Source organism: Streptosporangium canum (assembly GCF_900113865.1).
Lineage (GTDB): Bacteria > Actinomycetota > Actinomycetes > Streptosporangiales > Streptosporangiaceae > Streptosporangium > Streptosporangium canum.
On the sequence record NZ_FOQY01000008.1, the window covers coordinates 1 to 56,204 of the forward strand.

At 70.9% G+C, this 56,204-nt stretch carries 57 protein-coding genes and 1 pseudogene (1 of these 58 running past the window's edge); 38 read left to right on the top strand and 20 right to left on the bottom strand.

Annotated elements, in window-relative coordinates; genetic code table 11:
- Positions 1-336 (bottom strand): hypothetical protein (locus BM085_RS44375; RefSeq protein ID WP_177245100.1); only part of this gene is annotated, 336 nt, incomplete at its 3' end.
- Positions 337-339: 3 nt separating this feature from the next.
- Between BM085_RS44375 and BM085_RS13840 the strand changes: the two genes are divergently transcribed.
- Positions 340-1,323, top strand: a complete 984-nt coding sequence (locus BM085_RS13840) for a hypothetical protein (RefSeq protein ID WP_245789308.1) — start codon at positions 340-342, stop codon at positions 1,321-1,323.
- Positions 1,324-1,374: 51 nt separating this feature from the next.
- Here BM085_RS13840 and BM085_RS13845 read toward each other — a convergent pair whose 3' ends face one another.
- Positions 1,375-2,301: an MBL fold metallo-hydrolase gene (locus tag BM085_RS13845; protein WP_093887415.1), complete on the bottom strand. Its 927-nt coding sequence runs from the start codon at positions 2,299-2,301 to the stop codon at positions 1,375-1,377.
- Between the two features lie 111 nt (positions 2,302-2,412).
- Between BM085_RS13845 and BM085_RS13850 the strand changes: the two genes are divergently transcribed.
- Positions 2,413-2,952 carry a single-stranded DNA-binding protein gene (locus BM085_RS13850; protein WP_093887416.1) on the top strand — a complete coding sequence of 180 codons (540 nt, stop codon included), beginning with the start codon at positions 2,413-2,415 and terminating at the stop codon, positions 2,950-2,952.
- Positions 2,953-3,098: 146 nt separating this feature from the next.
- Here the strand turns inward: BM085_RS13850 and BM085_RS13855 are convergent, their stop codons facing one another.
- Entirely contained in the window at positions 3,099-4,418 is a 1,320-nt protein-coding gene (locus tag BM085_RS13855; protein ID WP_093887417.1) for a DUF1015 family protein, read from the bottom strand.
- A gap of 110 nt (positions 4,419-4,528) precedes the next feature.
- Here BM085_RS13855 and BM085_RS13860 point away from each other — a divergent pair, with 110 nt between their 5' ends.
- Together BM085_RS13860 and BM085_RS13865 are read left to right on the top strand one after the other, a co-directional pair.
- Positions 4,529-4,960 (top strand): tetratricopeptide repeat protein, encoded by a 432-nt coding sequence (locus tag BM085_RS13860; RefSeq protein ID WP_093887418.1) that lies wholly within the window; start codon positions 4,529-4,531, stop codon positions 4,958-4,960.
- 25 nt (positions 4,961-4,985) lie between these two features.
- A complete protein-coding gene (locus BM085_RS13865) occupies positions 4,986-5,996 on the top strand; it encodes an HAD-IIA family hydrolase (RefSeq protein ID WP_093887419.1) in 1,011 nt (336 codons plus the stop codon).
- A 99-nt stretch (positions 5,997-6,095) separates the two neighbouring features.
- On the opposite strand, the gene BM085_RS13870 is transcribed toward BM085_RS13865, so the two are convergent.
- Positions 6,096-6,443 (bottom strand): SCP2 sterol-binding domain-containing protein, encoded by a 348-nt coding sequence (locus BM085_RS13870; RefSeq protein WP_031167209.1) that lies wholly within the window; start codon positions 6,441-6,443, stop codon positions 6,096-6,098.
- A 247-nt stretch (positions 6,444-6,690) separates the two neighbouring features.
- Between BM085_RS13870 and BM085_RS13875 the strand changes: the two genes are divergently transcribed.
- The 13 genes from BM085_RS13875 to pssA all read left to right on the top strand — a co-directional run bounded on the left by BM085_RS13875 (position 6,691) and on the right by pssA (position 19,667).
- On the top strand, positions 6,691-7,233 hold the full coding sequence (locus BM085_RS13875) for a coiled-coil domain-containing protein (protein WP_093887420.1): 543 nt from the start codon (positions 6,691-6,693) through the stop codon (positions 7,231-7,233).
- Positions 7,230-7,403, top strand: a complete 174-nt coding sequence (locus BM085_RS44380; protein ID WP_177245101.1) for a hypothetical protein — start codon at positions 7,230-7,232, stop codon at positions 7,401-7,403. The genes BM085_RS13875 and BM085_RS44380 overlap by 4 nt, the downstream gene beginning before the upstream one ends.
- The gene (locus BM085_RS13880) at positions 7,400-8,218 is read left to right on the top strand and encodes a TlyA family RNA methyltransferase (protein WP_093887421.1); all 819 of its coding nucleotides are present in this window, start codon (positions 7,400-7,402) and stop codon (positions 8,216-8,218) included. The genes BM085_RS44380 and BM085_RS13880 overlap by 4 nt, the downstream gene beginning before the upstream one ends.
- Before the next feature lie 25 nt (positions 8,219-8,243).
- The gene (locus BM085_RS13885; RefSeq protein WP_093887422.1) at positions 8,244-9,149 is read left to right on the top strand and encodes an NAD kinase; all 906 of its coding nucleotides are present in this window, start codon (positions 8,244-8,246) and stop codon (positions 9,147-9,149) included.
- A 90-nt stretch (positions 9,150-9,239) separates the two neighbouring features.
- Complete coding sequence (gene recN / locus BM085_RS13890) at positions 9,240-10,952, top strand: DNA repair protein RecN (RefSeq protein ID WP_093887423.1); 1,713 nt, start codon at positions 9,240-9,242, stop codon at positions 10,950-10,952.
- Between the two features lie 120 nt (positions 10,953-11,072).
- Complete coding sequence (gene steA, locus BM085_RS13895) at positions 11,073-12,284, top strand: putative cytokinetic ring protein SteA (RefSeq protein WP_093887424.1); 1,212 nt, start codon at positions 11,073-11,075, stop codon at positions 12,282-12,284.
- On the top strand, positions 12,281-13,246 hold the full coding sequence (locus BM085_RS13900; RefSeq protein ID WP_093887425.1) for a copper transporter: 966 nt from the start codon (positions 12,281-12,283) through the stop codon (positions 13,244-13,246). The genes steA and BM085_RS13900 overlap by 4 nt, the downstream gene beginning before the upstream one ends.
- Positions 13,247-13,250: 4 nt before the next feature.
- A complete protein-coding gene (locus BM085_RS13905; protein ID WP_093887426.1) occupies positions 13,251-14,114 on the top strand; it encodes a hypothetical protein in 864 nt (287 codons plus the stop codon).
- Positions 14,114-15,763 carry a murein biosynthesis integral membrane protein MurJ gene (gene murJ, locus BM085_RS13910; RefSeq protein WP_093887427.1) on the top strand — a complete coding sequence of 550 codons (1,650 nt, stop codon included), beginning with the start codon at positions 14,114-14,116 and terminating at the stop codon, positions 15,761-15,763. Before BM085_RS13905 ends, murJ begins: the two co-directional genes overlap by 1 nt.
- On the top strand, positions 15,756-16,886 hold the full coding sequence (locus tag BM085_RS13915; protein WP_093887428.1) for a glycosyltransferase family 4 protein: 1,131 nt from the start codon (positions 15,756-15,758) through the stop codon (positions 16,884-16,886). The genes murJ and BM085_RS13915 overlap by 8 nt, the downstream gene beginning before the upstream one ends.
- 196 nt (positions 16,887-17,082) lie before the next feature.
- Entirely contained in the window at positions 17,083-18,075 is a 993-nt protein-coding gene (locus BM085_RS13920) for a TerC family protein (protein ID WP_093887429.1), read from the top strand.
- 127 nt (positions 18,076-18,202) lie between these two features.
- Positions 18,203-18,850 carry a phosphatidylserine decarboxylase gene (locus BM085_RS13925; protein ID WP_093887430.1) on the top strand — a complete coding sequence of 216 codons (648 nt, stop codon included), beginning with the start codon at positions 18,203-18,205 and terminating at the stop codon, positions 18,848-18,850.
- Entirely contained in the window at positions 18,837-19,667 is an 831-nt protein-coding gene (gene pssA / locus BM085_RS13930; RefSeq protein ID WP_093887431.1) for a CDP-diacylglycerol--serine O-phosphatidyltransferase, read from the top strand. The genes BM085_RS13925 and pssA overlap by 14 nt, the downstream gene beginning before the upstream one ends.
- 175 nt (positions 19,668-19,842) lie before the next feature.
- Here pssA and BM085_RS13935 read toward each other — a convergent pair whose 3' ends face one another.
- Positions 19,843-20,484 (bottom strand): MBL fold metallo-hydrolase, encoded by a 642-nt coding sequence (locus tag BM085_RS13935; RefSeq protein WP_093887432.1) that lies wholly within the window; start codon positions 20,482-20,484, stop codon positions 19,843-19,845.
- On the bottom strand, positions 20,481-21,293 hold the full coding sequence (locus tag BM085_RS13940) for a maleylpyruvate isomerase family mycothiol-dependent enzyme (RefSeq protein WP_093887433.1): 813 nt from the start codon (positions 21,291-21,293) through the stop codon (positions 20,481-20,483). The genes BM085_RS13935 and BM085_RS13940 overlap by 4 nt, the downstream gene beginning before the upstream one ends.
- Before the next feature lie 233 nt (positions 21,294-21,526).
- Between BM085_RS13940 and uvrA the strand changes: the two genes are divergently transcribed.
- The 13 genes from uvrA (at position 21,527) to BM085_RS14005 (ending at position 36,488) form a co-directional block, all read left to right on the top strand.
- Positions 21,527-24,367 (top strand): excinuclease ABC subunit UvrA, encoded by a 2,841-nt coding sequence (gene uvrA / locus BM085_RS13945; protein WP_093887434.1) that lies wholly within the window; start codon positions 21,527-21,529, stop codon positions 24,365-24,367.
- Positions 24,368-24,475: 108 nt separating this feature from the next.
- The gene (locus BM085_RS13950; RefSeq protein WP_231509898.1) at positions 24,476-24,877 is read left to right on the top strand and encodes a Rieske (2Fe-2S) protein; all 402 of its coding nucleotides are present in this window, start codon (positions 24,476-24,478) and stop codon (positions 24,875-24,877) included.
- Positions 24,878-25,024: 147 nt separating this feature from the next.
- Positions 25,025-25,489 carry a Rieske (2Fe-2S) protein gene (locus tag BM085_RS13955; RefSeq protein ID WP_093887435.1) on the top strand — a complete coding sequence of 155 codons (465 nt, stop codon included), beginning with the start codon at positions 25,025-25,027 and terminating at the stop codon, positions 25,487-25,489.
- 138 nt (positions 25,490-25,627) lie between these two features.
- Positions 25,628-27,541, top strand: coding sequence for an excinuclease ABC subunit UvrC (gene uvrC, locus BM085_RS13960; RefSeq protein ID WP_086575239.1), 1,914 nt, complete (start codon positions 25,628-25,630; stop codon positions 27,539-27,541).
- Positions 27,538-28,410 carry an RNase adapter RapZ gene (gene rapZ, locus BM085_RS13965; RefSeq protein WP_093887436.1) on the top strand — a complete coding sequence of 291 codons (873 nt, stop codon included), beginning with the start codon at positions 27,538-27,540 and terminating at the stop codon, positions 28,408-28,410. Before uvrC ends, rapZ begins: the two co-directional genes overlap by 4 nt.
- Positions 28,407-29,342 carry a gluconeogenesis factor YvcK family protein gene (locus BM085_RS13970; protein ID WP_031167172.1) on the top strand — a complete coding sequence of 312 codons (936 nt, stop codon included), beginning with the start codon at positions 28,407-28,409 and terminating at the stop codon, positions 29,340-29,342. The genes rapZ and BM085_RS13970 overlap by 4 nt, the downstream gene beginning before the upstream one ends.
- Positions 29,343-29,435: 93 nt before the next feature.
- On the top strand, positions 29,436-30,416 hold the full coding sequence (whiA, locus tag BM085_RS13975; RefSeq protein ID WP_012892507.1) for a DNA-binding protein WhiA: 981 nt from the start codon (positions 29,436-29,438) through the stop codon (positions 30,414-30,416).
- Positions 30,417-30,926: 510 nt separating this feature from the next.
- Positions 30,927-31,931, top strand: coding sequence for a type I glyceraldehyde-3-phosphate dehydrogenase (gene gap / locus BM085_RS13980; protein ID WP_031167169.1), 1,005 nt, complete (start codon positions 30,927-30,929; stop codon positions 31,929-31,931).
- Positions 31,931-33,118 (top strand): phosphoglycerate kinase, encoded by a 1,188-nt coding sequence (locus BM085_RS13985; RefSeq protein ID WP_093887437.1) that lies wholly within the window; start codon positions 31,931-31,933, stop codon positions 33,116-33,118. The genes gap and BM085_RS13985 overlap by 1 nt, the downstream gene beginning before the upstream one ends.
- A 130-nt stretch (positions 33,119-33,248) precedes the next feature.
- Positions 33,249-34,010 (top strand): triose-phosphate isomerase, encoded by a 762-nt coding sequence (gene tpiA / locus BM085_RS13990; RefSeq protein WP_218158720.1) that lies wholly within the window; start codon positions 33,249-33,251, stop codon positions 34,008-34,010.
- A 133-nt stretch (positions 34,011-34,143) separates the two neighbouring features.
- Positions 34,144-34,374: a preprotein translocase subunit SecG gene (gene secG, locus BM085_RS13995; protein WP_012892503.1), complete on the top strand. Its 231-nt coding sequence runs from the start codon at positions 34,144-34,146 to the stop codon at positions 34,372-34,374.
- Between the two features lie 95 nt (positions 34,375-34,469).
- Positions 34,470-34,817: an RNA polymerase-binding protein RbpA gene (locus tag BM085_RS14000; RefSeq protein WP_012892502.1), complete on the top strand. Its 348-nt coding sequence runs from the start codon at positions 34,470-34,472 to the stop codon at positions 34,815-34,817.
- Between the two features lie 501 nt (positions 34,818-35,318).
- Positions 35,319-36,488: a UDP-N-acetylglucosamine--N-acetylmuramyl-(pentapeptide) pyrophosphoryl-undecaprenol N-acetylglucosamine transferase gene (locus BM085_RS14005; RefSeq protein WP_093887439.1), complete on the top strand. Its 1,170-nt coding sequence runs from the start codon at positions 35,319-35,321 to the stop codon at positions 36,486-36,488.
- Positions 36,489-36,627: 139 nt separating this feature from the next.
- Here the strand turns inward: BM085_RS14005 and BM085_RS14010 are convergent, their stop codons facing one another.
- The gene (locus BM085_RS14010; protein WP_093887440.1) at positions 36,628-37,284 is read right to left on the bottom strand and encodes a response regulator; all 657 of its coding nucleotides are present in this window, start codon (positions 37,282-37,284) and stop codon (positions 36,628-36,630) included.
- A gap of 5 nt (positions 37,285-37,289) precedes the next feature.
- A complete protein-coding gene (locus BM085_RS14015; protein ID WP_093887441.1) occupies positions 37,290-38,306 on the bottom strand; it encodes a sensor histidine kinase in 1,017 nt (338 codons plus the stop codon).
- Between the two features lie 240 nt (positions 38,307-38,546).
- Here BM085_RS14015 and BM085_RS14020 point away from each other — a divergent pair, with 240 nt between their 5' ends.
- On the top strand, positions 38,547-38,819 hold the full coding sequence (locus BM085_RS14020; protein WP_093887442.1) for a cation:proton antiporter regulatory subunit: 273 nt from the start codon (positions 38,547-38,549) through the stop codon (positions 38,817-38,819).
- Between the two features lie 60 nt (positions 38,820-38,879).
- Here BM085_RS14020 and BM085_RS14025 read toward each other — a convergent pair whose 3' ends face one another.
- The gene (locus tag BM085_RS14025) at positions 38,880-39,242 is read right to left on the bottom strand and encodes a DUF488 domain-containing protein (RefSeq protein WP_093887443.1); all 363 of its coding nucleotides are present in this window, start codon (positions 39,240-39,242) and stop codon (positions 38,880-38,882) included.
- A gap of 124 nt (positions 39,243-39,366) precedes the next feature.
- Here BM085_RS14025 and BM085_RS14030 point away from each other — a divergent pair, with 124 nt between their 5' ends.
- Positions 39,367-40,647, top strand: a complete 1,281-nt coding sequence (locus BM085_RS14030) for a serine hydrolase domain-containing protein (protein ID WP_177245102.1) — start codon at positions 39,367-39,369, stop codon at positions 40,645-40,647.
- A gap of 202 nt (positions 40,648-40,849) precedes the next feature.
- Here the strand turns inward: BM085_RS14030 and BM085_RS14035 are convergent, their stop codons facing one another.
- Complete coding sequence (locus tag BM085_RS14035; protein WP_093887445.1) at positions 40,850-41,344, bottom strand: hypothetical protein; 495 nt, start codon at positions 41,342-41,344, stop codon at positions 40,850-40,852.
- A 114-nt stretch (positions 41,345-41,458) separates the two neighbouring features.
- Between BM085_RS14035 and BM085_RS42980 the strand changes: the two genes are divergently transcribed.
- Positions 41,459-41,857: a hypothetical protein gene (locus tag BM085_RS42980; protein WP_143120915.1), complete on the top strand. Its 399-nt coding sequence runs from the start codon at positions 41,459-41,461 to the stop codon at positions 41,855-41,857.
- Here the strand turns inward: BM085_RS42980 and BM085_RS14045 are convergent.
- Positions 41,854-42,420, bottom strand: a complete 567-nt coding sequence (locus tag BM085_RS14045) for an ATP-binding protein (RefSeq protein ID WP_093887447.1) — start codon at positions 42,418-42,420, stop codon at positions 41,854-41,856. The genes BM085_RS42980 and BM085_RS14045 overlap by 4 nt on opposite strands.
- A complete protein-coding gene (locus BM085_RS44385; RefSeq protein ID WP_245789329.1) occupies positions 42,417-43,244 on the bottom strand; it encodes an AfsR/SARP family transcriptional regulator in 828 nt (275 codons plus the stop codon). The genes BM085_RS14045 and BM085_RS44385 overlap by 4 nt, the downstream gene beginning before the upstream one ends.
- A 318-nt stretch (positions 43,245-43,562) precedes the next feature.
- On the opposite strand from BM085_RS44385, the gene BM085_RS44390 reads away from it, so the two are divergent.
- Entirely contained in the window at positions 43,563-44,015 is a 453-nt protein-coding gene (locus BM085_RS44390; protein ID WP_093887449.1) for a hypothetical protein, read from the top strand.
- Between the two features lie 480 nt (positions 44,016-44,495).
- Here the strand turns inward: BM085_RS44390 and BM085_RS42990 are convergent, their stop codons facing one another.
- Entirely contained in the window at positions 44,496-44,924 is a 429-nt protein-coding gene (locus tag BM085_RS42990) for a hypothetical protein (RefSeq protein ID WP_143120917.1), read from the bottom strand.
- A gap of 259 nt (positions 44,925-45,183) precedes the next feature.
- On the opposite strand from BM085_RS42990, the gene BM085_RS14060 reads away from it, so the two are divergent.
- Positions 45,184-45,393, top strand: coding sequence for a hypothetical protein (locus BM085_RS14060; protein WP_093887450.1), 210 nt, complete (start codon positions 45,184-45,186; stop codon positions 45,391-45,393).
- A gap of 83 nt (positions 45,394-45,476) precedes the next feature.
- On the opposite strand, the gene BM085_RS14065 is transcribed toward BM085_RS14060, so the two are convergent.
- Positions 45,477-47,090 (bottom strand): amidohydrolase, encoded by a 1,614-nt coding sequence (locus BM085_RS14065; protein WP_093887451.1) that lies wholly within the window; start codon positions 47,088-47,090, stop codon positions 45,477-45,479.
- Between the two features lie 45 nt (positions 47,091-47,135).
- Complete coding sequence (locus BM085_RS14070; protein WP_093887452.1) at positions 47,136-48,536, bottom strand: NAD(P)/FAD-dependent oxidoreductase; 1,401 nt, start codon at positions 48,534-48,536, stop codon at positions 47,136-47,138.
- 166 nt (positions 48,537-48,702) lie between these two features.
- Here BM085_RS14070 and BM085_RS14075 point away from each other — a divergent pair, with 166 nt between their 5' ends.
- Entirely contained in the window at positions 48,703-49,737 is a 1,035-nt protein-coding gene (locus tag BM085_RS14075) for a GNAT family N-acetyltransferase (RefSeq protein WP_031167152.1), read from the top strand.
- A gap of 269 nt (positions 49,738-50,006) precedes the next feature.
- On the opposite strand, the pseudogene BM085_RS14080 reads toward BM085_RS14075, so the two are convergent.
- Positions 50,007-50,546 (bottom strand): annotated as a pseudogene (locus tag BM085_RS14080) (Clp protease N-terminal domain-containing protein); the annotation flags it as partial.
- Positions 50,547-50,772: 226 nt separating this feature from the next.
- Positions 50,773-51,699 (bottom strand): NmrA/HSCARG family protein, encoded by a 927-nt coding sequence (locus BM085_RS14085; RefSeq protein ID WP_093887454.1) that lies wholly within the window; start codon positions 51,697-51,699, stop codon positions 50,773-50,775.
- A gap of 117 nt (positions 51,700-51,816) precedes the next feature.
- Here BM085_RS14085 and BM085_RS14090 point away from each other — a divergent pair, with 117 nt between their 5' ends.
- Positions 51,817-52,395: a TetR/AcrR family transcriptional regulator gene (locus tag BM085_RS14090; RefSeq protein ID WP_245789311.1), complete on the top strand. Its 579-nt coding sequence runs from the start codon at positions 51,817-51,819 to the stop codon at positions 52,393-52,395.
- 272 nt (positions 52,396-52,667) lie between these two features.
- Complete coding sequence (gene add, locus BM085_RS14095) at positions 52,668-53,696, top strand: adenosine deaminase (RefSeq protein ID WP_093887456.1); 1,029 nt, start codon at positions 52,668-52,670, stop codon at positions 53,694-53,696.
- 55 nt (positions 53,697-53,751) lie between these two features.
- Here the strand turns inward: add and pgl are convergent, their stop codons facing one another.
- From pgl to zwf, 3 genes are all read right to left on the bottom strand, one after another.
- Positions 53,752-54,525 carry a 6-phosphogluconolactonase gene (gene pgl / locus BM085_RS14100; protein WP_093887457.1) on the bottom strand — a complete coding sequence of 258 codons (774 nt, stop codon included), beginning with the start codon at positions 54,523-54,525 and terminating at the stop codon, positions 53,752-53,754.
- Positions 54,526-54,592: 67 nt separating this feature from the next.
- Positions 54,593-55,504: a glucose-6-phosphate dehydrogenase assembly protein OpcA gene (locus BM085_RS14105; RefSeq protein ID WP_093887458.1), complete on the bottom strand. Its 912-nt coding sequence runs from the start codon at positions 55,502-55,504 to the stop codon at positions 54,593-54,595.
- A protein-coding gene (zwf, locus tag BM085_RS14110) for a glucose-6-phosphate dehydrogenase (RefSeq protein ID WP_245789312.1) crosses the window boundary here: on the bottom strand, positions 55,505-56,204 show its 3' portion. It continues 1,031 nt past the right edge of the window; only the last 700 of its 1,731 coding nucleotides appear in the window; its start codon lies beyond the right edge, outside the window — the gene reads right to left on this strand; its stop codon occupies positions 55,505-55,507. It abuts the gene before it with no gap.

A 56,204-nucleotide genomic window follows, 5' to 3' on the forward strand; every position in this document is an offset into this window, starting at 1 on the left:
CCGGGTGGCGGTGAGCGTCGTTCCTACGGTGACCGTGACCAGGCGCGTAGCCAGTACGGCCCGCGTGATGGCGGTCAGCGTCCCCCGTTCAACCGCGATGACCGTGGTGGGCGGCCTTTCGGCGCCCGCGAAGGCGGATTCCGCGGTGAAGGCGAAGGCTCCCGTGCCCGTTACGGCCGAGACGACCGGCCTGCCGGCCGTGACGAGGCTCCGAGCCGGGAACGTGAGGAACTTCCCCCTCTCGCTCCGGACATCACGGCGGAGGAACTCGACAAGGAGGTCAGGGAGGAGCTGCGTTCTCTCCCGCTCGACCTTGCCGATCTGATCTCCCGCCATCTCGTGGCGGCTGAGCGTGCCCTCGGTGAGGGCGACGCAGAGCAGGCCTACGAGCACACCAAGGTCGCCCGTCGCTTCGCAGCCCGGATCGGTGTGATCCGCGAGGCCGTCGGCATCGCCGCCTATCACGCAGGGCACTTCGCCGAGGCGCTGAGCGATCTGCGCGCGGCGCGTCGTATGACGGGCTCCGACTCGTTCCTGCCGATCATGGCGGACTGCGAGCGCGGCCTCGGCCGTCCTGAGCGTGCTCTCGATCTGGTCCGTTCCAAGGAGGCCGAGCGCCTCGACCGGATGGGCAAGATCGAGCTCGCCATCGTGGAGTCCGGCGCCCGCCGGGACCTTGACCAGAAAGACGCCGCTGTCATCACTCTGCAGCGTCTGCCGGAGCTGCGCGACACCCGTCCGCAGCCCTGGTCGGCACGTCTCGCCTTCGCCTACGCCGATGCTTTGGCTGACGCCGGTCATGAGGAGCCCGCCACCGAATGGTTCGGCCGGGCCATGGCCTTCGACGAGGACGGGGAGACCGACGCGGCCGAGCGCTACGCGGAGCTGACCGGTGCCGTCATCGAGGACCTCGAAGAGGACGAGGACGACGAGGATGTCGACAACGAGCTCGACGTCGAGCTCGAAGACGTAGAGACCGGCGCCGAGCTCGACGACGACTTCGAGGACGAGCCCGAGGACGACGACCTCGACGACGAGGACGAGGACGAGGACGAGGCGGACATCAAGATCGATGATGTCGCCACTCTCGACGCGGAGATCGAGGCCGAGGACGAGCTCGACGACAATGAGCCCCTCATCGACGAGCTTCGTGAAGACAAGGCTCCCGCCGTTGAGGAGAAGGCCCAGGACAAGCCCGGCGAGAAGGTCGAGACCGGTGTCGGGCCGGCCTTCATCGAGCCCGACTTCGGTGACATCCTCGACGACTCCGCGGATGTCGACGGCGAAGACGAAGACGAGGACAAGGCCGAGAAGAAGAAGTGATTCCGTTCCGTCTCGGGTGAACCAGTCCGTTCACCCGAGACGGAAGGTCTCCTACGGCTGCACCCGGTCCAGCCAGTGAAGGATTCCGGCCACGTTGGACGGGGCGCCGCTGAGGAGTTCGAACTGCTCGGCGGTCGCGTCGTCGGCCCTCAGCGCCGCGTAGCGTTCCTGCGTCCGCTCCCTGACCATGGCCACCGCGTGGTCCAGGTCCATGCCTTCCGAGTGGGCCTGGCGGGTCAGGTCGACCCAGACGCGAAGCTCCTCCGCCGAGCGTCCCAGGGTTTCCTCCACGTCGGTGACCGGCCCGTAGTGGCTGAACAGCAGCCGCTGCGGGCCGAGTGCCTGGAACAGGCCGATCGAGTCCAGCGCGGTCCGCAGGTCGAAGTCCGGCGGCGGAGTGGCCGGGCGCAGGTCGCCCGTCTGCGGGAGGTAGACCCCGGCGGCGTCTCCGACGTAGAGGTCGCCGGTGCCCGAGTCGATCAGTCCCACGTGGTGCTTGGCGTGGCCGGGAGAGTAGTGACTGTTCAGCGTGCGCCCGTTACCGAGGTCGATGGCTCCGGTGTCTCCCAGCGCGCGGATCCGTGAGGACTCCGTGGGGGACAGTTCACCGAACAGAGTGTCCAGTTTGTCCCCCCAGACCATCCGGGCGCTGGCCATCAGCCGGGACGGATCGGCGAGATGCCGCGCTCCCTTCTCATGGACCACGATCTCCGCTTCCGGATAGAACCCGGCGATGTCGCCGACTCCGCCAGCGTGGTCCAGATGGATATGTGTGACGACGACGGTGGCGAGATCGCCCGGACCGACACCCAACGAGGTCAGGGCGTCACGCACCACCGGAGCGGAGGTGGAGGTGCCCGTCTCCACCAGGCAGGGACGGTCTCCGAGGATCAGGTATCCCGCGGTGATGCCGGAGTATCCGGCCATTCTCGTGTCGATCTCATAGACGTCGCCGCCGAGGGCGGTGATGTTGTCCACAGGCCACCTCAGAACTGGAACCAGCGTCCCCAGAACGGAGTTCGGGCCGTCCTGGCATAGCTCACATCGTAAAGAGTCATCCTCGATCGGCAGAGATCTGAGGAGGATTCGATGGATCGCAATGAGGTCGTCCTGGTGGGCCGCCTGCCCGAGGCGGTGCGGATCAGGTCGCTGCAGAGCGGAAGCACCCTCGGCAGTTGGAGGGTGATCGTCCGACGGCAGCAGCGCGGCCGCGGGACCCGCGTCGACACCATCCCCTGCGTGTCGTTCGAGCCCGAGGTCACCGTGGTCGTGGCCGAATGGCTGCCTGACGACATGGTCGAGGTGGTGGGCTCCCTGCGCCGCCGATGGTGGGGGAGTGAGGGAGCCAAATCGTCCGGCTACGAGGTCGAGGTCCACTCGGTGAGACGTCTCGAACGCCGGGTCACCACGGTCCTGACCGGTGAGGAGGAGGATCCGGCTCCGACCCCCGCCCCACCCCGGCCGGTGCGGTCGCTTACACGCGCCGAGACCGGTCCGGTGGAGACCGGGACCGTTACGGCAGAGGAGGGACGAGCGTTCACGGCCGTCGCCCCGGAGCCGTCTCATGCCGTCGGGGGAAACACGCCGGCGTCCGTGCCGCGCCGTGTGGAGGTGCCTTCCCTGCGATGACCTCTCAGCCGGGACCGGGTGACCGCTTGCCTTAGGGCCGCCTGGCCGGGACCGGGTGACCGCTTGCCTTACGGCCGCTCGGCCGGGACCGGGCAGCCGTCCGTCCGTAACCGCTCGCCGCGCGGTAGCCCGGCCGGAGTCACGGATCAGTCGAAGGCGAATGTTCGCAGGACCAGTCCGGTGCGGGGCTTGGGGCCGAAAGAGGTGGACTTACGGGGCACTCGCTCCCTCTGAGCCGCGACCGCCAGCACATCGTCGACCGTCAACGGATTCAGCAGCACCGCGGTCCCTCCGGACTCCTGCGCCAGCCGTACCGCCGTCTCCGGGTCGTGGTGCACGATGCGCACCGAACGCTCGTCGTCGTTCATTCCCCAGACCTTCGGCAGCAGGAACTCTGAGAGAACGGAGGTGTTCAGCGAGCGCCAGCGGGCGGACCGGTGGGCGGGCATGGCGTGTTCGACCTGAACGGGGTCCGGGTCGGTGAGGAGATGCGCCGGGCCTCCGGCGGACAGCAGGTAGGCCGGGCCGGTGGCGTCCTTCAACGCGGCCAGCCCTTCGGCGAGGCCTGCGTGCTCGTGCACCTGCCAGGCGCCCTTGGCCTTGGCCAGTGCCTCCTCCAGAGGCAGGTCCGCGATCACCCGGTGGATGGCCTTCAGATCGGGTGGATAGGAGGTGGAGTCCACCAGGAGCGCCAGGCCGAAGTCCCAGGGACCCGGGTTCACCGGGCCTTCGCAAGCGGTCGCCCCAGCCGTGTCCCGGCGCTCGCGCCGCAGGGTGTGGTGCTCGTGCTGGAGGGCGAGGTAGGTGGCGTAGCGGTGGTGACCGTCGGCGATGAGGGCCTGACGGGTACGGAGGTCGGCGTTGAGGGAGGCGAGTTCTTGAGGATCGGTGACGGCCCACAGACGGTGCCTGACCCCGTCACTGGTCTCCGCCTCGACCAGTGGCCGCTGGGAGGTGGCGATCTGGTCGACGAGGAGCGTGGCGGCGCCGCCGTCGCCCTCGTAGAGCAGGAAGATGGGCTCCAGGTTGGCCTCGGTCGTGCGCATGAGGGCCAGCCGGTCGGCGACCGGTCCGGGCATGACGTCCTCGTGCGGCAGGATGACGTGCTGCTCCGGACCTGCCAGGCCCACGTCGCCGATGAGCCCTCGTTGCAGGATTCCCGGGCCGGTCTGCTCGTAGACGTACACGGCGGGTGTCTCGTCGGGCGCCAGCACACCGGAGGAGAGCCAGGCCTGAAGGGTCTCCCGAGCCTCGGCGTACCGGTGGCGGTCGGCGCCGGGAAGGATCAGCCGCACCACATTGTTGGGGTGTGAGCCGAGCAAGTCTCGTATGTCGGCTTCTTCGACCAGGTCATAGGGCGGAGAGGTCACCTTTGCCAGATCGTCGACCGTGAACCTCACACCGCGGAACGGGCGTAGCACCAGCCCGTCGGGTACCGGCAGTTCAGGATTCGCCATAGGGGGCATGCTGCCATAAAGGCCTGAAACGTCCAGGGACCGCTCCGATGGCGCGGTGGTGCCCGGGCCGTCAGGAAATCGGTCAGATCTGTCGTCTGTCGATGAAGGAGGCCTCACGTATGGTCCAAGGACGTAGCGGTCCGTCTGATTCCCCCAGCCCCGAGACGGGCGCTCCGGCCGGGGACGTCTATGACTGGTTCCAACGAGGGATGAAGCTCCTGGCTGAGGGGAGCCCGGCGGCGGCTGTCGCGCTGCTGGAGCGTGCCGCCGAGGCCGAGCCGGAATCACGGAGTATTCGAGAGGCGCTCGCCCGCGCCCAGTTCAACTCCCGGCAGTACGCCGACGCGGTCGACAGCTTCCGCTGGATCGTCGATGCCAATCCGGCCGAGGACTACGCCTATTTCGGTCTCGGTCTCGCCCTGTGGCGTACCGGAGACATGGAAGCAGCCCAGGAGCCGCTGGCCATCGCCGCGGCCATGCGTCCTGACCAGCGGCATTACGTGACGGCGCTGAAAAGCGTCCGTGCCACGTTACGTGCCCGCCGGAGCTGATCCTCGTGGGTGATGGAATGGAGGCGTGGACATAAAGACGCTGATCGACCCGTATGACACCCTTCTCCTTGATCTCGATGGGGTGGTGTATCTCGGGCGCGATGCCGTGCCGGGGGCTCCCGAGTCGTTGCGCGAGGCGGCGGGACGTGGTGTGCGGCTCGCCTATGTCACCAACAACGCCTCGCGCACTCCGGGTGCGATCGCCGAACACCTGAGCGCGCTCGGAGCTCCGGCGACTCCGGAAGACGTCGTCACCTCGGCCCAGGCCGCCGCGCGACTGGTGGCCGAGCGGGTCGCCCCTGGCGCGGCGGTGCTGACGGTCGGAGGGATGGGGCTGCGCAGCGCCCTGCGCGCACACGGCCTGCGTCCGGTCAGCACCGCCATGGAGGGCGCGGTCGCGGTGGTGCAGGGCATCGCGCCCGGCCTGTCCTACGGTCTGCTGTCGGAGGGCACGCTGGCCGTGCGGCAAGGAGCGTTGTTCGTGGCCGCCAACGCCGACTCGACCATGCCGACCAGCCGGGGCGAGCTGCCGGGGAACGGCGCGATGACACGGGTGATCGCCACGGCGACCGGGGTGGAGCCGATCGTCGCGGGAAAGCCCGAGCCGCCGCTGCACCGCGAGTCGATGCTGCGGACCGGGTCGCGTCGGCCACTGGTGGTCGGCGACCGGCTCGACACCGACATCGAGGGGGCGACCAACGCGGGAGTGGACAGCCTGCTGGTGCTGACCGGTGTGGCGACCCCTCTCGACCTGCTGACCGCCGGCCCCCGGCATCGGCCCACCTATGTCGCCGCCGACCTGTCGGCCCTGCACAGGCCCTACCCCCAGGTGCGGCGGGACGGGGAGGGGTGGGCCTGTGCGGGATGGTCGGCACGGTGGGAGGAGGGCCGTCTCCGCCTCGAAGGGCGGGGGGACCCGCTCGACGGGCTCCGGGCGGCCGCCGCCGCGACGTGGGAGGCGGCCGGAGAGGGGCAGGCGGACGAGGACGCGGTGAAGGCTGTCCTTGTCTCCTCCCTTTCCGGCGGAACCTCCTGAATCTTTCCGACGGCACCCCTGAGGGGCATGTCCCCTGGACGGGGACGCCGACGTGCTCTTCCGTCACTCTCCGGAGCCGGGCCGTCCGGAGCGGCTCGTTCAGAGGAGCTTACGGAGGCGGAGAAGGTCGCCGAAGCTGGCGTCGATCTTGACCCGGCCGCTGAACACGGCGCGTCCCATGTCGAGCTCGCCGTTGACCAGGGAGACCAGGTCGTCGCTGCCGATGGTCAGCTTCACCTCGGCGGGTCTGCCGTCGGCGGGAGGTGAGTCGCCGAAGGGGCCGAGGCCGCCATGGTGGATGCGGCCGTAGAAGGTGACGTCGAGGTCGCGGATGTGGCAGCTGATGCTGCGCTCGACCACGTGTTTGCTACGGCTCTCCTGGTCAACCTCGTCGAACTGCTCACCGAGTTTGCGTAGTGCCACCCGGCACTCGTCGACGGTCGCCATCGCGTGGCGCTCCTTTCTGTTCGGACCGGCCCGAATCCCTTGAACCTACGGACGGTAGCGTTCCACATGAATGCAACGTGCGATCCGGCACGCGGGGATGCGCCGGAGGAAGGAGTCTCCTGTCATGGCGTTCGAAGCGCTGCGGGGATATGTGCAGGCGGCTACGGGTCTCACGGAGATGACAACGAACAGAGCCCGTGCGGTAGTTCGCGAACTGCTCTCCTCAGGAGAGACTGGTCTGTCTCAGATGTCCGGCCAGGTCGACAAGATGGCCAAGGAGCTTGTCGCGACGGGCAAGGCCAACCGGGAGCAGCTCGACGAGCTCGTCAGGCTGGAGGTGAACCGGCTGCTCGGTGCGCTCGACCTGACTCGCAGTGAGGACGTCGACCGGCTGCGGGCCCGGGTGGGGGAGCTGGAGGCCAGAGTCGCCTCCGCCGAGGAGGCGCTCGGGAAGGTCTCAGCCGAGCGGAGCCGTACGACGGCCGAGGGCGACGCTTCCGGCGGGCCCGCCACGCGGAGCCGTACGACGGCCGGGGCCGGTTCTCCTGACGGGCCCGCCGAGCGGAGCCGTACGACGGCCGAGGGCGAGATTTCCGGCAGGCCCGCCAGGGGGGCCGCGAGGGCGGGGAGGGCGGTCAAGGACACGGGCGAGGGCAAGGGCAAGGGCACCAAGGCGACGAGCGCCGCCGCTTCCGATACGGTCAAGGCGTCCACGGGCAAGGCGGCTCACGCGCCGCGCGCCCGGACGACCACCAAGTCGGCGAAGAGCACCTCCGGAGGGGGCGCATGACGGACCTGCCGGAAGAGACCGGCGAGGAGCGGGTCGACACCGCGCTGGGCGGGCTCGCCCGGCTCGGCGCGATGCCCGTCTCGGCGCACGTGCGCGTGTTCGAGGAGGTGTTCACCGGGCTCGAGCAGGCACTCGCCACGGTGGACGGCACCCCGGACCGGCAGCGGTGAGCCGGCGGACGCGCCTCGACAGCGAGCTCGTGCGCCGGAGGCTGGCCCGGTCCCGGGAGCAGGCGGCCCAGCTCATCGAGGCGGGCCGGGTCACCGTCGGCGGCCAGCCGGCGGCCAAGCCCGCCACCCAGGTGGACACCGCCTCCGCCATCGTGGTCACCGAGGCCGCCGAGGGCCCCGACTACGTCTCGCGGGGGGCGCACAAACTCGTCGGCGCCCTGGAGGCCTTCGGCCCCCGGGGCCTGACCGTCGCGGGACGGCGCTGCCTGGACGCGGGGGCCTCGACGGGAGGCTTCACCGACGTGCTGTTGCGCAACGACGCGGCGCACGTGCTCGCCGTCGACGTCGGGTACGGCCAGCTCGCCTGGTCGCTGCGGACCGACGGACGGGTCACGGTCATGGAGCGGGTCAACGTCAGGGATCTGACACCCGACATGGTGGGCGAGCCTCCCACGCTGATCGTCGGCGACCTGTCCTTCATCTCGCTGCGCCTGGTGCTGCCCGCCCTGACGCTGTGCGCCGCCGAGCGGGCCGACTTCGCGATGCTGGTCAAGCCGCAGTTCGAGGTCGGCAAGGAGCGGGTCGGCGCCGGCGGGGTCGTGCGCGACCCCGTCCTGCGGGCGCAGGCCGTGCGGGATGTCGCCGGAGCCGCGCAGGCGCTCGGCCTCACCGTGCGGGGCGTCACCGCGAGCCCGCTGCCGGGCCCGTCGGGAAACGTGGAGTACGTCATCTGGCTCGGCAAGGGAGAAGGCGCGCCCCCGGTGGCGGACATCGACGCCGAGATCGAACGCGCGGTGGCAGAAGGCCCTCAGTAGTGGCTATCCCCCGAAAGAGTGGAACATGACTACCAAGCGCACCGTGCTGGTCACCGCCCACACCGGGCGGGAGGCGGCTGTCGACACCGCTCGGACGGTGATCGGCCGCCTGGTGGAGGCGGGGCTGACCGTGCGTGTTCTCAACGCCGAGGCCGAGGCGATCGCCTGCGCGGGCGCCGACGTGGTGCCCGCGAGCGCCGCCGCGGTCCAGGACGCCGAGATGATGATCGTGCTCGGCGGTGACGGCAGCCTGCTGCGGGCCGCCGAGCTCGCGCGTCCGGCGGGCGTGCCGCTGCTGGGCGTCAACCTCGGGCACGTCGGTTTCCTGGCCGAGGCGGAGGTGGAGGACCTGGCGGTCACGGTGGACTGCGTGGTCCAGGGCCGCTATGACGTGGAGGAGCGGATGACCATCGAGGTCACCGCCCGCCTCAACGGCCAGTTGCTGGCCGACACCTGGGCGCTCAACGAGGCCACCGTGGAGAAGAGCGACCGGATGCTCGAGGCGGTCGCGGAGATCGACGGGCGGCCGCTGTCACGCTGGGGGTGTGACGGGGTCATCTGCGCCACTCCGACCGGTTCCACCGCCTATGCCTTCTCGGCCGGCGGGCCGGTGGTCTGGCCGGAGGTGGAGGCGCTGCTGCTGGTGCCGATCAGCGCCCACGCGCTGTTCTCCCGGCCGCTGGTGATCTCTCCCCGCTCCACGCTGGCCTTGGAGGTTCAGCCGGAGACGGCCGGGGCGGTGCTGTGGTGCGACGGCCGCCGCCGGTTCGATCTGCCCGCCGGCGCGCGGGTCGAGGTCCGCCGTGGCGAGGTGCCGGTACGGCTGGCGCGGCTGCACGGCCTGGAGGACACCGGGGCGCCTTTCACCGACAGGCTGGTCGCCAAATTCGATCTCCCTGTACAGGGGTGGCGTGGCCGGGTGCGGTCGTAGCGCGTCCGGGCGATTGCTGTCCCAAGCGCGTAGGATCGTGCCCGCGCACCGCACTGATGTTCGGTGAATTCGATGTGACGGGAGGGACCAGTGCGACCCAGGGTCGAGGAGGTCCGCATCCAAGGGCTCGGCGTGATCGACGAGGCCGTCCTGGTGCTGTCGCCGGGATTCACCGTGCTCACGGGCGAGACCGGTGCGGGAAAGACCATGGTGGTGACCGGTCTGGGGCTGCTGTTCGGCGGCAGGGCCGATCCCGCCCGGGTCCGTCCCGGCTCGGACAAGGCCACCGTCGAGGGCACGCTCGTGGTCGACCCGGCGGGGCGGGTGGCCCAGCAGGTGCAGGACGTGGGCGGCGAGATCGAGGACGGGGAGCTGATCATCTCGCGGACCGTCTCCGCGGAGGGCCGTAGCCGTGCCTGGCTGGGCGGCCGCACGGTCCCCGTGGGCACGCTCACCTATCTCGCCGAGGACCTGGTGGCCGTGCACGGCCAGATGGACCAGCAGCGGCTGCTCCAGCCCGGCCGCCAGCGGGCCGCCCTCGACCGTTACGCGGGTGAGGACCTGGTCAAGCCGCTGCGCTCCTACGAGCACGCCTACAAGCGGCACAAGCAGGTCGCCGACCAGCTGACCGAGCTGACCGCCCGGGCGCGGGAGCGCGCCCAGGAGGCCGACCTGCTCAAGTTCGGGCTCGACGAGGTCGAGAAGGCCGACCCCAAGCCGGGCGAGGACGCCGAGCTCCGCGAGGAGGTGGACCGGCTCTCCCACGCCGACTCCCTCCGGAACGCGGCCGAGACGGCGCACCGGGCGCTGCTGGGCGATCCCATGTCCGGTGAGCAGGTCATGCAGGACGCCATCGCGCTGGTCGGCCAGGCCCGCACGGCCGTCGAGGCGGTGCGGGAGTTCGATCCGGTGCTGGCCGGGCTCGCCGACCGGCTCGCCGAGGCGGGCTACCTCATCTCCGATGTCGCCACCGAGCTGGCCGCCTACGCCGAGTCGGTCGAGGCCGACCCGGTCCGGCTCGCGGTCGTGCAGGAGCGCCAGGCCGTGCTCGCCCATCTCGTCCGCAAGTACGGCGAGGACACCGGCGTGGTGCTCGCCTGGGCCGCCCAGGCGGCGCAGCGCGTCACCGAGCTCGAAGGCGACGACGAGCGGATCGGCGACCTCACCCGGGAGCACGAGGAGCTGACCGGCCGCCTCACCGAGCTGGCCGCCGAGCTGACCAGGATCCGGGCCGCCGCCGCCGAACGGTTCGGCCAGGCCGTCACCGAGGAGCTCACCGCGCTGGCCATGCCGCACGCCCGGGTGGTGGTCGGCATGACGGCCGCGGCCGACTTCGGCCCGCACGGTGTCGACGAGGTCGAGCTGCGCATGTCCCCGCATCCGGCCTCGCCGCCGCTGCCCCTGAACAAGGGCGCCTCCGGCGGTGAGCTCAGCCGGGTGATGCTCGCCATCGAGGTCGTGTTCGCCGGCGCCGATCCGGTGCCGACGTTCGTGTTCGACGAGGTCGACGCGGGCGTGGGCGGCAAGGCGGCGGTGGAGATCGGCCGGCGTCTGGCGCGTCTGGCCCGCACCGCCCAGGTGATAGTCGTCACTCACCTGCCCCAGGTGGCCGCCTTCGCCGACCAGCATCTGGTCGTGGAGAAGGCCGGCGACGGCAGCGTGGTGCGCAGCGGGGTGGTCGCGCTCGACAAGGACGGCCGGGCGCGGGAGCTGTCCCGTATGCTCGCGGGGTTGGAGGACTCCGAGCTGGGCCGCGCGCACGCGGAGGAGCTCCTCTCGATCGCCGCCGCAGATAAGGCGTAGAAGAAGGACTGTTTTCGGATGCTCGGGGGAGCAGAGACTCGTGGGGATCTTCCGTGACGAATCTGACATGCTGCCGTGGGTTTGGCTTTCCTGGTCATTCGCTCTGGCAGGATGGTCGTGATGAAGGTGCCGATTGACGAGCTTCAGAGCAGGCTCACCGGTTACCTCCGCCGCAGGAAGGTCACGGACCTTCCCGGGGTGACGGCAGTGGCGAGAATCGATCGGCGGACCAAGGGGCTGACCAAACGCCTCCGGCCCGGGGAAATCGCGATTATCGATCACGTTGACGTCGACCGGGTGAGCGCGGAGGCGCTTGTCGCGTGCGGCGCGGCGGGCGTGGTCAACGTGGCCGCGGGCATCAGCGGCCGCTACCCCAACCTGGGCCCGCAGATCATCGTCGAGGCCGGGGTGCCGTTCGTCGACAACGCCAGCCCCGAGCTGTTCGAGCGGGTCAAGGACGGCGATCTGGTCCGGGTGCACGAGGGGGCCGTCTACCTCGAGGACGAGCTGGTCGGCAAGGGCGAGGTGCAGACGGCCGAGGCCGTCGAGGCCGCGATGGTCGAGGCGCGGGCCGGGCTGACCGTCCAGATCGAGGCCTTCGCGGCGAACACCATGGAATACGTCCGGCGCGAGCGCGACCTTCTGATCGACGGGGTCGGCGTGCCCGACATCCGGACCGTCATGGAGGGGCGGCACGTCCTCATCGTGGTGCGCGGTTACCACTACAAGGAGGACATCGCCGCACTCCGGCCCTACATCCGCGAATACCGCCCGATCATGATCGGGGTGGACGGCGGGGCCGACGCGCTCATCGAGGCCGGTTATGTGCCCGACATCATCGTGGGCGACTTCGACTCGGTCTCCACCAAGGCCCTCACCTCCGGCGCCGAGTTGGTCGTGCACGCCTACCGGGACGGCAGGGCGCCGGGCCTGGAGCGCGTCCAGCAGCTCGGCCGAGATGCCGTGATCTTCCCGGCGATCGGCACCAGCGAGGACATCGCGATGCTGCTCGCCGACGACAAGGGCGCCGACCTGATCGTCGCCGTCGGCACCCACGCGACCCTGGTGGAGTTCCTCGACAAAGGCCGTTCGGGCATGGCCAGCACCTTCCTCACCCGGCTCCGGGTGGGCAGCAAGCTCGTCGACGCGAAGGGCGTCAGCCGGCTCTACCGCAGCCGGATCTCCACCCCGTCCCTGCTCCTGCTCGTCGCCACCACGCTGATCACCATGGGGGTGGCGATCATCGTCTCCCCGGTGGGCAAGATCTGGCTCGACAGCGTCCGCGACGGCTGGAACGGCTTCATCTTCTGGCTGGTCGGACTCTTCTCGTGATCGATTTCCGTTATCACCTCGTCTCCATCGTCGCGATCTTCCTCGCGCTGTCGGTCGGCATCGTGCTGGGCACCAGCTTCCTGGAGGATCCCGTCATCAAGGCGACCGAGAGCCTCGCCAACCAGCTCCGCGTGGGCAACGACGAGCTCCGCGACCAGGTCGACGCCCTGCAGAGCCGCGAGGCGGGCAACGACGCCCTCATCACCTCCAGCACCCCCCGGCTCGTCCAGGACGCCCTCGCCTCCGAGCGCGTGGTGATCGTGGAGGCCCCCGGAGTGACGGCGGGCACGCGTGAGGCGGCGCAGCAGGTGATCGCCGCGTCGGGGGCGACCGTGACCGGCAGGGTCACCCTCACCGACCGATACATCGACCCCAGCGGGTCGGCCTCCATCGACGCGCTGGTCACCGAGGCCAAGCCCGCCGACATGACGCTCCCCGTCGAGGGGACGACCTATGACAAGGCGGCCGTGCTGCTCGCCAGCGCGATCGTGACCAGCGACCCCGCCCAAATGGGCAAGGTGAATCCCACCGCGACCGGGATCCTGGAAGCCTTCCAGCGCGGCGGCCTGCTCACCGTCACCGACCAGCCCGCCAAGCGCGCGGACCTGGCCGTGCTGATCGCCCCTCCGGAGCCCTACACCGGCGACAACGCCGCCCAGCAGGCGGGCGCGATCGTGTCGATGGCCCTCGGCCTGGACGAGGGCGGCCGGGGCGCGGTGCTGACCGGCGCCCTGACCGGCACCGCGGCCGGAGGCGCCATCGCCGCGCTGCGCGAGGACACCGCTGCCGCGGAGAAGGTCTCCAGCGTCGACACCCTCGATATGCCCGCGGGCCGAGTCGTGGTGGTCTACGCTCTGCGGGAGCAATTGTCCGGGGTTGCCGGGCACTACGGCATCGGCCCCGGCGTCTCGGGCATCGAGCCCAGTGCGCCCCCCACCCCCACGGCCACCTCCGGAGGATGACCCGATGGCCCGTCGTGCTTTTCTCGGCGCTCTGGCCGGCGCTTTTCTCGGCGCGGCGGCCGCCCGCGCCGCCTACGCCGCCTTCACCCGCAGGCCGCCGATCGGCGACGCGGAGACCTGGGACCGGACCAATCACCGGGGCGAGCCGATCACGCTGCTGGAGGGGCCGGCTTTCGTCGCGGGCGCCGGCGCGGCCGCGGCCGTGCTGCCCGGCCTGCCCGTCAGGGTCCGTGCGGCCGTCCTGACGGCCGTGGTCGGCAGCGGTGCCCTCGGCGCCTACGACGACCTGTACGGCGCGACGTCCTCCAAGGGGTTCAAGGGCCACCTGAGCGCTCTGGCCAAGGGCGAGGTCACCAGTGGCGCCGTGAAGCTCCTGGGCATCGGCGTGACGGGCCTGGCCGCGGCCGCCCTGACCTCCCGGGGCCCCGTCGACACCGCCGTCAACGGCGCGCTGGTCGCCGGCGCCGCCAACCTGGCCAACCTCTTCGACCTGCGGCCGGGCCGCGCCATCAAGGTCGGCCTGCTCACCGGTGCGCCCCTGCTCGCCGCGGGCATCTGGCGTGACGCCCCGGTCCCGGTCACCCTGGCCGCCCTGCCGATCGGCGCCGCCGTCGCGCTCCTGCCCGAGGACCTGGGGGAGCGGGCGATGCTGGGGGACGCGGGAGCGAACGCGCTGGGCGCGCTGCTCGGCCTGGCCGCCTCCGTCGCTCTCGGCCGTCCCGGACGCCTGGCCGTCCTCGGCACCGTGGTCGCGCTGACCGCCGCCTCGGAGAAGGTCAGCTTCACCAAGTTCATCGCCGGCAACCCCGTGCTCAACCGCATCGACCTGCTCGGCCGTCGTCCAGTGGAGCAGGCACCCGGCAACTGATGATCAAAAAGATCGGGCAGGGGGTCGCCGGGGCGGCACTCCTCATCGGGATCGTGACCGTCGCGGCCCGGCTCGTCGGGTTCGGCCGCTATCTCGTCCAGTCGCAGACCGTCGGCAACCTCTGCCTGAGCACCGCCTACAACACCGCCAACTACGTGCCCAACATCGTCTTCGAGCTGGTGGCCGGCGGCGCACTGGCCGGGATGGTGGTGCCGGTGCTGGCCTCGGCGGCCTCCCGGGCGGGAGAGGACCCCGAGGCCAGGGCGGAGGTCGGCTGGACCACCTCGGCCCTGCTCACCTGGGTGATGCTCGTGCTGGTGCCGCTGACCCTGCTCATCGCCGCGTTCGCCGGGCCGATCGTCACGCTGCTGACCGGCAATCCCGACGGGTGCGACGTGGCGGAGGTCGTCGGAGCCGGCACGGACATGCTCGTCGTGTTCGCCCCCCGCATGATCTTCTTCGGTGTCGCGGTGGTCCTGTACGGCGTGCTCCAGGCCTACCGGCGGTTCATGGGCCCCGCCCTGGCGCCGCTGGTCTCCAGCCTGCTCATCGTCGCCTCCTTCCTGGTGTTCGAGCCGTTCGGCGACGGGGCCGCCGCCGACCTGTCGAATCTCACGACGGCGGGGCAGCTGACGCTCTCGCTCGGCGCGACGATCGCCGCCGCGGCGATGGTGCTCACCGTGGCCGGTCCGGTGGGCCGCCTCAAGCTGCGGCTGCGGCCCTCGCTGTCCTTCCCCCCGGGGGTCGCCGCCCGCGCGCGGCAGCTCGCCGGTGCGGGCGTCGCCGTGCTCATCGCCCAGCAGGTCGCGCTGATCGGCGTGATCCGCCTGGCCAACGACCTGGGCGGCGCGGGGGTGGCGGGGATCTACACCTACTCCTGGGCGCTGTACCAGCTCCCTTTCGCGGTGCTCGTGGTGCCGATCGCCACGAGCTCGTTCCCGGTGCTGTCGGTCCGGGCGGCCGACGGGGACCGGGCCGGTTTCGACAGCCTGGCCTCGTCCAGCACGCGGGTGATCCTGCTGGTGGCGGGGCTGGCGGCCGGGGTGATGGCGGCGGTCGCCATGCCCGTGTCCCGGGTGTTCGTGGAGGGCACGCCGGGCGGCGATCCCAGGGAGATGGCCGACGCCGTCGCGCTGTTCGCACCGGGTCTGGTGGGATACGCGCTGATGCTTCATCTCGCGCGGGTCCTGTACGCCTGCGGTCGGGGCCGGTCGGCGGCGGTCGCCTCGGTGGCCGGATGGGCCGTCGCGCTGGTGGCCCAGATCCTGCTGGCCCGGGCCGCGCCCAGTCCGTCCGACGTCGTGGGACAGCTGGCGCTGGGCAGCACCGTCGGCATGACCGTCGGCGGAGGTCTGCTGGCGCTCGCGGTGTCCAGGGCCGCGGGCGCGGGCGCGCTGGAGGGGGCCTGGCGGGCCCTGTCCGCCGCGGTGCTCGGCGGGGCGGCCGCCTACGGGGCCGGCCTGGCCGTGGTGACGGTCTCCGGCAAGGTGTCATGGTGGATGTGCGTGGTGGTCGGGACGGTGGCGGCGGTCGCCGGTTCGGTGGCGTTCGCGGCCGTGGCCGCGGTGATCGACAGACCGGATACCCGGCTGCTGCTGGAACGGCTCAGGCGGGTGCCCACTCCAGGAGGGGACCGTGGCGATGACTGAGGCGGGTGCACGGCTGGCGTTCGTGCTGGGGACCAGCGCGGGCGGGGTCGGCCGGCATGTGGCCATGCTGGCGGAGGGCCTGGTGGGGCGGGGCCACCAGGTGGTCGTGGCCGGGCCGCCGGAGACCGAGGAGGCATTCGGGTTCGGCCGGCTCGGGGCGCGGTTCGTGCCGGTGCCGATCTCCGACCGGCCCCGCCCGCTGAACGACCTGCGGGCGGTGCGGGCGCTCAGGGCGCTGCGCGGGGCGCACGCCGTACACGCTCACGGGCTGCGGGCCGGGGCGCTGGCCGCTCTCGCGCTGACCGGGACCCGGACCGGCCTGGTGGTGACCCTGCACAACGCCGCCACCGCGGGCGGTGCGGTCGGTGCGGTCTACGGGGTCCTTGAACGGATCGTCGCCCGCCGAGCCGATCGGATCCTGGTGGTCTCCCCCGACCTGGGGGAGCGGATGGCCGGGCTGGGCGCCGGGCACGTCGCGGCCGCCGTCGTCCCGGCGCCCGTGCTGCCCCCCTCCGGACGCTCGTCGCGGGAGGTCCGCGCCGAGCTCGGCACGGGAGATGGGCCGGTCTTCCTGACCGTCGCCAGGCTCGCCCAGCAGAAGGGCCTGGAGAGCCTGCTCGACGTCGCGGCCGCCTTCGGCCCCGGCCGGGCGCCCGCCGGATCCGCGCCGCGGGCGGTGTTCCTGGTCGCGGGGGAGGGGCCGTTGCGTGCGGAGCTCCAGGGGCGCGTCGACCGGGAGAACCTGCCGGTACGGCTGCTGGGCAACCGGAGCGACGTCGGGGATCTGCTCGGGGTCGCGAGGGCGCTGCTGGTGCCCAGCCGGTGGGAGGGGCAGCCGCTGACCGTGCAGGAGGCGCTGCGGGCGGGGACACCGGTGATCGCCACCGCGGTGGGCGGCATCCCGCCGATGGTGGGCGAGGGCGGGCTGCTGGTGCCGTACGGCGACGTCGCCGCGCTGCGCGAGGCGGTGGAGAGGGTGCTGGCCGACGACGAGCTCGTCCGGACTCTGGCAGGGGCGGCCGCCCGGCGGGGCGCCGGGCTGCCCGGGCGGGAGGAGGCGCTGGAGGCTGTGGCGGCGGTGTACGCGGGCATCTCGCGGGCCGGGACATCGGATCGCGGCTGATCGTCGAATTAGGCGCTGCCGAGCCGCACACCTATACTGGCTTGGTTAGGGGGGGAGTATCCCTTCGTGACAGTCTCGTCATCACGGTGCTGCCTCGCTCCACGAGGCCCCCGGGGCTGTCGGTCCGCATCAGACTTTCGCGGGCGGGAGAGACCTCCGGCAGTCAGTCGTGCGCGCCGCCGGAGGGTTATTAGTCGTGGCTGTTCCTTTTTGGGCATGGATTGCCGTCATCGGTGGCCTTCTCGTCGTCCTCGCCTTTGATCTGTGGATCGTCGACCGGGGCGAGCCGCGAGAATTCTCCCTGAAGCAGGCCGGTTACTGGGTCGCCTTCTATGTCGCCCTCGCGGTCGTCTTCGGCGTCGTATTGTGGATCTTCGCCGGGCCGACCCCGGCAGGCCAGTTCTTCGCCGGCTACATCACCGAGTACAGCCTGAGCGTCGACAACCTCTTCGTCTTCTACATCATCATGACCCGCTTCGCGGTGCCCAAGATCCATCAGCACAAGGTGCTGCTGGTCGGCATCCTGATGGCGCTGGTCATGCGGGGCATCTTCATCGCCGTCGGCGCCGCCGCGCTGGCGAACTTCGGGTGGCTGTTCTACGTCTTCGGCCTGTTCCTGCTCTACACCGCGGTGCAGCTGATCCGCCAGCACGGCCAGGACGAGGACGACGTCCCGGAGAACCCGGTCCTGCGCTGGGCTCGGCGGGCGCTGCCGCACACCGACGACTACGTGGGCTCCAAGGTCGTCGTCAAGGTCGACGGCAAGCGGATGGTCACCCCGCTGCTGATCGTGATGATCGCCATCGGCACCACCGATCTGCTGTTCGCGCTCGACTCGATTCCCGCGATCTTCGGTCTCACCACCGACGCCTTCATCGTCTTCAGCGCCAACGCGTTCGCCCTGATGGGGCTGCGTCAGCTCTACTTCCTGCTGGGCGGTCTGCTGCAGCGCCTGGTCTACCTGAGCTACGGTCTCGCGTTCATCCTTGGTTTCATCGGGGTTAAGCTGATTCTCGAGGCGCTGCACTCCAGTGGCGTGTCCTGGGCACCCGAGGTGCCGATCTGGCTGTCGTTGTCGGTCATCGGCGTCACTATGGTGATCACCACTGCGGCCAGCCTGATCAAGGCCCGTCGCGACGGACGCGAAAGCAAGGAAATCACCACCTCCGCGAGTGGCAAGCAGGGCTAGCGGATCGGCGCGTGAGCGGCTTTGCTTGTCTAGTTGCGCCGCATAAGGGCTGAGAGATGGGTAGCATCCTGCCCCAAGGCAGGTAGACATACCGGTCTAATGCCGCAAGACATCACAAAGGTTCCCTGTGTCCCACGATTCAGCAAGCCACCAGCCAGGCCGGGTACGGCTGGCACGTGGCGTCTCCCCGTGGTTGCTCCCGACTGTGACCGCCGCCGCAGTGACCTCACTGCTCAGCCGCCGCGACCGGCGCTGGGCGCTGGCGGCGGCCCCCCTGGCCGCGCTCACCGGTGGCATGCTCTGGTTCTTCCGCGACCCCGAGCGCACGCCGGGACCGGCGAGGATCCTGTCGCCCGCCGACGGCGTGGTGCAGAGCATCGACCCCTGGCCGGACGGCCGCACAAGGGTGGCCATCTTCATGAGCCCCCTGGACGTGCACGTCAACCGTGCGCCGCTGGCCGGCACGGTGACCTCGGTGGAGCACGTGGCCGGAGGGTTCGTGCCCGCCTTCAACAAGGACAGCGACAAGAACGAGCGGGTCGTGTGGCACCTGGACACCGCGCTCGGCGACATCGAGCTGGTCCAGATCGCCGGTGCGGTCGCGCGCCGCATCGTGCCCTACCTGGCGGCCGGGGCGAAGGTGGCCAAGGCCGAGAGGATCGGGCTCATCCGGCTCGGCTCGCGCGTGGACCTCTATCTTCCCGAGGGAATCGTTCCCGCCGTGTCGGTCGGCCAGCGGACCGTCGCGGGGGTGACGGCTCTTGACCACGGCTGACGCGAGCTGGCCGCTGGACGAGACGGACGACGAGCCCCGGGGGCCCGTCGGCAAGGCGTTCCGGCTCTCGGCGGCTGACTCCCTCTCCCTCGGCAACGCGCTGTGCGGCTTCCTCGCGGTCTGCGTGCTGGCCTGGTCGGCGATCAACCAGCTCCAGACGAACGGGAAGTTCGCGGCCGTTCCCCAGTTCTTCGGCACCGCGGTGGTGCTGCTCCTGATCGGCGCCACCTGCGACCTGTTCGACGGCCTGGTGGCCCGCAAGTTCCGCGCCTCGGCGATGGGGGCCGAGCTGGACAACCTGGCCGATGTGATCAGCTTCGGCTTCGCCCCCGCCTTCATGGTGGTCATCTGGGGCGGCTTCACCCAGAAGGTGCCGTTCCCACTGGTGATGGTCGCCGCGGCCTCGGTGCTGCTGGCCGGAGTCATCCGGCTTGCCCGCTTCGCCTGCGTGAAGACCACGAGCGGTGACTTCATGGGCCTGCCCATCCCGATGGGCGCCATGACGGTGGTCTCGATCGTGCTGCTGTTCCCGCCGTCGATCGTGACCCTGCTGCCCATCTTCGGTGTGGCCTACCTCATGGTCAGCCGGATCGAGTATCCCAAGCCCAAGGGCAACCTGGCCGCCGCCGTGCTGGCCTGGATGATGATCAACGTCGCCTGCCTCACCATCTGGGCCGCGGGTCTGGCCGGTGGCGACACGCTGATCAAGGTCGGCGCCTTGATGCAGGTGACCATCGTGGCCGCCATCCCGCTGCGCGTCCTGATGTTCAAGCGGGAGAAGCGCAAGGAGCGCAAGGAGTCGGAGAGCATCAGCTGACGGACGACGGCACACGGCCCGCCGGAGGCGGACCGCCGTGTGCCGATGTCCGTACCGCCCGCGCGGAGGCCGGGCCCGCGCGGGCGCCGCGGCGGATCGGGCCATGCGGGCCGTGCGGGCCTTCGGCCGTCCGCACGGCTGACGCCCCGGGCGTCGGCCGTGCGGGGGAGAGCGGCTACCAGCCGCGCTCCCGCCACTGCGGCAGTGAGGGGCGCTCGGCGCCCAGCGTGGTGTCCTTGCCGTGGCCCGGGTAGACCCAGGTCTCGTCGGGCAGCCGGTCGAAGAGGCGCTCCGACACGTCGGTGAAGAGCTGGGCGAAGCGCTCCGGGTCCTTGTTGGTGTTGCCGACGCCGCCGGGGAACAGCGAGTCGCCGGTGAACAGGTGGCCGGGGTGGTGCAGGGCGATCGAGCCCGGCGTGTGCCCGCGCAGGTGGATCACCTCAAGTGTGACCGCGCCGACGGTGATCCGGTCGCCGTGTTCCACCTCCAGGTCCACCGGCACCGGCAGCGCCGCCGCGTCGAGCGCGTGCGCGATCACCGTCGCGCCCGTCGCCGCGGCGACCTGCTCCAGGGCCTGCCAGTGGTCGCCGTGCTGGTGGGTAGTAATGATCTTGCTGATCGGCCGGTCGCCGATGAGCGCCAGCAGGCGGTCGGCGTCGGCGGCGGCGTCGATGAGCGCGCCGTCGCCGGTGTCGTTGCACCGCACCAGGTAGGCGTTGTTGTCGAACGGGCCGACGGCCAGCTTGGAGATCGTCAGAGCGGGCAGCTCCCGCACGTCGGCGGGACCGCCGACCTGCACGTCACCGGTGTACGTCACGGATACTCCTCGGGCGGGGTAGCGGGCAGGTGAGGAGGCGCGAGCACGGTCAGCCACGGCGGCGGCGCGGGCAGTGGCCCGGCGTCGGCCACGGCGGGCCGGTTGCCGCTGGCCCCCTCCGGCATCACCCTAAGCCCCGCTCCCGACGAGCGGCCGGTCAGCCAGCCCAGCAGGGCCCAGGCGTCGCCCTGCAGCACGGGTCCCGACCCCAGCTCCCGCCAGACCTGGTGGTGCTTGTCGCCGTCCTTGACCTCCTCGACCACGATCTCGCTGACCGTGCTGAGCTCGTGCGGCCAGCAGACCATCGCGTCGTGCAGATCCCTGCGGACGAACGCCTCCGGCCAGTCGGCGCACTCGTAGCCCGCCCCCAGGTCCACATGGTGCACCTCGACCTCGCGCACCCGCCGGACCAGTACGTACCAGGCCGGATGGTCGGGCGGGCGCATGCCGCCCACCATCGCCGACCATCCCTCGGCGGGCATCGCGGCGAGCGCCCCGGCCAGCCGCGCCGCGCTCTCCTCCAGGTCGGCCAGCTGCTCCTTCGCCGGCCGTACGGCTCCCGTCTCGATCTCCGCGTCGCGTGAACCCGGATCGGGGTACTGCGGGGTCCGGACACCGGTCCTGGCCCACGTGGCCAGGTTGACGAGGCTGTCGGCGTTGCGGGAGAGGTGGGTCAGTAGGTGCCCCCTGCTCCAGCCGGGCAGCCGGGAGGGGGCGCTGACATCGGCGTCGGACAGCCCGGCGGCGGTGGCGAGGAGACGGGCGGTGGAGCCGGTCAGCTCGGTAGTGAGCGTTTCTATGACATCCATCCCCTCACTCCATCATCGGGACAGGGGCCGGGGCCAGGGCATAAACCACCGTGTCCCCGTGGTTGGAACATGTGGCCGAACCGTCAAGTGTCCCGTGGGGCCCACCGGAAGGCCGTAGTCTGGAGAAGGCGGGGAAACCCTCGGCCCCGAGACGTGGCTCCGAAAATTGTCGGACCCCGTCGCTAGTCTTCCCGCGACCGCTCTTAACCCTCTACAACGACGTCGGGACTGCTGTGGCTGACCGCCTCATCGTGCGTGGCGCACGTGAACACAACCTCAAGGACGTCTCGCTGGACCTCCCGCGGGACTCTCTGATCGTCTTCACCGGACTGTCCGGTTCGGGCAAGTCCAGTCTGGCCTTCGACACCATCTTCGCCGAGGGCCAGCGGCGCTATGTCGAATCACTGTCGGCCTACGCCCGCCAGTTCCTCGGGCAGATGGACAAGCCCGACGTCGACTTCATCGAGGGGCTCTCGCCCGCGGTGTCGATCGACCAGAAGTCGACGAGCCGCAACCCGCGCTCGACGGTCGGCACGATCACGGAGGTCTACGACTACCTCCGGCTGCTCTGGGCGCGCATCGGCAAGCCGCACTGCCCGCAGTGCGGCCGCACGATCGCCCGGCAGAGCCCCGAGCAGATCGTCGACCGGGTGATGGAGCTCGCGGAGGGCACCCGCTTCCAGGTGCTCGCCCCCGTGATCCGCGGCCGTAAGGGCGAATACGCCGAGCTCTTCAGCCAGCTCCAGGCCAAGGGCTTCGCCCGGGCCCGCGTCGACGGCACGGTGGTCCGGCTGGACGAGCCGCCGACGCTGAAGAAGCAGGAGAAGCACGACATCGAGGTGATCGTCGACCGTCTCGCGGTGAAGGAGGGCGCGCGCAGCCGCCTCACCGGCTCCGTGGAGACCGCCCTGCAGCTGTCCGGGGGCACGATCACGCTGGAGTTCGTCGACCTGCCGGACGACGACCCCAACCGTGAGCGCTTCTACTCCGAGCACCTCTACTGCCCCTACGACGACCTGTCGTTCGAGGAGATGGAGCCCCGCTCGTTCTCCTTCAACTCGCCCTTCGGCGCCTGCCCCGAGTGCACCGGCCTCGGAGTGCGGATGGAGGTCGACCCCGACCTGATCGTGCCCGACCCGGAGACGGCCCTGGGCGACGGCGCGATCTCCCCATGGGCCGGCGGCCACACCAGCGACTACTTCGTCCGCCTCGTCGAGGCGCTCGGCCTCGCGATGGGGTTCAAGCTCACCACCCCCTGGGAGAAGCTCCCCAGGAAGGCGCAGCACGCCCTGCTGCACGGTCACGACGAGCAGGTCCACGTCCGCTACAGCAACCGCTACGGCCGTGAGCGCTCCTACTACACCGCCTTCGAGGGGGCCATCCCCTGGGTGCAGCGCCGTCATGCCGAGTCCGAGAGCGACGGCATGCGGGAGAAGTACGAAGGCTACATGCGGGAGATCCCGTGCCCGGCCTGCAAGGGGGCCAGGCTCAAGCCGGTCTCGCTGGCCGTCACGGTGGAGGACCGCTCGATCGCCGACGTCTCGGCGATGTCGATCGGCGAGTGCGCGAGGTTCCTGGCCGGGCTCCAGCTGTCCGACCGGGACATGCAGATCGCCGAACGGGTGGTCAAGGAGATCAACGCCCGGATGGGCTTCCTGCTGGACGTGGGTCTCGACTACCTGACCATGGACCGCGCGTCGGGCACCCTCGCCGGCGGCGAGGCCCAGCGCATCCGGCTGGCCACCCAGATCGGCTCCGGCCTGGTCGGCGTGCTCTACGTGCTCGACGAGCCGTCCATCGGCCTGCACCAGCGTGACAACCAGCGGCTGCTGGAGACCCTGATCCGGCTGCGGGACATGGGCAACACGCTCATCGTGGTCGAGCACGACGAGGACACCATCGCCGCCGCCGACTGGGTGGTGGACATCGGTCCCGGCGCCGGCGAGCACGGTGGCCAGGTCGTCGTCTCGGGCACGGTCGCGGAGCTGCTGGCCTCCGAGGACTCGATGACCGGCGCCTACCTGTCCGGGCGCAGGACCATCGCCATTCCCGCCAAGCGCCGCAAGCGCGACAGGAAGCGGCAGATCACGGTGAAGGGCGCCCGCGAGCACAACCTCAAGGGCGTGGACGTGGAGTTCCCGCTCGGGGTGTTCACCGCGGTCACCGGTGTCTCGGGGTCGGGCAAGTCCACGCTGGTCAACGACATCCTCTACAACGCCCTGGCCAAGGAGCTGAACGGCGCGCGCACCGTCCCGGGCCGTCACTCGCGGGTCAACGGGATGGACCTCGTCGACAAGGTCGTGCACGTGGACCAGTCGCCGATCGGCCGCACCCCCCGCTCGAACCCGGCGACCTACACCGGCGTCTTCGACAAGGTGCGCGACCTGTTCGCGCAGACCACCGAGGCCAAGGTCCGGGGCTACCAGAAGGGCCGGTTCAGCTTCAACGTCAAGGGCGGTCGCTGCGAGGCCTGCTCGGGCGACGGCACGATCAAGATCGAGATGAACTTCCTGCCGGACGTCTACGTGCCGTGTGAGGTCTGTCACGGGGCGCGCTACAACCGGGAGACGCTGGAGGTCCACTACAAGGGCAAGACGATCTCCGAGGTGCTCGACATGCCGATCGAGGAGGCCCTGGGCTTCTTCGACGCCATCCCGTCCATCAAGCGCTACCTCCAGACGCTGAACGACGTCGGCCTGGGCTACGTCCGGCTGGGCCAGCCGGCCACGACGCTGTCGGGCGGCGAGGCCCAGCGCGTCAAGCTCGCCTCGGAGCTGCAGCGCCGCTCCACCGGCCGGACGATCTACGTGCTGGACGAGCCGACCACCGGCCTGCACTTCGAGGACATCCGGCGGCTGCTGGGCGTGCTCGGCAAGCTCGTGGACGGCGGTAACACGGTCATCGTCATCGAGCACAACCTCGACGTGATCAAGACCGCCGACTGGCTGATCGACATGGGCCCGGAGGGGGGCTCCCGGGGCGGCAGCGTGCTCGCCACCGGCACGCCCGAGGAGGTCGCCCTGGTCGACGACAGCCACACCGGCCGTTTCCTGCGGAAGATCCTCGGTACCTGAGGCCGGATGCGAGACCGGGCCTGCGCGTCAATACCCTTGACGCGTAGGCCCGGTTTGGCGGGGGACATTGCGAGAAGGGCTGCAATGAGCAGCAGTGAAGGTTCAAGCATGCCCACACGCAGGCATGTGATCGGCGCCACGGCGGCCGTGGCGTGCGGGGCCGCGCTCACCGGCTGCGCCGGTGGCGGGCCCGGCCCGGGTATCGTGCCGCCGGGCATCAAGGGGAAGGTCATCGCCCAGACCGCCGACGTGCCGGTGGGCGGCGGCAAGGTCATCACCCAGTGGAAGATCGTGATCACCCAGCCCACCGCGGGGGTGTTCAAGGCGTTCACCGCGAGCTGTCCGCACAAGGGCTGCTCGGTCGCCCGGCCCGAGGACGGGATCATCCGCTGCCCCTGCCACGGCAGCGAGTTCGCCGCCGACTCCGGCAAGTGCCTCAAGGGCCCGGCGGGGGCGCCGCTGGTCGAGTTCGCGCTGAAGCTCGACGGCGACGGCATCGTGATCGTCTGAGGCCGTTCATCGGGATGGCCGCCCGGGACGGTGCCGGAGACACGCCGAGGGCGTATTTCTTCACAGTTTCCTGATGCCGGGTACGGCATGCTGAATCGGCACTGGGAGGGCGGCCGTACCTGAAGATGAGGACTCTGGAGGGTGACCATGACTGATACGACACGTCGCGCGGTGATGCTGGGCGCGGGAGGCGCCGGGATGGCCGCGGTGCTGACCGCCTGCTCGGGGTACGGAGACCCCGCCGCCGATGGCGCGTCGGTGGCCGCGGCGCCGGCCTCCTCCGCTCCGGCGGGTTCGGGCGCGGACTCCGGGGCGGCGGCGGGGGCGGCGGCGCTGACCAAGACCGCTGACATCCCCGAGGGGGGCGGCAAGGTCTTCAAGGACCAGAAGGTGGTGGTGACCCAGCCGGCGGCCGGGCAGTTCAAGGCTTTCACCTCCGTCTGCCCCCACCAGGGATGTGACGTCGCGACCGTCTCGGGTGGCACGATCAACTGCCCGTGCCACGGCAGCAAGTTCAAGATCGCCGATGGCTCCGTCGCGAACGGCCCCGCCAAAAAGCCTCTCGCGGAGAAGGCGATCAAGGTCGAGGGTGACTCCATCACCCTCGCCTGAGCACCGCCCGCGGCGCCGGCGAGGGAGGGGGACCCGGCGCCGGCGCCGCGGGGGTCCCGCGATGCGGGGACGGGTAGGGGTTCCGGAGAAGAGATCCTGTCGGTGAAGGCCGATAGGCTTTCTGGTGTGGCGAGATCTGTGGTTGGTCCGGCGAGTTTCCGGCCGAGTCCGGGGTCGATCCCCGAATCACCCGGCGTCTACCGGTTCAGAGGCGCCGAGGGCCGGGTCATCTACGTCGGCAAGGCCAAGAACCTGCGCCAGCGGCTGAACTCCTACTTCGCCGACTTCGCCGGGCTCCATCCGCGCACCCAGACCATGCTCACCACCGCCGTCGACGTCGACTGGACGGTCGTCGGCACCGAGGTCGAGGCGCTCCAGCTCGAATACTCCTGGATCAAGGAGTACGACCCCCGGTTCAACGTCAAATACCGCGACGACAAGTCCTACCCCTACCTCGCGGTCACCATGGGGGAGGAGTTCCCCCGGGTCCAGGTGTTGCGCGGCGCCAAGCGCAAGGGCACCCGTTACTTCGGGCCCTACTCCCATGCCTGGGCGATCAGGGAGACGGTCGACCTGCTGCTGCGGGTGTTCCCGATCAGGAGCTGCTCGGCGGGGGTGTTCCGGCGTGCCGGGCAGATCGGCCGGCCCTGCCTGCTGGGCTACATCGACAAGTGCTCGGCGCCCTGCGTCAGCAGGGTCACCGCCCAGGAGCACCGGACGCTGGCCGAGGACTTCTGCGACTTCATGGCGGGCAACACCGGCCGCTTCATGAAGCGGCTGGAGCGCGAGATGCGCCAGGCGGCCGCCGACCAGGAGTACGAAAGGGCCGCCCGGCTGCGCGACGACATCCAGGCGCTGCTGAGAGCCATGGAGAAGCAGGCCGTGGTGCTGGGGGAGGGCACCGACTGTGACGTCGTCGCACTGGCGGAGGATCCGCTTGAGGCCGCGGTGCAGGTGTTCTACGTCCGAGGCGGGCGCATCCGGGGCCAGCGCGGATGGGTGGTCGACAAGGTCGAGGAGGCCGGGCCCGGCGAGCTGGTCGAGCAGTTCCTGCTGCAGATGTACGGCGACGCGACTCCCGAGGCGCTGCCCAGGGAGGTGCTGGTGCCCGTGCTCCCGCCCGACGCGGAGGCGGTCACCGAGCTGCTCAGCGAGCACCGCAAGGCCCGGGTGGAGATCCGCGTCCCGCAGCGGGGGGACAAGAAGTCGCTGATGGAGACCGTCTGGCGCAACGCCATGGAGTCCCTGAAGCAGCACAAGCTCAAGCGGGCCAGCGACCTGACCACCCGGAGCAAGGCGCTGCAGGAGGTCGCCGACGCGCTCGACCTGGACCAGGCGCCGCTGCGCGTCGAGTGCTACGACGTCTCCCACATCCAGGGCACCGACGTGGTGGCCTCCATGGTGGTGTTCGAGGACGGCCTGGCCCGCAAGAGCGAATACCGCAGGTTCTCCGTCCGCTCCACCGAGGGCGACGTCGCCTCGATCTACGAGGTGATCTCACGCCGGTTCAAGCGGTATCTGGAGGAGCGCTCGGCCACCGGAGAGCTCGACGCCGAAGCCGGCGCCGAACCGGGCATCGACCCGGAGACCGGCAGGCCGCGCAAGTTCGCCTACCCGCCCAACCTGGTCGTCGTGGACGGCGGCCCGGCCCAGGCGGCGGCCGCCCAGCGCGCGCTGGACGAGCTGGGCGTGGACGACGTGGCGGTCTGCGGCCTGGCCAAGCGGCTGGAGGAGGTCTGGCTTCCCGGCGAGGACCTGCCGGTAATCCTTCCCCGGTCGAGCGAGGCCCTTTACCTCCTGCAGCGCGTGCGCGACGAGGCCCATCGATTCGCCATCACCTACCATCGTTCGAAGCGGTCGAAGAGCGTCAAGGAAAGCGCCCTGGACGAGGTTCCCGGGCTCGGTCCGGCCCGCAGACAGGCCCTGATCAAGCATTTCGGATCGGTGAAGCGGTTACGGGAGGCGACCGCGGCCCAGATCTGCGAGATTCCCGGGATCGGCCCCGCTACGGCCGAGACGATCGTGTCGGCGTTGAAGGGGGAGAACCCATGAACGGAAAAGAGCCAGCGTTCGTCATCGTCACCGGCATGTCGGGGGCGGGACGGAGCACAGCGGCCAAGGCCCTGGAGGACCTTGGCTGGTTCGTCATCGACAACCTGCCACCCGGCCTGCTGTTCGCCATGGCGGAGGAGGCCGGAAGGGTCAAGCTGGCCGCCGACAAGGTGGCCGCGGTGGTCGACGTGCGCAGTCTGGCGTTCACCACCGACCTCAACGCCGCGATCGAGGAGCTGGACGGGCGCGGCGTCGCCGTGCGGGTGGTGTTCCTGGAGGCCAGTGACGAGGAGCTGGTCCGCAGGTTCGAGAACGTCCGCCGTCCGCACCCGCTCCAGGGGGAGGGCCGGCTGGTCGACGGGATCGCCCGCGAGCGCGGCATCCTGCGCGAGGTCCGGGCGAACGCGGACCTGGTCATCGACACCTCCAACCTCAACGTCCACGAGCTCCGCGGCAAGATCGTCGCCTTCTTCGGCGGCGAGGACCGGCCGGGCCTGCGGGTCAACGTGGTCTCCTTCGGCTACAAGTACGGCCTGCCCGTCGACGCCGACCTCGTCGTCGACTGCCGGTTCCTGCCCAATCCCCACTGGGTCCCGGAACTGCGCCCGATGAACGGGCTCGACGCCCCCGTACGGGACTACGTTCTCAACCAGCCGGGCGCGAAGGAGCTGCTGGACGCCTACGACGAGGTGGTCGGCATCATCGCGGCCGGTTACACCCGTGAGGGCAAGGGCTACGCCACGCTCGCCGTCGGCTGCACCGGCGGCAAGCACCGCAGTGTCGCCATGGCCGAGCAGATCGGCGGCCGATTGCGTGACCGGGGAGGCATGGAGGTGCAGGTAAGCCATCGGGATGTGGGCCGGGAGTGATCGAAGGTCTCAAGGTCGTCGCGCTGGGTGGAGGGCATGGGCTGTACGCGTCGCTGACGGCGCTGCGCAGGGTCACCTCCGAGCTGACGGCGGTGGTCACCGTGGCCGACGACGGGGGGTCGAGCGGCAGGCTCCGCCGCGAGCTCGGCGTGCTGCCCCCGGGGGACCTGCGGATGGCCCTGGCCGCGCTGTGCGGGGACGACGACTGGGGACGGACCTGGAGCGAGGTCGTCCAGCACCGGTTCCGGAGCGAGGGCGACCTGCACGGGCACGCGGTCGGCAACCTGCTGATCGTGGCGCTGTGGGAGAGGCTCGGCGACACGGTCGCCGGTCTCGACTGGGTCGGCAGGCTCCTGGGCGCGCACGGACGGGTGCTGCCGATGTCCTCGGTGCCGCTCGACATCGCCGCGGAGGTGGAGCTGAACGGCGAGGTGAGCACCGTGCGCGGCCAGGTGGCCTGCGCGCTCACCCCCGGCCGGGTCCGGGCCATCTCGCTGGTCCCCGAGGATCCGCCTGCCTGCCCCGAGGCGGTCCAGGCGGTCCTGGACGCCGACTGGGTGGTCTTCGGTCCCGGGTCGTGGTTCACCAGCGTGCTGCCCCACCTCAAGGTGCCCCAGCTGGCCGAGGCCCTGCACTCCACGGCGGCGCGCCGTCTGGTCGCGCTGAACCTCGCCCCGCAGCCGGGGGAGACCGACGGCTTCTCCCCCCAGAAACATCTGGAGGTGCTGCGGCAGCACGCCCCCTCCTTGGAGGTCGACGTGGTGCTCGCCGACACCGGGGTGGCCGAGGACGGGGAGGAGCTGGCGAAGGCCGCCGCCGAACTCGGCGGACGGCTCGTCCTGGCCGCCGTGGCCGACCAGGACGGCTCGCCGCGGCACGATGCGCAACGTCTTGCCTCCGTCCTGGACGAGATTTTCCGTGAGAAGCGTTGATCCTGGTCAGCGGTGCTCAGGAGTGCGAGAAACTTCTGTGAGCCTGGTTTATCTCGGGCCGCATGAGGTCTGTATGGGGGAGGACGAACGCACATGGCGATGACAGGTGTGGTCAAGGACGAGCTGAGCCGGCTGCCGGTCCTGAAGCCTTGCTGCCGTAAGGCCGAGGTGTCGACGCTCCTGCGGTTCGCGAGCGGGCTGCACCTGGTGGGCGGACGGATCGTGATCGAGGCGGAGCTCGACACCAACGTCACGGCCAGGCGGCTCATCAAGGACATCGGCGAGGTGTTCGGTCACAAGGCGGAGGTGCTCGTCCTGGCCCCCGCGGGACTGCGCAAGGGCTCGCGCTACGTGGTGCGGGTCTACCGCGACGGGGAGGCCTTGGCCCGTCAGACCGGATTGATCGACAACCACGGCCGTCCGGTCCGCGGCCTGCCGCGCCAGGTCGTCGCGGGGGCGACCTGCGACGCCGAGGCCGCCTGGCGGGGGGCCTTCCTGGCGCACGGCTCGCTCACCGAGCCGGGCCGTTCCATGTCGCTGGAGGTCACCTGCCCGGGTCCGGAGGCGGCGCTCGCGCTGGTCGGGTCCGCCCGGCGGCTGAAGATCCACGCCAAGGCCCGTGAGGTCCGCGGCGTCGACCGGGTCGTGGTCCGCGACGGCGACGCGATCAGCGCGCTGCTGACCCGGCTGGGCGCCCACGACAGCGTGCTGGCCTGGGAGGAGCGGCGGATGCGCCGCGAGGTCCGGGCGACGGCCAACCGCCTGGCCAACTTCGACGACGCCAACCTGCGCCGTTCGGCCCGAGCCGCGGTGGCCGCCGGGGCCCGGGTCCAGCGGGCCCTGGAGATTCTCGGCGAGGAGGCCCCCGAGCATCTGGTGATCGCCGGCCGCCTCCGGGTCGAGCACAAGCAGGCGTCCCTGGAGGAGCTCGGCCAGCTCGCCGACCCGCCGCTGACCAAGGACGCCATCGCCGGGCGCATCCGCCGCCTGCTCGCCATGGCCGACAAGCGCGCCCAGGACATCGGCATCCCCAACACCGAGGCGAACCTCACGGTGGACATGCTGGCGCCTTAGGCGGGTGCACGACCGCCGGCGGAGCCCGCTCCCGCGTCTCCGGCCCCTCCTCACCCGGTCCGTGCGTCCTCGCGGGCCCGAGGCGTCTCCCGCGCCCCGCGCGGCGGCTCCCTCCTCGCCCGGCCCCCCGGCCCCCGGGCCCGGGGCGTCTCGCATGCGCGTCACGGGCGGCCTCCGTTCCGGTCCGGGGCCGCGCGTCCCTCCGGGCCCGGGCCGCCTCCGCGCCACGGGCGGGCCCGCCCCGTACGGCGCCCGGGGCGGGCCGCTTCCGCGCCGGGAATTTGCCCGTGTCACAGCAGGTCCTGCGGGTGTTGCAGGCGTGTGGAGTGACGATTCGGGCACTCCACTTGAAGAGGGCGATACCTACTCATGGGTTAAGGAAGAACACACCCCACCCCGCCAGTGGTCTACACCAATTTGGGTCCGATAGGGTTCGTGGTTGAGGTTTCAGCCCGCCCCAAGTCGCCGGTCCGGTGGACCGGCGCACCGACGTACGAGGAGATCGGCACCGTGACCATCCGCGTAGGCGTCAACGGATTCGGCCGCATCGGCCGCAACTTCTGGCGTGCGGTCGCTGCCAGCGGCAAGGACATCGAGATCGTTGCGGTCAACGACCTGACCGACAACGCCACGCTCGCCCACCTGCTCAAGTACGACAGCATCCTCGGCCGTCTGCCGTACGAGGTGAAGAGCACCGCCGACGAGATCGTCGTCGACGGCAAGTCGATCAAGGCCTTCGCCGAGCGCGACCCCGCCAAGCTGCCCTGGGGCGACCTGGGTGTGGACGTCGTGGTGGAGTCCACCGGCTTCTTCACCGACGCCAACAAGGCCCGCGTGCACGCCGAGAACGGCGCCAAGAAGGTCATCATCTCGGCTCCGGCCAAGAACGAGGACGTCACCATCGTGATGGGCGTCAACCACGACAAGTACGACCCGGCCAACCACACGATCATCTCCAACGCCTCGTGCACCACCAACTGCCTGGCTCCGCTGGCGAAGGTCCTCAACGACACCTTCGGCATCGAGAAGGGCCTGATGACCACGGTCCACGCCTACACGCAGGACCAGAACCTGCAGGACGGCCCGCACAGCGACCTGCGCCGCGCCCGCGCCGCCGCGCTGAACATCGTGCCGACCTCCACCGGCGCGGCCAAGGCCATCGGCCTGGTGCTGCCCGAGCTCAAGGGCAAGCTCGACGGCTTCGCGCTGCGCGTGCCGATCCCCACCGGCTCGGCCACCGACCTCACCGTCGAGGTCGGCCGTGAGACCACGGTGGAAGAGGTCAACGCCGCGTTCAAGGCCGCCGCCGCGGGGCCGTTCAAGGGTTACCTGACCTACACCGAGGACCCGATCGTCTCCTCCGACATCGTCACCGACCCGTCCTCCTGCATCTTCGACGCGGGCCTGACCAAGGTGATCGGCAACCAGGTCAAGGTCGTCGGCTGGTACGACAACGAGTGGGGCTACTCCAACCGCCTGGGCGACCTCATCGAGCTGGTCGGCGCCGACCTCTGATGAAGGATCTGTCTGAGTTCGACGTGAAGGGTCGGCGCGTCCTCGTCCGCGCCGACCTCAACGTCCCCCTCGACGGGGACGCCATCACCGACGACGGACGCATCCGGGCCTCGGTGCCGACGATCAGGGAGCTCGCCGACAAGGGCGCGCGCGTCGTCGTCTGCGCCCACCTGGGGCGTCCGAAGGGCGAGCCGAACCCGCAGTACTCGCTGGCCCCCGTGGCCAAGCGGCTGGGCGAGCTGCTGGGCGCCGAGGTCGTCTTCGCGACCGACGTGGTCGGGGAGTCGGCCCAGGACGTCGTGAAGGCCCTCCAGGACGGCCAGGTGGCCCTGCTGGAGAACCTGCGGTTCGAGCCGGGCGAGGAGTCCAAGGACGACGCCCTGCGGGCGGCCTTCGCCGAGAAGCTGGCCGCCCTGGCCGAGGTCTACGTCGGCGACGGCTTCGGCGCCGTGCACCGCAAGCACGCCAGCGTCTACGACGTGCCGCTGCTGCTGCCGCACGCGGCGGGCAGGCTGGTCGTGGCCGAGGTCGAGGTGCTCAAGAAGCTGACCGACGACCTCGCCAGGCCGTACGCCGTGGTGCTGGGCGGCGCCAAGGTCTCCGACAAGCTCGGCGTGATCGGCAACCTGCTCACCAAGGTCGACAGGCTGCTCATCGGCGGCGGCATGGCATACACCTTCCTGGCCGCCCAGGGCTACGAGGTGGGCCAGTCGCTGCTGCAGAAGGACCAGCTCGACCAGGTGCGCGGCTTCCTCAACGAGGCGGCCAAGCGCGGTGTGGAGCTCGTCCTGCCGGTCGACGTGCTGGCGGCCACCGAGTTCGCCGAGGACGCCGAGTACGAGGTGGTCGACGCCACCGCGATCCCGGCCGACCGGCAGGGGCTCGACATCGGCCCGCGCAGCCGCGAGCTGTTCGCGAGCAAGCTGGCCGACGCCGGGACCGTGTTCTGGAACGGCCCGATGGGCGTCTTCGAATTCGAGGCGTTCTCCGGCGGAACCCGGGCCGTCGCCGAGGCGTTGGTCCAGTCGGAGGCCTTCACCGTCGTCGGCGGCGGTGACTCGGCCGCGGCCGTGCGCAAGCTCGGCCTCCCCGAGGACGGGTTCTCGCACATCTCCACCGGTGGCGGCGCCAGCCTCGAATACCTGGAAGGCAAGACCCTGCCCGGACTCGTCGCGCTGGAGGCATAGGAGTGGACCGACGCAGTGAGCATCGCGCCGTCCGGACATGCCCGCGGCACGAGAGCACAGCAGGGACAGGCGATTCCGTCAGCACGCGAGGAGCGAGGAGCGACAGGTGACCACGGCGCGCAAACCGCTCATGGCCGGCAACTGGAAGATGAACCTCAACCATCTTGAGGCCATCGCCCACACCCAGAAGCTGGCGTTCGCACTGAACGACAAGGACTTCGACAGGGTCGAGGTGGCGGTTCTGCCACCGTTCACCGATCTGCGCAGCGTGCAGACCCTGGTGGACGGGGACAAGCTGCGGATCGTGTACGGCGGGCAGGACCTGTCGCAGCATGACGGCGGCGCCTACACCGGCGACGTCTCCGGGGCGATGCTCGCCAAGCTCGGCTGCACCTTCGTCCTGGCCGGGCACTCCGAGCGCCGGCAGTACCACCACGAGGACGACGACCTGGTCAACGCCAAGGTGCAGGCGGCCTACCGGCACTCGCTCACGCCGATCCTGTGCGTGGGGGAGGGCCTGCCGGTCCGTCAGGCCGGCGGCCAGGTGGCTCACAGCGTCTCGCAGCTCGACGGGGCGCTGCGCAAGGTCACCGCGGAGCAGGCCAAGTCCGTCGTGCTGGCCTATGAGCCGGTCTGGGCGATCGGCACCGGCGAGGTGGCCACTCCGGCCGACGCGCAGGAGGTCTGCTCGGCACTGCGTGTCCGACTCGCCGAGCTGTATGACGGCGAGGTGGCCGCCGCTGTCCGTATCCTTTACGGTGGCTCGGTCAAGTCTGACAACATCGCCGGCATCATGGCCCAGCCCGATGTGGACGGCGCGCTGGTGGGTGGCGCCAGTCTGGATCCGGGCGAGTTCGTGAAGATCTGCCGCTTCGGCGAAATGTCCGTCTGAGTAGGCCGTTCGGAGGGTACGACTTGACAGCACGTCGTACCCTCTTAGAGCAAGTTTGAATCGTCACGCCATAGGCGTCGTACAAGGGTCGCGCCCGGACGCGGGCCGCGCGTAAATAGGGAACAGGTCAACGGTGACAATCGGAATCTCCATCGCCCTCATTCTGGCGAGCATGCTGATGATCCTGCTTGTGCTGCTTCACAAGGGCAAGGGCGGTGGTCTGTCGGATCTGTTCGGTGGCGGTTTCTCGTCGTCGTTCGGAGGCTCCTCGGTCGTGGAGCGCAACCTTGACCGGCTCACCATCATCACCGGTGTTGTCTGGTTCGTGTGCATCATCGCGCTGGGCCTGCTCCTTAAGCCCTGACCCTTAAGCCCTGACCTGGCTTTTGCGAAGCGTGACAGTGGTTCAGCCCCCCGCATCCAACCGAGCGGCGGGGCCATCGAGCGAGGAGTTCATCCGTGGGTAGTGGCAACGCGATCCGTGGCAGCCGTGTCGGCGCGGGCCCGATGGGGGAGGCGGAGCGTGGCGAGGCGGCTCCCCGGGTAAGGGTCCCGTTCTGGTGCGCGAATATGCATGAGACGCGCCCCAGTTTCGCCAGCGACGCGGCCGTGCCGGAGTTCTGGGACTGCCCCCGGTGTGGTCTCCCCGCCGGTCAGGACGAGGCCAACCCGCCCGCGCCGCCGCGTAACGAGCCTTACAAGACGCACCTCGCCTACGTGAAGGAGCGCCGCAGCGACAAGGACGGCGCCCAGATCCTGGCTGAGGCTCTGGAGCGCCTGCGCTCCTCCTCGCGCCCGATCTACTAGGCACGGCCCGCCGGAGGCCCCCGTGGAACCCTCCACGGGGGCCTCCGGCATGTTCCGGCGAGGCCGCCCCGGCGGTCCCTCCGTACCGGACCCGGCCGTGCCGGCGCGCACCCGGCACCCGTCCGCGGGAGGCCGCCTGCCCGCCAGGAATTGGATCTTCATCGGGAGTCCGGGTAGCGTGCGCGGGGCCGTCGAGCGCTTCGGCGCTGCCGAGACGCCCGGTGACATCCTCTCCTCCCCGAAGGGAGGGGATTTTTGCGGTCGCCCGTGAGGGTTCCTGCTTCACCGCCAGCCGCCCGCCAGGAGGGAGTCTCCTTTGAGGTCTTACACCGGCTCCATAGGCGTTTCATCTCTCCGCCGGCCCGGCGGCGAGGGTATCGCCGATCACGCGAGCGGCGGCTCGGTCATCGCCGCCGCCGGACACGTTACCGAATCGCGCGCCGCCGCGCCGCGTTTCCTCCCCCGCCCGAGGGCGGGGATATCCACGCTCAAGGAGATCTGATGAACGCCGGAAACCATCGCCCCCTGCGCATGCTCGTCACGGGAGGGGGGACCGGCGGCCACACCTACCCCGCGCTGACCACCGTCGCGGCCGTCCGCGAGCAGGCCGCCGCCCGCGGGCTCGATCTCGACGTGCTCTGGGTGGGTACGGCCACCGGTCTGGAGGCCCGCATCGCCGTCGAGCACGGCATCCCGTTCCGGGCGATCAAGGCGGGCAAGCTGCGGCGCTCGCCCAGCCCGCGCGAGCTGCTCACCAACCTCGCCGACATGTTCCGGATCCCGGTCGGGGTCATGCAGGCGTTCGGCGTCGCCGCCCGCTACCGCCCCGACGTGGTGCTGTCCACCGGAGGGTACGTGTGCGTGCCGCTGGGGGTCGCCTCCCGGATGCTCGGCCGCCCGCTCGTGATGCACGAGCAGATCACCGCGCTCGGCCTGGCCAACCGCATCCTGGCGCGGTTCGCCACCCGGATCGCGCTCACCCACCCGTCGTCGATCGAGCACCTGCCCGCTTCGGCGCGGGAGCGGGCCGTGGTCACCGGCAACCCCGTCCGGCCCCACCTGCTGAACGGCAACGCCCCGTCCGGCCGGTGGCACTTCCGTCTCTCGCCCGAGCTGCCCCTCGTCTACGTGACCGGTGGCGCCCAGGGCAGCCGCCAGATCAACACCATGATCGAAGCGATCCTGCCCTCGCTGCTCACCCGCGCGCAGGTGCTCCACCAGTGCGGTCCCGACTGGATCGACCAGCTCACCCGGACCGCGGCGGGACTGCCCGGCGAGCTCGCGGGACGCTATCAGCCGGTGCCCTACGTCGGCGACGAGCTGGCCCACGTGCTCGCCGCCGCCGACATCGTGGTCTCCCGCAGCGGCGCGGGCACCCTCGCCGAGCTGACCGCCGTGGGCAAGCCGTCCGTCCTGATCCCCCTGATCCCCTCCGCGGGGGACGAGCAGCGTCAGAACGCCCGCTACCTGGTCGAGGCGGGAGCGGCCCGGGCGCTCCTCGAAAGCGGGCCCCAGGCCGGCCAGCTCCTCGAGGAGCTCGACATCCTGCTCGCCGACCCGCAGGCTCGCGTCACCATGGCCAAGGCCGCCCGGTCGCTCGGCCGCCTCGACGCCGCCGACGCCCTCGCCCGGGTGATCCTCCAGGAGGCGGACGCCGCCGGATCCAGCTGATCCGCCGTCCTCCGGCTGGACCGGCCCGCGTCCGCCGTACGGCGTGCGGTCGCGTCCGAGCCGGGGGACCGGGCCGGGGGCGGGCGGAGATCCGTACCGTGGCGGCCTCGGAGGCCGTGGGACACGACCGCGTCCGGTCTCACGGTTCGACGAGGCCGGCGCGGATGGCGTAGCGGGTCAGATCGAGCCGGTCGCGCATGCCGAGCTTCTGCAGGATGTTCGCGCGGTGCCGATCGACGGTCTTCACGCTGATGACCAGTGTCTCGGCGATCTCCTTGGCGGAGTTGCCCTCGGCGATCAGCTTGACGATCTCCTCCTCCCGGGGCGTCAGGATGCTCTCGGGCACGCGCTCGCCCTGCCGGACGCGCTGCAGGTAGTCGCGGATGAGCGCGGTGATCGCGCCGGGGTAGAGGAAGGGCTCGCCCCGCATCGCCGCCCGGCAGGCCTCCAGGAGGTCACGGTCGGCGACCGACTTGAGCACGTAGCCCGAGGCGCCCGCCTTGAGCGACTCGAAGAAGTACTGCTCGTTGTCGTACATGGACAGGATCAGGATGCGGATGCCGGGGGAGCGCCGGGAGATCTCCCGGGCCGCCTGGATGCCGGTCATGCGCGGCATCGCGATGTCCAGGATGGCCAGGTCGACGTCATCGGCGGAGGCGGCCTCGACGGCCTCGGCGCCGTCGGCCGCCTCCGCGACGACCATGAGATCGGGTTCGGCGTCGAGGATCAGCCGTAGTCCGTGGCGGACCAGGGCGTGGTCGTCGGCCAGCAGGATCCGTGTCTTGGGCGTGTCCACCGGGTTCAGCTCCGTTCCGCCGCGTCGGGTATGACCAGGCGTACGTCGGTGCCGCCGCCGGGTGCGGAGGCGAGGGTCAGGCGGGCGCCGATGAGCAGGGCCCGCTCGCGCATGCCGCGGATGCCGGCCCCCTCCTGGAGCGCACCACCCCGCCCGTCGTCGGTGATGCGCAGCGTCAGGTGGCCGGATCCCGCGGTCAGCGACAGCTCCACACGGGTGGCGCGGGCGTGCCTGGCCACGTTGGTGAGGCTCTCCTGGGCGATCCTGTAGAGGACGAGCTCGACGTCCCCGCTCAGGGCGGGCAGGCCGGGGTCCACCCTGCGGGTGACCGGCACCCCGCTGACCGCCGAGAAGTCGCTGCTCAGCGCGCTCAGCGCGCTCTGCAGCCCGAGATCCTCCAGGACGCCGGGGCGCAGCCGGCGGGCGACCTGCCGTACCTCGTCGAGGCTGGAGCGGACCGTCTCCTGGACGGCGTGCAGCTCCTCGCGGAGGTCATCGGGCGCCCGGTCGGCCGCGCGCTTCAGGCCGAGGAGCACCACGGTGAGGCTCTGGCCGATCTCGTCGTGCAGCTCGCGCGCGATGCGCTGCCGCTCGCCCTCCTGGGCGGCCAGCGCGTACGCGCTGGCCGTGCTGCGCTCCGCCTCGAGCCGGTCCAGCATCGCGTTGAAGGTGTCGATGAGGTGCGTGAGATCGCCGTTGCCGCTGTCGGTGAGCCGGTCGCCGCTCCGCAGCAGGTCGACACGTTGCATCAGCGCGGCGAGCGCGTCGAGCGGGGCCAGGCTGGCGCGCAGCAGCAGCGCGTTCGCGGCGACGATCAGCGCCAGCCCGACCGTCAGGACCGGCACCTCGGCCAGCAGAACCGGTGAGGACACCGTGGCGGGGGAGAGCGCGAGCACGAGCGTGCCGACCGTGAACACCAGCCCGTTGATCACGAACAGCCGCCGGAACAGCGCTCGCGCGGGGGTCCGCGCGCGTGGCGCGGCCCTCGGTCCGTCGCTCTGCCGGTCGGCGTGGTCGCTCATCTCACCAGCCTCGTCGTCGTGGAGTGCGGTTGTCCATGGGGGCGGCCTCCCATCGCCGCGTGTCCCGCCTACAAGTCCTACCCCGCCCCGAATGGGTGCTGGACCTGATGGTGGCGGGGCGGCGGCACCGCCAGACTGGGGTGACAGGCGCCGCACGCAGGAGGGAGACGGGTCGACGCCGAACGGTCGCGGCGCGTGTTCCCGATGCACCGAGCTCCCAAGAACGGAGGAGTCCGCGAAGTGGACATCACCCGCACCACCGTGCCCGGCACCGGGGTCGTGCACCACTGCGTAACCCGGGGAGGACAGCGATTCGGCGTGCTGGTGGACGACGCCGACCGCCGCCGGCTTCTCATTTACGATCCCGCCGACCTCGACGTGCCACTGCAGTGCATCACCATGGAGCACGACGAAGCCGACCAGGTCGCCGAGATCCTGCACAGCCGCCCCATCCCCGACCGGCTCGCCGCCCTCGAACGCCGTTTCGCCGAAATCGCCGGGGAGGCGCCGTGACCGGCCGCCGCCCGGTGGCCCGGGGCGGACCGTCACGCTCGAAGATCTGCGGGGCGGGACTCAGCCGGCCGTCGTGAGCCGGTCGCGCAGGTAGTCCCTCAGCGCCACGGCGTTGTTGTGCTCGGTGTCCTTGGCCGCGTAGAGAAGCGTGACGGGCCCCCTGCGGGCGGCCTCCAGCAGCGGACGCAGGGCGTCCGGGGCGCGGTCCAGCTCCTGGCGGTAGCGGTGGCGGAACTCCTCGAACCGCTCCGGGCGATGGCCGAACCAGCGGCGCAGATCCGGCGAGGGGGCGACGTCGCGGACCCATCCGTCCAGCTTGAGGTCCTCCTTGCGGACGCCGCGCGGCCACATCCCGTCCACGAGGAACACCGCCCCCTTGGTGGGTTCCGCGTCGTACACCCGTCTGATGACGATATCCCCCATAGCCCGTGTCTACCCGTGCCGGCTGTCCCGAAGCGGGCGGGCTGGTGCGGCATATCAGGAAGGTCCGTAATATACGAATCTTCCTGATGTGTTTGTGACGTGGGGGACCGAAGTGACAACAAGCATGACCGGCTTCACCCGCCGCCGCCTTCTGCAGGCGGGCGCCGGAGTCGTTCCCGCCCTGGCGCTGGGCGCGAGCCCCGCGCGGGCGTCCGCGGGTCCGATCGTCAGCGGGGTCGTCCCCGCGGCGCTGGCGGGCTTCGACACCGCGGTGAAGAAGTACATCACCGAGCGCCAGATCAGCTGCGCGCAGCTCGCGGTGGCGCGGAAGGGCAAGATCCTGCTGGCGCGCGGCTACGGCACCTACACCGTCCCCGGCACCTCGGGCACCAGTATGCAGAACAGGATAGCCCGCTACATGCGCGTGCAGCCGACCTCGCTGTTCCGGGTCGCGAGCCTGAGCAAGCACCTCACCGCAGCGGCGATCATGCGGCTGGTCCAGGACGGCAGGCTCAGCCTGTCCGCGCCGGTCACCACGGTGCTGGGCCTGTCGGCCGAGGCCGACCCCCGGCTGGAACAGGTGACCGTGCTCCGCCTGATGCAGCACCTGGGCGGCTGGGACCGCGCCACGTCCAAGGACCAGCTCTGGATCGACCACACGATCTCCGCCACGCTGGACGTCCCGCTGCCGATCGGCCACGCCGACATCATCCGCTACGCCACCGCGCGGCCGCTGGACTTCGACCCCGGCTCGAAGATGGTCTACAGCAACTACGGCTACATGCTGCTCGGCCGGATCATCGAGAAGGTCTCCGGCATGAGCTACGAGTCCTACGTCAAGCAGAAGCTCCTGGCGCCCGTCGGCATCACCCGGATGCGGCTGGGCCGCAGCCTCAGGGCGGAGTCTCCCGTCGGTGAGGTGAACTACTCGTCGAAGTACACCGCCAAGTCGGTGGTGGACACCTCCGGCGCCGTCGTGCCCTACCCCTACGGGGGCTTCAACATGCCCAACCAGGACGCCAACGGCGGCTGGCTGGCCTCCGCCGTCGACATGGTGAAGTTCGCCATGATCTTCGACGCCGCCGGCCCCGTGCTCAACGCGGCCTCGATCGCCAAGATCTTCGCCAAGCCCGAGACCGGGGTCACCGCGGGCGGGTCGTGGTACGGCGGCGGCTGGTGGGTGCGCTCGAACGGCAGCGGGCTCAACACCTGGCACAACGGCTCGATGCCCGGCACGTTCAGCTTCCTGGCCCGGATACAGAACGGCGTCAGCTACTGCGCCGTGTTCAACCGCCGCGAGGAGGAGGGCACGCTCGACTTCGACGCGATCGACCCGCTGCTCGGCAAGGCGACGGGCACCGTGACCGCGTGGCCGACCACCGACCTCACCCCGAACTACTTCTGACGGCGGGGTCCGCGCCGGGGCGAGCCCTCTCCGGCGGCTCCGGTCCCGGCACCCCGGCGACGTGTCCGCAGAGGGCGGGGCCGGAGCAGGCTCCGCCCTCCGGACACGCCGCAGGCCGTCTCGCGGCCGGAACAGGGGATCCCCCCGACGTCCGTCCCGCCCGCCGATCACGTGCCCCGGAGGTCCCCGGAGCTCCGGAACGTCACGGTGCCACGCACGCGAGGTCGATGACCTCCTCGGTCCTGGCCTCCCGCTCGAAGGCGGTGGCGTAGGCCTGTTCACCAAGCGCGCGCCGCACCAGGCGGTCGGCTTCGGCGTGGGCGTCGTGAAACGGCCGCAGGCCGGTGAGCGCCACACCGGTCGTGCGCCGCAACCGGTGCGCGGCGCCGAGCAACTCGGCGGCATGGCCGTGGTGACCGGCGGCGGCGATGGTCCAGGCGAGCCTCTCAAGGCCCCACACGGGTCCCCAGCGATCGTCGATGTCGTGCTGGTGACGCAGGCAGTCGCGGAACAGGGCGGCGGCACGTACGGGGTCGCCGTGCCGCAGCTCCGTGAGACCGAGATCCCACAGCGCCCAGGAGTGGGCCCAGGCCCCGCCGCGTGCTTCGGCGTCGGCCAGGTATTCGCCACAGGCGGCGACCGCGGTGTCCCGGTCCCCGAGGAAGGCGGAGGCCATGGCCCAGAGCATCGTGGCCATGTGGGCGTCACCGGTCGCGCCGGCCCTGAGGAAACGGTCTCTCGCGCCTGCGCCAGCAGGGAGATGGCCCGTGGGTCCCCGTGGACGAGCAGCGCGTGGGCACCCTCGATGTAGGTGACGGCGGCGGGGACATCGTCACCGGGGAGCCGCGAGGCCAGGTGGCGGCAGCGGGCCAGGAGCCCGTCGGCGCCCTGCCTGTCGCCCTGGCAGAGGGCGATCCAGGCGACGAGGGCCACCGCGCCGACCTGGAGCGGGTCCGGCGGGCACGGAGACAGGGCGAGCCCGCGCTCCAGCCAGTGGCGGCCCTCGCCGATGGTGCTGCTGAAGAACCAGCATCGGGTCCGGGTGAGGTTGACGGCGATCTCCAGTCCGGTCTGGGCCTCGCCCGGCTCCGTGGCGCAGAAGTCCAGCGCCGCCCGCAGATTCGGCAGTTCCCGCCGCAGCCGGGACAGCCACTCGACCTCGCGGGGGCTGCACCGGTCGGCCGCGGCCTGTGCGGCCATGCTCCGTTAGTGGTCACGGTGGCGCCGTCGCACCGCGGTGTCCTGACCGAGGTCGACAAGCCGTTGCCTGCCGTACTGGCGGATGGTCTCCAGCAGGCTGTAACGCGTCCGGCCGCCAAGGGTGCTCACGACCAGGATCGACTTGTGCGCCAATCCCGCCAGGACGTCCATGACGTCCTGGCGGTCGATGCCCGTGCCCGAGCACACCGCCTCGGCCGCTTCCAGGTCGAATCCGCCGGAGAAGACCGACAATCGCGCCCACAGTAGCCGCTCGTGCTCGGTGCACAGGTCGTGACTCCAGCTGACGACGCCTCGCAGGGTGCGGTGGTGGCGGGGAGTGCCCTGGGTACCGTTGTCGGCCAGCAGCTGGAACCGGTCGTCGAGCCGGTCGAGGATCTCCTCCGCGGAGAGCGTGCCCAGCCGGACCGCCGCCAGCTCGATCGCCAGAGGGATGCCGTCCAGCCGCCCGCACAACTGCGCGACGACGCCGCAGCTGTGTCGCGTGATCCGGAAGTTCGGAGCCGAGGCCGCGGCGCGGTCGACCGGCAGGGTCACCGCCTCGTAGTGCGTCAACGACGGCCCGGCGTTCTCGCCCGCGGGCCGGGCGGGGTCACCGGCGGTATGGCGAGGGGAGGCACCGGCAGGACGTGCTCACCCTGGACCCCGAGCCGCTGCCTGCTGGTGGCGAGCACGCGCAGACCGGGGACCGCACGCAGGAGTGCGGCCACCAGCGTGGCGGCCGCGTCCACCATGTGCTCGCAGTTGTCCAGCACCAGCCGGGTCTTGCCCACCCCGCCCACACCGGTCAGCGTGACCAGGCGGCCGCTCTCCAGCAGCCGCCCGGCGTCGGCGAGCTGCCGGTCCCTGCCCACGAACGTCGTCATCTCCGCCGGGAGGTTTCCGGACGCCGACGGGCCGTGGCCGGAACCGCCCGCGACGGCGAGCGCGGGATCGCCACCCAGGATCCGCCGATGCAGATCCCGCAGCTCCGCGCCCGGATCGACGCCGAGCTCCTCGACGATGACCTCCCTGACGGAGTGGTAGCACCGCAGGGCCTCGGCCTGGCGTCCCGACCGGTACAGCGCCAGCATCCGCTGCGCCCAGAACCGCTCCCGGAGCGGATGCCCGGCGGTCAGCTTCCGCAACTCGGGAAGCACCTCCTCGTGGCGGCCCAGCGCCAGGTCGGCCTCGATGCGTGACTGGAGCGCGTCCAGCCTGCGCTCGGCCAGCGCGGGCGCGACCTCCCGCCGCAGCGTCTCCGACGGCACGTCCTGCAGGGGTTCCCCCCGCCACAGCCGCAGCGCCTCCCCCAGCAGCGCCGACGCCTGTTCCATGGCGTCCGCCCTCAGCACCTCGAACGGCCCCAGAACCCTGAAATCGAAACCCGGCCTCACCATCTTCACTACGTAATGCAATAACACAGTTTCGTTAAGTAATCGGAGATGTGCGGTCAAGAGGGTCGGGGAAGCGGCAGGCGCTCGGCGTGGCGATCCCCGGCGGGCGCCCGGCGTGGCGCGCCGGAACGGGGTGGGCGAGGTCGGCCGGGGCCGGCGGCACTCCCGAGGGCGCGGTCGGCCGGGAGGCGTCGGCGATGGCGCTGAGTAGTCGTTGAGTGACTGTCGGGTGAGCGGCGGGTGAGCAGCCTGCGGCACGGTGTCCGGTGGCGGCAGGGCGCACACGCCCAGCCGACCGTCACTCGACAGGGAGGGTATTCCATGCTCAAGCGCACAGCCGGAACCATGGCAGCACTGATCACGGCGGTGGTGGTGGCGACCTCGGCCGGTGCCGGCGCGGCCTTCGCCGACGGAGCCTCGTTCTCGCGGGAGCTCACGACCGTGGCGCAGGCCGCGGGCGTCTCGGAGGAGAGGGTCTACTCCATGGCCGTGTCGCTCATGAACGGCGACCCGGAGGACGACTACCGCTTCCCCGACGAGGTATTCGCCGAGGCTCCGCGCTCCTGGGGAGCGGTCGTGGCGTTCGTCAAGAGGTTCTGGCGTCAGATCGTCGACGCGGCCAAGGCCGCGGGGGAATGGGCCTGGTGGAAGGCGGGCCAGTGCGCGACCGGTGCCGTGTCCGAGATCTCGGACAAATTCCATGGGGACCTGAGCGATCCCGAAACGGTGGTGGCCGTGGGCGTCTACGGATGCCTGAAGCGCCTGCGCGGCTGATCGCCTCGCCTCCCGGGCGGCACCCTGATCTCCGGACGAGGGGGCCGCCCGCCGGGCTGGGCCAGGGCGCTCGGCGGAGCGGCGGACGGTGCCGGCGGGGCGGCCGTCGTCGTCCGCCGTACGGATCCTCGTGCCGGGTGGTCGTTTCCCGGTCGTTTCGGTAGCTCCGCCACGCGCCGGCAGAGGTACGTCCTCGACCAGCCGGTCGACCGGCCCTTCTCAAGCACGCTCATAGGTTTTTCGGACCCTTTCCGGCATCGAAAGCCTGCCGGGGCACCGTTGGTCCACGACGGTGACGGGCGCGCCGTCGAACTGGGCTTCAGAATACGAAAGACGCTCGACCGGGAAACTCCAGCCGAGCGCCTCGCTGTGTACTTCTCACCGACAGTAAGTGATCACTGTGTTGCGGCTCCCCGGAAGTATACACTCGAAACGTGAGGGATTTCCTTGCCTTCGGCGATGCCGGAGGGCGGACGCCTGTTACCAGACGCCGTACGAGCAGGCCTTTTCTCCGCTGGCATAATTCTTGATGCAAACGCGAGATCCTGCGTCTGTGCCGTTCCAGTGATACCCGCTCCATCTGGTTTCGGAGATTATCCGGTAAATGTCGCTCACGCGAGTCCAGTTGTACTGGAGGCTGCCATCGCTGTTGTAGCGCTTGCGCTCCAGCCAGCCTTCGCATACCTGAGCGCTGCTGCCGAGATTCCAGCTCCTGAAAGCGCCGCGGACATAGCCGTCGGAAGCTCTCACTTCGGTATAGGCGTCGCAGTAGATTTTATCGGCGCTGGCGGGAGGGAACAGGAGTCTCGCCCATACCTCGCTCTCGCTTCTGTCGGCGGCGGCCGGATTTACTACAACAACTGCGAGAAGGGCTGCGAACGGCAGCGAAAGGCCGGCTCTAACCTTCATGGGTCGTCCCCTATCGCATCGACTAATTTCCAGGAATCGTGTCATCCCAAACTCGGCGCGACAAGATGGGGCAGATGTGATACGGATCACACTATAGGTATTTGGATCATTTCTTTTCGCATCGGGTCCGATCCCTTTCGCAGGCAATGAAAAAAGCCACATCTCTCGGGGAGAATTTGAGGAGTGACTACAAAAAGTGATCACTTGCCGGCGGCGACAAGTATGGAGCTCCTTGGCGGCCCGTGAACCGGGGCACGCTATGGCGAACTCGCTGGTCGCGATGGCGCCGATCCGCGTGGCGCCGATCCGCGTGGCGCCGATCCGCGTGGCGCCGATCCGCGTGGCGCCGATCCGCGTGGCGCCGATCCGCGTGGCGCCGATCCGCGTGGCGCCGATCCGCGTGGCGCCGATCCGCGTGGCGCCGAACCGGACGTGCGGCGGGCGGATGCCGCGAGCAGGGGGCCGGTGATCGCGGGGGCCGGTCCGACGGTGCCGGTGGCAGTGGTCGGAGCCGGCCTCGGCTGCCTCGTTGCTTTCCTCTCGTGGTGAAGGTCAGCGGCGGTAGACGGGTTCCCCGCCGACGAACGTCATGGCGACCCGGGTCCGCCAGATGTCGGCCGGGGGTTCGGCGAACGGGTCGCGGTCCAGGACGACCAGGTCGGCGCGGTTGCCCGGGGTGATCGTGCCGGCGTCGTCGTCGTGGTTGATCCATGCCGAGCCCGCGGTGTAGGCGGTCAGCGCCGTGGCCAGGTCCAGGCTCTGGCCGGGCAGGAACGGGGTCTGCGCCGTCGGGTAGTCCGCGTGCACCGAGCCGCCCGGCTCGGTGCGGTTGACCGCCACGTGCATGCCCTGGATCGGGTCGGCGATGGAGACCGGCCAGTCGCTGCCCGCGCAGAACCGGGTGCCCGCCCGCAGCAGGTCGGCGAACGGGTACTGCCAGGCCGAGCGCTCGTCGCCCAGGAACGGGATCGTCAGCTCGTCCATCTGGGCATGGTGGGTGGCCCACAGCGGCTGCAGGTTGGCCGTCACGCCGAGCGCGGCGAACCGCGGCACGTCGGAGGGCTCGATGATCTGCAGGTGCGCGATGTGGTGCCGGTTGGCCGGGTCGGTCCCCTCGAAGCTGTCCAGCGCCTCGCGGACGGCACGCTCGCCGATCGCGTGGAAGTGCACCTGGAAGCCGTGCCGGTCCAGCTCGGCGACGTACTGCTTCAGCAGGGCGGGGTCCACGTAGGACAGGCCGGTGCCGCCGCAGCGGCAGTAGGGCTCGATCACCGCGGCGGTGAAGTTCTCGGCGATGCCGTCCTGCATGATCTTCACCGAGGTGGCGCGGAACCGCTCAAGGCCCTTGGCGGCCTCGCGGCGCTCCATGAGCTCGGGGATCTGCTCGGCGCCGCGCGTGCGGTCCCACCAGAGCGCGCCCACGACCCGGGCCTTCAGCCGTCCGGAGGCCGCCGCCGCGATGTAGGTGGGCAGCTGGTCGTCGGAGCCCGCGTAGGAGCCGACGATGGCGTCCTGCCAGCCGGTGATGCCCTGGGAGAACAGATGGGCCTGGGCCTCCACCAGCGCGTCGGACAGGTCCCGCGCCGTGGGGCGGGGGGTGAGCAGGCCCACCAGGTCCATCGCGCCCTCGTGCAGCACGCCGCTCGGCGTGCCGTCGGCGTCGCGCTCGATCCGGCCGTCGGCGGGGTCGGGGGTGTCGCGGGTGATCCCGGCGAGCTCCAGCGCCCGGGTGTTGACCCAGGCGGCGTGGTGGTCGCGCTGGATCAGGTAGACCGGACGGTCGAGGAAGTCGAGCTGGGAGCGGTGCGGCAGACCGCCGGGGAAGGCGGCCATGTCCCAGCCGCCGCCGTCGATCCACTCGTGACCGGGGTGCGCCCGGGCGTAGGCGCCGATCCGCTCCAGATACTCCGGCAGGCCGTAGACCTCGGCCAGGTCGCACTTGGCCCGTTCCAGACCGGCCTGGACCGGGTGGATGTGGGAGTCGGTGAAGCCGGGGGTCAGCAGGCCGCCGTCCAGGTCGACGGTCTCGTGGCCGGGGGCCGCCCGCCGTACGACGTCGGAGTCGGCGCCCACGGCGGCGATCCGGCCGTCGCGGACCAGCACCGCCTCGGCGAAGGCGTCGGCGGCGAGGAAGGCCCGCCCGCCCCGGAACAGGATGTCACTCACTCGGTCACCATAGAGGTGTCGTGCGGGCAGGTCATGGCGCTCTCCTCAGCGTCCGGTGATGGTGTCGGCGACGCGTGCCAGGACGGAGGTGCGGCCGAGACCGGCCTTCTCCCTCGCGTCGGCCCGCCGGTACAGGTCGTACATGGTGTGCACGCCGATCCATCGCAGCGGTTCCACCTCCCAGCCTCGCACCTTGCGGTCCACCCAGGGCAGCGTGGCCAGCTCCGTGTCCTCGCGCAGGATCAGGTCGCGCAGGGTGCGGCCGGCCAGGTTGGCGGTGGTCACCCCGTGCCCGGTGTAGCCGCCCGCCCAGCCGACCCCGGTGACCGGGTCGACGTGCACGGTGGCGCACCAGTCGCGGGGCACGCCCAGCACCCCGGACCAGGCGTGCGCCACCCTGGAGGCCCTCAGCGCGGGGAACATGCCGGTCAGCAGCTCCCACAGCGCCTCGACGGTCCACTCGTGGGTGTGGCCCCTGTCGTCCACGCGGGAGCCGTACAGGTAGGGCTTGCCGCGCCCGCCGAACGCGATGCGGCCGTCCGCGGTGCGCTGGGCGTACATGTAGTAGTGGGCCATGTCGCCGAGCAGCTCGCAGCTCTCCCAGCCGATCGCGTCCCACAGGTCGCCCAGCGGCTCGGTGACGATCATCGAGCTGTTCATCGGCAGCCAGGCCCGGTGGTACTGCTTCAGCTCGGAGGTGAAGCCCTCGGTGGCGCGGATGACGTAGTCGGCGCGGACCGTGCCGTACGGCGTGCGGGCCTCGCGCGGGACGATCTCGGTGACGGGGGTGCGCTCGAAGATCTCCACCCCCAGGTCGCGTACGGTCCGCGCCAGGCCGCGGACCAGCTTGGCGGGCTGGATCCGGGCGCAGTGCGGGCTCCAGATCGCGTTGACCGCCCCGTCGACCCTCAGCCGGCTCTCCCGCTCGGCCGCGTCCAGCAGCCGCACGTCATCCTCGGTCCAGCCCCAGTGGCGCTCGTGGGCGAGCAGCTGGTGCAGCCGCCGGTCCTGGGCGGCGTTGGTGGCGACCGTGGTGACGCCGCCCTTGACGATGTCGGCGTCGATGCCCTCGTCCTCGGCGACCGCGATGACCTCGTCGATCGTGTCGAACATGATCCGCTGGAGCCGCTTGGCCGCGTCCACGCCGTGGGTCCGCGCGTAGCGCTCGGGGGTGCCCGCCAGCTCGCCCACCAGCCAGCCGCCGTTGCGCCCGGACGCGCCGTACCCGGCGAACTCCTTCTCCAGCACCACGACCCGCAGGCTCGGGCTGGCCTTCTTCAGGTAGTAGGCGGTCCACAGGCCGGTGTAGCCGGCGCCGACGATCACCACGTCGGCGTCGCGGTCGCCGGCGAGGGGCTCGCCGGCCGTGGGGATGCCGAGGGAGCGGTACCAGAAGGAGACATCTCCATTGACGAAGTCCCCAGCCAGGGGAACACGCGTGCTCATGGCCTCATATCCTGCTATATCCGTCAATTAGGACGCACCTTCCGACGGAAACCGTTGTAGAACCGCATCATGAGTGATCTTCTTCGACGTAACGGCGCGCTCACTCCTGTGTAGCAGTCATGTAACAGGACTCCGTCAGGCTGTCCTCGACGGAGGGAGCGTTCTGATGGGGTTTCTGAGGATTCGCACGACGGTGGACGAGCGGCCGGGACGGCTGGCCTCGCTGGCGGCCGCGCTCGCGGAGAAGGGCGGCAACATCCTGGGCATGAGCGTCCAGTCCGACACGGACGGCACCGTGGACGAGTTCGTGGCGGAGATCCCCGCCGGTCCCGAGGTCGTCCGCGAGGCGCTGGAGGCGGCCGGCGGACGCCGGGTCAAGGTCGTCGCCGCCACCGCCCACCAGCTCACCGACGAGCCCACCCGCGCCCTCCTGCTCGCCTCCCGCCTGCGCGCGATGCCCTGGCGCCTGCCCGAGCTGCTGGGGGAGCTGCTGCGCGCCGACGACTCCCGCTGGGTCTACGGTTCAGACATGAGCGACCTGCCCGACCCGACGCTGCTGACCGTGCCGGTGGCCCCGCGCCGCGCCATCCGGGTGCGCCGGGCGGATCTGCCCTTCACCCTGACCGAGGCCGCCAGGGCCGCCTCCTTCGTACGGCTGGCGCAGCCCCCGCCCCACCAGCCGGCGGGGACCGAGCGGGCCGTCAGGCTCTCCGACGGCGCCGAGACCCAGGTCCGCCCGCTCACGCCGCTCTACCGCGAGGCGGTCCGCGACCTGCACGACCGCTGCTCGCCCGAGGCGCGCCGGTTCCGCTACTTCACCTCCATGCCCATGCTGCCGCCCCGCGTCTTCGACCGGCTCTGCGACCGCACCCGCGGCCACTCGCTGGTCGCCGGGCACGACGGCCAGGTGGTCGCGCTGGCCAACCTGATGTTCACCCCCGACCCCGGCATCGCCGAGATGGCCTTCCTGGTCGAGGACCGCTGGCAGGGCAGGGGACTGGGCGCGGCGCTGGCCAGGATGATCGTCGGGGAGGCCCGCGACCTGGGCTTCGCCGAGGTCAAGGCCACCCTCCTGTCCGACAACGTGCGCATGCGCAGGCTCCTGGTCTCGCTCGGCGCGACCATGAGCTACACCGAGGACCCCGGCGTGGTGGAAGCCAGGCTGGCCGTGGGCGTGATGGCGACGGCATCCCCGAGTTGAACCCATCACCGGGCCCGACCGGTTCGAGATCACTCAGGGGCCCCGGACCGGAGAGGCCGCATTCCGGGGCGGTCCGCCGCGGCGGCCCGCCCCGGAAGATCTCCCGGCGTTCCCCGGGGTGTCCGCCGGTCCGAAGACGATCCACCGGGTTCCGGGGGTGACGTGCCCGTCGCGGGGGTGATCCGCCGGTCCGCGTCCGGGACGCCGGTCCGGGGGCCCTACCCGTCGTGCGGGCCCGGGTCCGGAGGCGCGCCCATGGCGTCCAGCCGGCGCTCGATCCGGTCCAGGCTCTCCTGGATCCGCTCCAGCTTCGCGCCGGTCGAGGGCCCGAGACCGTAGAAGCCCTCCTCCGTGGTCAGGGGCCGGTCGGGGCCGCGCGGCCCGATGAGCGTGATCACCTGGGCGCGTACGGCCTCCAGCCGGGCGCCCTGCTTGGTGAGCGCCTGGGCCGCCACGCCCTCACCCTCGCGGATCAGGCCGAGCAGGATGTGCTCGGTGCCGATGTAGCTGTGGTGCAGGTTGAGGGCCTCCCGCAGGGACAGCTCCAGCACCTTCTTGGCGCGCGGGGTGAACGGGATGTGGCCGGGCGGGATCTCGCCGCCCTGGCCGATGATCTCCTCGACGTCGCTGCGCACCTGCGCGCTGCCGATGCCCGAGGCCTGCAGCGCGCGGCCGGCGACGCCGTCCTCCTCAGTGAGCAGGCCGAGCAGGATGTGCTCGGTGCCGATGTGGTTGTGGCCGAGCCGCCGGGCCTCTTCCTGGGCCAGAACCACGACACGGCGGGCACGGTCTGTGAAGCGCTCGAACACGAGTGGCCTCCGTGGGGGTGCCGAGTTCCTAACACCCACTATGCGGCAGGTTTCGCGGTAAGGGGGGCATAGTGATGCAGAATCCTTTTTCGCCCTCCGTGGACATGCGGGCGGCCTCAGCCGAGGTCGTCGATCGCGGTCGCCGCCTGGCGGACATCGGCCACCGGGAGGGCGTCGAAGTCCCCCGCCCGGATCCCGACGCGTCCGAGGCCGGGCGTGCGGGCGCTCACGCGTCCTGCCCGGCGGTGCGCGCGGAGTCCAGGAACGCGGAGATCTGGGCGGCGCCGGTGCGCTCCAGCCAGGTGCGGAAGTCCATCGCGGCGGGGTGGATCCGCCGGGTGGCGGCGATGTCCGCGCGGTAGCCGCGCTCGTTGAGCCACTGGTTGGCGTAGGCGAAGTCCTCGCTGAGGCCCCGGATCGCCTCGATCGGGATCTGGACGTAGGGCAGCGGGATCCCGAGCGCCGTCCCGATGGCCTCGGCGACCTGGACCGGTGTGAGCTCGTCGGCGGCCAGGGAGACCGCCCGGCCGATCCATTCCTCCGGCTGGCCGAAGGCCGACGCGGTGACGGCGCCGACATCGTCGACGGCCATGAGCTGCTGGGCGGTGTCCGGTGCGATCCCGGTGGACAGGGTCCCGTTCCGCAGCGCGTAGCCGCCGGTGAAGTTCTCCATGAAGGAGGCCGGCCGCAGGATCGTCGCGGGCAGGCCGAGCTCGGCGATGTGCTGTTCGATCCGCCACTTGCTGGCCAGGTTCACCGGCACCTTCTCGCTGAGGTGGCGGTCCGCGCCGGCGACCGAGGTGAACACCAGGTGCCCGACACCGGCGGCGTGCGCGGCCTCGGCGACGTTCACGCCCCAGCGCACCTCATCCTCGGTGGTGAAGTCCGGTGCGGTGCCGGGCGAGCCGACCGTGGGCTGGACGCTGAACAGCCCCCAAGCGCCCTCGGCCGCGGCGGTCAGGGAATCGAGGTCCTCCATCTGTGCCCGCACCACCTGCGCGCCGGCCCTCGCCAGTGCCTGGGCCTGTGCCCCGTCCGGGTCACGGGTGAGCGCGCGCACCCGCCAGCCGTCGCGGAGCAGGTGTCGCGTCACGGTCCTGCCCTGCAGGCCGGTCGCTCCCACCACCACGACGGTCTTGTTCGTCGACGTCACTGTCTCTCCCTCACGGATACGCGGAACAGGAGCCGTCCTCTAAGTGGGGTGGCCCTCCGGTTGTCGTCCGCTACGATATGGAAGACCACCCCACTTATCAAGTCGTCAGGAGTCGCCGTGTCCAAGGAGCCCGTTGCGCCGCCCCGGCAGCGGATGCGCGCCGACGCCCGCCGCAACTTCGACCGGATCGTCGCCGCCGCCGGGGTCCTCATCGCCGAGCGCGGCGCTGACGCCTCCCTGGAGGAGGTCGCCCGCCAGGCCGGGGTCGGCTCGGCCACCCTGCACCGGCACTTCCCCTCCCGGCGGGCACTCCTGGAGGCGGTCTTCAAAGACCGGGTGGAGGCGCTCTGTGCCAGGGCCGACGACCTGCTCTCCGCTCCCGATCCGGGAGAGGCGCTGTTCACCTGGCTCCGCGCCGTCGGCGCGCACGCGGTGGCCAACCGGGGTCTGGGCGCGTCGCTGATGCGCGGTGGCGATCCGACGCTGGGCGGCACCTGCCACGACATGGTCGTCAACGCCGGCGATGCTCTCCTCGCGCGTGCCCGGGCGGCGAACGCCGTGCGCCCCGAGATCGCCGTCACCCATCTGCTGAAGCTCGTCAGTGCCATCTCCCTGGCGACCGAGCAGGAGCCCGACGGCCCCGCCGAAGCCGACCGCCTGCTGGCGATCGCCATCGACGGCATCCGCGCACACTGAACCCGGATCTCGCAAGCGAGCGATTTCGGGAGAAGATCCACAGCCCCGCCCGCGCTGGACGGGGCCGGGACGGGGCCGGGACGGCCGGCCTCCGCGCCGGACGCCGCTCCGCCCGACCGGCCGTCCCCGGCCTCCGTCCCGCCTGTCGGACCGGGCGACCGGCCGACCGCTCCGGCCGTCGGACCAGGCGGGCGGGATAATTCTTACATTTACATGTGAGATTAATGCCGTATATCTACCCTGCACCGCCATGGCGTGCGTAAGGTCGCCGCATGACGATCGACGCCTTCATCGACGCGCTCCCCAAGGTCGAACTCCATGTCCACCTGATCGGCTCCGCCTCGGTCCCCACCGTGCTGGAGCTCTCCCGGCGCCACCCCGGCAGCCGGGTGCCCGTCACCGAGGAGGAGCTGCGCGACTTCTACGCCTTCCGTGACTTCCCGCACTTCGCCGAGGTCTACGGGGCGGTCAACGCCCTGGTCCGCACCCCCGAGGACGTGGCGACGCTGGTGCTCGGCCTGACCCGGGACCTGGCGGCGCAGAACGCGCGCTACGTCGAGCTGACGGTCACTCCCTACTCCCACCACGTCGTCGGCATGCCGATGCGCGAGGTCACCGAGGCGCTCGACCTGGCCGCCCGGCGCTCCGCCGGCGAGCACGGCGTCCGGGTCGGCTACATCTTCGACATCCCCGGCGAGTACGGAGCCGAGGCGGCCCGGGTGACCCTGGACCACGCCCTGCAAGAACCTCCCCAGGCATTGGTAGGTTTCGGCATGGGGGGTATCGAGCAGGAACGCCCGCACCACCGGGACGCCTTCAGGGACGCCTTCCGCGCCGCCACCGCCGCCGGGCTGCGCAGCCTCCCGCACGCGGGTGAGATGAGCGGCCCGGAGACCATCTGGGAGGCACTCGACGGCCTGGGCGCCGAACGGATCGGCCACGGCATCGCCTGCATGGACGACCCCCGGCTGGTCGCCCATCTCCGCGACAACCAGATCCCCCTGGAGGTCTGCCCCACCTCCAACGTCTGCACCGGCCAGGTCGCCCACATCAGCGAACACCCCCTCCCGCGCATGCTGGAGGAGGGCCTGTTCGTCACCCTGAACAGCGACGACCCGCCCATGTTCGCCACCACCCTGAGCGACGAGTACCGGATCGCCGCCGGCGTCTTCGGCCTGGACCGGCGGGCGCTGGCGGGACTGGCCCGCAACGCCGTCAACGCCTCCTGCCTGGACGCGGCGGGCAGGAGGGAGATCCTCGCCGAGATCGACGCGCTGGCCGAGGCCCCCGCAACGTCCTGACCCCCGCCGTGCGCACAGGCTCGGCGGGGGTCAGCGGGGCGGCGGACCGGGGAACTCAGGGGGAGGAGAGCCGTCCCAGGGACGACGGGATCTTCGAGGCGGACGCCCTGTCCAGCAGGAACAACGTCCGCTGGCGGCCGCGGGCGCCCGCCGCGGGCACCTGCATCGGCCCCGAGTCCGACAGCGCCAGCCGTACGGCTCCCGCCTTCTCCTCGCCGGCGGCGATCAGCCACACCTCGCGCGCCCCCTGGATGACCGGGAGCGTGAGCGAGATGCGGGTGGGCGGAGGCTTCGGGGAACCGTGCACCGCGACCACCGGGCGCGTCTCGTACAGCGCGGGCATGCCCGGGAACAGCGACGCCACATGGCCGTCCGGGCCCATCCCCAGCATCATGACGTCGAACGACGGCGCCGGACCGTGGTCCTCGGGACGCGCGGCCCTGCGGAGCTCGTCGGCGTAGGCCGCGGCCGACTCCTCGGCGGTCATGCCCGAGTCGGGGCCGCGCATCACGTGGACGCGGGCGGGGTCGACGTCGACGTGGTCGAGGAGGGCCTGGCGGGCGCCGGTCTCGTTGCGCTCGGGATGCCCGGAGGGCAGGAAGCGCTCGTCACCCCACCAGATGTCCAGGTTGCGCCAGTCGATGGCGTCGCGGGCCGGGCTGGCGGCGATCTCCGCCAGGGTGGCGATGCCGACGGTGCCGCCGGTCAGCACCAGCGAGGCCGAGCCCTTGCCCGACTGCACGTCGACGGTGCGGGTGATCACCCGGGCGGCGACGGCCTTGGCCAGCATGTCGGCGTCACGATGGATGATCACGTTGGGAACGCTCACGGGACTTCTCTTTCAACGTGCTGTCGATGACAGAGCGCCCCGCGGTCGGCCGCGGGGCGCTCACAGGTCAGGACTTGTGCGTCCGGGCGAGTCGCCGGATCGCGGCCTCGTAGATCTCGTCGGGGTCCAGACGCCGGAGCTCCTCGGCGAGCAGCTCCGAGGTCGGGCGGCGGGTCAGCGCCACCCGGCGGTCCGGCTGGCCCGGGCGGGACAGCGTGGCCAGACGGCCGTCGCCGCGGCCGATGGAGATGTCGCCGTCGGCCGTGACGAGCCTGACCGCGGTCAGGCCGGGGCCGGCCGATTCGGAGACCTTCACCGGGGCGCCGAGGCGTTCGCTGAGCCAGGCCGCCAGCAGCAGGGCGCTGGCGTGGCCGGGCACGGCCTCCACGAAACCCTTCTTGACCTTGCCCACCGGCTGGTCGAACGCGGCGGCCAGCAGGCTCCGCCACGTCGTCAGCCGGGTCCAGGCCAGGTCGGTGTCACCGGGGACGTAGCCCCGGGCCCGGCCGGTGATCGCCTGCACCGAGTCGGCCGCCGACCGCGCGTCGACGATGCGGCGCTGGGCGAGCATGCCGATCGAGTCCTTGGCCGGCACGTCCGGGCAGTCGCCCGGCCACCAGACCACCACCGGGGTGTCGGTGAGCAGCAGCGGACCGACCACCGAGTCGGCGTGCTTGGTGAGCTCGCCGTACAGGCGCAGCAGGATCACCTCACCCGGGGTGGACTCGCCGAACCGCAGCTCGGCGTCGAGCCGGTTGGGCTCCTGCGGGTCGCGGGGGATGACGACCAGTATCCGGGAGGGGTGCTCCCTGGCCGCCTCGGTCGCCGCCCGGACCGCGTCGTACTGGTTGCTCTCGTCGGAGACCACCACCAGGGTCAGCACCATGCCGACCGCGGGGGTGCCCATCTGGTGGCGCAGCTGGGTGAGCTGTGAGGAGATCTTCGACGCGGTCGTGCCGCTGAGCATGAAGCTCGCCATCTACAGTCTCCTCCACGCGCGCCCGTCGCGGGCCATCATCTCGTCGGCCGACGCCGGGCCCCACGTGCCCGCCGGATACTCCTCCGGCGGGCCCTGGGTGGCCCAGAAGTCCTCGATCGGGTCCAGGATCTTCCACGACAGCTCGACCTCGCGCTGGTGCGGGAAGAGCGGCGGGTCGCCGATCAGCACGTCCAGCAGCAGTCGCTCGTATGCCTCGGGGGAGGACTCCATGAACGACTCGCCGTAGGCGAAGTCCATCGAGACGTCCCTGACCTCCATGGCGGTGCCGGGCACCTTGGAGCCGAACCGCACCGTGATCCCCTCATCCGGCTGAACCCGGATGACCAGGGCGTTCTGCCCCAGGATCTCGGTGTCGTCCTTGCTGAACGGCAGGTGCGGCGCGCGCTGGAACACCACGGCGACCTCCGTCACCCGGCGGCTCAGCCGCTTGCCGGTGCGCAGGTAGAACGGCACCCCCGCCCAGCGGCGGTTGGCGATCTCCAGCTTGATGGCGGCGTAGGTCTCGGTGATGGAGTCCGGCGGGATGCCGTCCTCCTGCGTGTATCCGACGACCGGCTCGCCGCCCTGCCAGCCCTTCCCGTAGCGGCCGCGCGCGGTGGCCTCGGCCAGGTCCTGCGGCAGCCGGACGGCCTTGAGGACCTTCTCCTTCTCCCGGCGCAGCGAGTTGGCCTCGAACGAC

What these genes read in the sequence shown, in the direction of transcription:
- BM085_RS14105 (WP_093887458.1), bottom strand. Translation starts at nt 55,504, where the DNA reads ATGGCGAGCTTCATGCTCAGCGGCACGACCGCGTCGAAGATCTCCTCA.
- rapZ (WP_093887436.1), top strand. Translation starts at nt 27,538, where the DNA reads ATGAACGGAAAAGAGCCAGCGTTCGTCATCGTCACCGGCATGTCGGGG.
- BM085_RS13875 (WP_093887420.1), top strand. Translation starts at nt 6,691, where the DNA reads ATGTCCGGCCAGGTCGACAAGATGGCCAAGGAGCTTGTCGCGACGGGC.
- whiA (WP_012892507.1), top strand. Translation starts at nt 29,436, where the DNA reads ATGGCGATGACAGGTGTGGTCAAGGACGAGCTGAGCCGGCTGCCGGTC.
- BM085_RS13885 (WP_093887422.1), top strand. Translation starts at nt 8,244, where the DNA reads ATGACTACCAAGCGCACCGTGCTGGTCACCGCCCACACCGGGCGGGAG.
- BM085_RS13985 (WP_093887437.1), top strand. Translation starts at nt 31,931, where the DNA reads ATGAAGGATCTGTCTGAGTTCGACGTGAAGGGTCGGCGCGTCCTCGTC.
- murJ (WP_093887427.1), top strand. Translation starts at nt 14,114, where the DNA reads ATGATCAAAAAGATCGGGCAGGGGGTCGCCGGGGCGGCACTCCTCATC.
- BM085_RS44390 (WP_093887449.1), top strand. Translation starts at nt 43,563, where the DNA reads ATGCTCAAGCGCACAGCCGGAACCATGGCAGCACTGATCACGGCGGTG.
- BM085_RS13860 (WP_093887418.1), top strand. Translation starts at nt 4,529, where the DNA reads ATGGTCCAAGGACGTAGCGGTCCGTCTGATTCCCCCAGCCCCGAGACG.
- BM085_RS13855 (WP_093887417.1), bottom strand. Translation starts at nt 4,418, where the DNA reads ATGCCCCCTATGGCGAATCCTGAACTGCCGGTACCCGACGGGCTGGTG.
- BM085_RS13850 (WP_093887416.1), top strand. Translation starts at nt 2,413, where the DNA reads ATGGATCGCAATGAGGTCGTCCTGGTGGGCCGCCTGCCCGAGGCGGTG.
- BM085_RS14060 (WP_093887450.1), top strand. Translation starts at nt 45,184, where the DNA reads ATGGCGAACTCGCTGGTCGCGATGGCGCCGATCCGCGTGGCGCCGATC.
- BM085_RS14070 (WP_093887452.1), bottom strand. Translation starts at nt 48,536, where the DNA reads ATGAGCACGCGTGTTCCCCTGGCTGGGGACTTCGTCAATGGAGATGTC.
- BM085_RS42990 (WP_143120917.1), bottom strand. Translation starts at nt 44,924, where the DNA reads ATGAAGGTTAGAGCCGGCCTTTCGCTGCCGTTCGCAGCCCTTCTCGCA.
- BM085_RS14075 (WP_031167152.1), top strand. Translation starts at nt 48,703, where the DNA reads ATGGGGTTTCTGAGGATTCGCACGACGGTGGACGAGCGGCCGGGACGG.
- BM085_RS14015 (WP_093887441.1), bottom strand. Translation starts at nt 38,306, where the DNA reads ATGAGCGACCACGCCGACCGGCAGAGCGACGGACCGAGGGCCGCGCCA.
- BM085_RS44385 (WP_245789329.1), bottom strand. Translation starts at nt 43,244, where the DNA reads ATGGTGAGGCCGGGTTTCGATTTCAGGGTTCTGGGGCCGTTCGAGGTG.
- BM085_RS14035 (WP_093887445.1), bottom strand. Translation starts at nt 41,344, where the DNA reads ATGGCCACGATGCTCTGGGCCATGGCCTCCGCCTTCCTCGGGGACCGG.
- add (WP_093887456.1), top strand. Translation starts at nt 52,668, where the DNA reads ATGACGATCGACGCCTTCATCGACGCGCTCCCCAAGGTCGAACTCCAT.
- tpiA (WP_218158720.1), top strand. Translation starts at nt 33,249, where the DNA reads ATGGCCGGCAACTGGAAGATGAACCTCAACCATCTTGAGGCCATCGCC.
- BM085_RS13915 (WP_093887428.1), top strand. Translation starts at nt 15,756, where the DNA reads ATGACTGAGGCGGGTGCACGGCTGGCGTTCGTGCTGGGGACCAGCGCG.
- BM085_RS13870 (WP_031167209.1), bottom strand. Translation starts at nt 6,443, where the DNA reads ATGGCGACCGTCGACGAGTGCCGGGTGGCACTACGCAAACTCGGTGAG.
- BM085_RS13955 (WP_093887435.1), top strand. Translation starts at nt 25,025, where the DNA reads ATGACTGATACGACACGTCGCGCGGTGATGCTGGGCGCGGGAGGCGCC.
- BM085_RS14025 (WP_093887443.1), bottom strand. Translation starts at nt 39,242, where the DNA reads ATGGGGGATATCGTCATCAGACGGGTGTACGACGCGGAACCCACCAAG.
- BM085_RS14005 (WP_093887439.1), top strand. Translation starts at nt 35,319, where the DNA reads ATGAACGCCGGAAACCATCGCCCCCTGCGCATGCTCGTCACGGGAGGG.
- steA (WP_093887424.1), top strand. Translation starts at nt 11,073, where the DNA reads ATGAAGGTGCCGATTGACGAGCTTCAGAGCAGGCTCACCGGTTACCTC.
- BM085_RS13950 (WP_231509898.1), top strand. Translation starts at nt 24,476, where the DNA reads ATGCCCACACGCAGGCATGTGATCGGCGCCACGGCGGCCGTGGCGTGC.
- BM085_RS14030 (WP_177245102.1), top strand. Translation starts at nt 39,367, where the DNA reads ATGACCGGCTTCACCCGCCGCCGCCTTCTGCAGGCGGGCGCCGGAGTC.
- BM085_RS13905 (WP_093887426.1), top strand. Translation starts at nt 13,251, where the DNA reads ATGGCCCGTCGTGCTTTTCTCGGCGCTCTGGCCGGCGCTTTTCTCGGC.
- BM085_RS44380 (WP_177245101.1), top strand. Translation starts at nt 7,230, where the DNA reads ATGACGGACCTGCCGGAAGAGACCGGCGAGGAGCGGGTCGACACCGCG.
- BM085_RS13940 (WP_093887433.1), bottom strand. Translation starts at nt 21,293, where the DNA reads ATGGATGTCATAGAAACGCTCACTACCGAGCTGACCGGCTCCACCGCC.